We start from the raw sequence: 57,671 nt of genomic DNA on the forward strand, positions 1-57,671 counted from the left end.
ATTCAGGGAAGCCGGTGCGACGCCATTCGATCCAACCTTCATAACCGTTGATGAGGTTGGCGATCCATTTTTGCGTGATGATCTGTTGTACAGGTGTGGTTCCTGCAGCGTAATACGCAGCCGGGCCGGTCAGGTACTCTGCCGGAAGATCGGTCAGCCAATAATCAAAAGCCAACTGAACGCCTTGATTGTATAAAGATTCCGCATCTGCGCTTATGAAACCTTTTTCCGCAGCTTCCGCAAGGATAAAATGCGTTTCCCAAGCCGTCATAAAATTAGCATCTAATTGCGCAGTGTTCTCACGGAAAAGTGTTCCGGCCAACGAATAATTAGCAGGCTCGATCGAAGTTTGTGAGGCATCAATTCCGTTGATGAGTCCGTTAAATTCACCGGAAGTGGAATTGGCAAAAGGACGGAAAAATACCGAAATACGATCATCGTCAAGATCGGTCAAAATATCCTCCATAGTTTCAGAAAGCACAAAGTTGTTGAAATCTCCTGCGCGCAATTGTGCAAAGCGGAAACTATTAGGAGCACTTGAAGTAAAATCAAAAACGGCATTATCTGCATTAGTAGTGATAAAATTTCCTTCCGCATAAATTGAAGCGATAGCGGCTGCTACATTTTCCTGACTTGAAATACGCATCAAAGCTTTTAGCTTTAAAGAGTTTGCAAACTGTATCCATTTGCTGAGGTCTCCGTCAAAAAACAGATCGCCTTCTAGAGCCACAGCGCCGGAGTAGGCATTGATCGCGGCAATCCCCTGATCCAGGTTGTCCAGAATTCCGCCTTCTGCTAAATAGATGTTTTCTTGAGCATCATAAGGGGCGGTTACGGTTCCGTCAATTCCATTAAATGCTTCAAAATAGGGAACATCGCCAAACAAATCGGTAAGACCTTGCGCCATATAAGCTTTGAGAATCAATGCCGGTCCTTCATAAACTTTAAAGGTTTCAACTTCTTGAGCCTGTTTAAGCAAGAGTTCGTTGTCTCTGAGATTGGTGTAAAAAATAGGCCAGGGATTTCCACCCAATTGCGGCGATTTTAGTGCGTGTCGGTCAAAGAGGTTAAAGTCTAAAGCCGTGCGATGCTGCGAAAGGAGATCGCCTGCGGCAAAACCTTCATAGCTCATTTGCTCGCCAAAATCATAAATAACCTGGCGTAAAAGCAATCCCGGTTGCACGCTTACCGGCGCATTGGGATTGGTGTTTTTTTCTTCAAAATCTGTAGTACAAGCCGTAAAGAAGCTCAGACTCAAGATCAGAATGGTATATATCGTGTTTTTCATCTTCTAACTAGTTTTGATAGGCTTCAAGCCTTAGAAATTAAAGCCTGCTTTTAAACCAATACTGCGCGTGGTAGCGTAGCTCATATCTTCAACCCCGCTTACGAAGCCGGTGCCTTGCACTGCGAGTTGCTCAGGATCAAAATGCGGTATTTCTGAAAAGGCAAAGAGGTTGCGACCTACAAGTGCCAAGTCGATGTCCATCCCGCTACTTAAGCCTAAAAAGCCATCCTTTAGATTAAAGGTATACCCCACTGAAAACTGACGAAGCTTTAGATACGAAGCGTCATAAATATTGTTTTCTTCGTGGTTACGATCGTAAAATTGGCGGTAATAGGTTTCTGCAGAAACCGCTGTGGTATTTTGCACATACTGCGGATTTTCTGCTGTCCCTGTATTGACAACACCTTGCGGAACAATGCCTTCTTCCGGGCGATTTGCTGTTTCTGCGAGTTGGCCACCCACAGTTCCCAAAGCGCGTGTGCGAGAAACAAGTTCGCCACCTTGTCGCCAGTCAAATAAGAAACTCAAACTCCAATTTTTATAGCTGAAGCTGTTGTTCCAACCTAGCATAAAGTCAGGGGTGTAGTTTCCTATTTTTTTGAGGTTATTATCTGCGATATAGCTTCCGGAAGGAGTTAAGATAAATTGTCCGTCTTCGGTTTTTTGATAGCCGGTTCCATAGATATCGCCAATTTTTCCGCCTTCTTCTACCTGAAACCAAACTGTCTGATTGGCACTGTCGTAAATTCGGCTGTATGCTAAAGTCAGCCTTCCGTCTGATTGCGGTAAACTTTCCACTCTCGAAGTATTACTACTAAAATTGAACGTAGTATTCCATTTAAAATTAGCGGTCAGAATCGGTGTGAGATCTGCGATAAGTTCGACCCCTTGTGTACGTACTTCACCGCCATTCACCACTTGTTGATTGTATCCCGAGGAGATCGCGATGGGTAGCGAAATGATCTGATCCTTAGTCAACGCGTTATAATAGGTCGCATCTAATCGAATACGATCTTTAAGAAATCTGATGTCTGCACCTACTTCATACGACGTGGTTTGCTCTGGTTTCAGATTAGCATTAGGTATAAAATTTTGATTGCTGAAAGTGGGTTGCCCATTGTAAGCCGTCTGCGAAATAAAAGCATCACTGGTTTGATAAGGCTGCGTATCGTTACCTACTTGAGCTACACTCGCGCGAAGTTGCGCATAGGAAAAAGCTTTGGGTAACTCAGCCACTTCAGAAAGAATAAAACTCGCCGAAGCCGAAGGATAAAAGAACGAAGTCCCATCTACCGAAAACGGCGTGGCAAGGGCACTTGACCAGTCGTTACGGCCGGTAAGGTCTAAAAATAAAAAGTCGCGGTAACCCAGTTTTGCAATTCCGTAAAGGGAATTGATGCGCTTATTTGATTCAAATTGAAATACATCAATTGGCGAAGCGGCATTATTCAGATTGAAAATTCCCGGTTGTGCAAGATTTACCGTTTGCGACTGTTTGGTGCTGGCTTTTTGGTCCAGACGGTTTCCGCCCAGCGAAACATCAAGAGAAAAGTCGCCAAAGATGTTGTTATAATTCAGTAAGAAATCAGTGTTGATCTCGCGATAAAACACATCGTGCTCGGCATAGCCTCCATTTTGAAAACGGTTAGAGCTGAAAGCACGACGCAGCTGGCGCGTTTCTGAAGAATAATCCATTCCGGAACGCAGCGAAAGGCTGAGGTTTTCTGTGATTTGCTGTTTGATAGAAATGTTCCCAAAAACCCGGTCCCGGTTGAAAGAATTCCGGTTTTCATACATCGTAAAAAACGGATTGTCAAAATACGTGTAGTTAAAGGAGTAGTGCTGCACACCTTCTAATCCCGGTTGCCAATATTGGCGCAAGCTGTTAATGTCTAGCGAGCGCGGTCCCCAAGCCACAAGCGCATAATTGACGTTCTCACTTCCGTAGCCGTTAGATGGGCGGTTGTCACTCCCGGAATTCACATAACTGATAGAAGCATTAAACGTGGTTTTGTCAGTAGGTTTAAAATTCAGTTTGGTAGCTACCGTTTGGCGGTCCAGATTTACTCCGGGAATGATCGATTCGCTACGTAAATCGGTAAACGAAATGCGATAGTTTCCTTTATCAAAACCGCTGCCAATTGCCACGTTATTGATCGTGGTCACACCAGTCTCATAAAAATCTTTCAGGTTATCGGGATGCGAATTGAAGGCTGTTGGTGTGATGCCGATCCCGTTATAAAGCGAAGTGTCTCCACCGCGAACGACCGTTCCGTCAGGTAAGGTTACAGGTGAATCAAATTGTGCGATCAAAGTGCCTTGATCTAAACGCGGTCCCCAAGAATAGGAGATAAGATCGTTGACCCCGCCACCTAAACCATCAACAAATTCAAACTGACCGGAATTCCCCTGTCCGTATTGATTTTGAAATTCAGGAAGTTTAAAAGGCGTATCTACAAAAACCGAAGTATTGATGCTGATGCCTAGACCTTTGCTTTGGCTTCCGTTTTTAGTTTCAATAATGATTACACCGTTTGATGCGCGGGTGCCGTAAAGCGCTGCGGCACTTGGGCCTTTAAGCACACTTACCGAAGCAATATCGTCTGGGTTGACTTCCATCGCGCCGTTACCAAAATCGATCTCTTGAAAACCGGCTGCGGCTTCGTTACTTTCATTAAAAACCGTGTTGTTATTGATGGGCGTTCCGTCAACGATAAACAGCGGATTGTTGTTTGAAAAGGAAGCCTCGCCGCGAATGGTGATCTTTGAAGAAGAACCCACGCCGGTAGCGCCTTGTGAAACCGTAACACCGGCTAATTTTCCGGCAAGGTTGTCGAGGAAGTTCGGCGCTTTTACCGCAGAAACTTCTTCTGCTTCGATGGTTTGCACTACATAACCCAATTCTTTAGTCTCGCGCTCGAGACCGAGCGCCGTTATGACCACTTCATCGAGGTCTGTAGTAGATTCTTGTAAGGTGATATTAATGGTAGTTCGTCCGTTGATTGATGCGGTTTGGGTGATGAAGCCAATTGCTGAAAAGCGTAGTTCGTTAGCTGCAGCAGGAACCTCCAGCGAAAACATTCCGTTTTCATCGGTTATCGTGGCAGCATCGGTATTTACGGCAATGACATTTACAAACGGTACGGTCGTTCCGTCGCTTGAGGTGGTTACCGTACCCGAAATGGTAGTTTGGCTATTGGCAACTGCACACAGCAAGAGCATTAGCCCAAAATAAAGGTGTTTCATTTTTTTGTTTCTGATTAGTAAAAGGAAGCGGCTTGATTGTACAGCACACCGCGAGACAAATGATGTTGTCTTAAATACTTAAACTAACCGGAGAACCTTTGTTGAAGTAGTTTTGATACTGAAAGGCATCAAAGACGAACTTTTGGTTGGTGATTGGTTGCGTCCCTCCAAAATGTATGCGTAAAAGCAGTTTTTTGATCAAATATGGAAGTTGCCCGCGATCTAAAAGTGCAGCAACATCAAAAACCGAATCTAAGTCGTGCAGCACCTCAAGTATTGTAGCCTGAATCTTTTGCTCACGTACTTTTCTCAGAATGATTTGCGTAAGTTTTGAGGTCTGCCAAGGGAGTTCTAAAAGTGCTTGTGCATTAAAATGAGTTTTGTTTAGACCCATTAAATAGAACCCGCCGTCAACGGAAGGACCAATGACCATCGGGCAATTTTGCAATTCGTTTGCGGCGGTGAGTAGATGCTGTTTGGTTAAATGCGGACTGTCATTCCCAATACTGATGACATTGTCATAGCCCAGCTCATAAATTTCTGTAAAGGCTTGTGTATAGCGTTCAGCAAACGTGGCTCCTTTTTGATTTTTTTCAGAATAAATGTAAAAGGGGAGTCCGCTTTGCTTTACCGTTTTTAAAGTCTGCTTATTGAGCGCTTCAAAGAGTTGCACGCCGTTGTGCATCGACTTGTGTCGTGCATCTTCTTCCGCAGAGCGGGCAAAAATTAATATGGCGGTTTTAGTATTCAATAAAGCGGTAAACGCAGCGTGTGCTTCTGATTATTTTATGTTGAATTAAGCTACAGTTCCCTGGCAGCTGCTTCCTGCGCCGGCAGTACAGCCGTAGCAATGCTGAGAAATGATAATGTTACGATCGTTAAGCACATCCTCATTATACTCTGAAATATGCTTCACTTTTGAATTTACTTTGAGATCCAGCATTTGATTGAAATCACAATCGTACAACCAGCCGTCCCAACTAATTGAGATCGTATTAGTACACATCACATTCGCCACCGCAGCCGGGTTGTAAGCCTCAACAAGTTGGTACATATAATCCTCGTAGTTTTCCGAAGCGATCAAGTAATCCAGAAAGCGTGCGATAGGAAGATTGGTAATTGCAAACAGGTTATGAAACTGAATGCCGAAATCTTCCATCAAGGCTTTTTTGAAATCCTTTTCCATTCCTGCCTGATCTGAAGGAAGGTAAGCACCGTTAGGATTATACACAAGGTCTAAGCGTAAGTCGCTATCTGGCATTCCGTAACCTACGGCATTTAATTCCTGTAAAGCTTTGATCGACTTGTCAAAAACGCCTTCACCACGTTGCTTATCGGTCTTACCACGTGTCCAGTGCGGCATCGAGCTCACCACGTGTACATTGTGTTTCTTGAAAAATTCCGGTAGATCGTAGTATTTCTTATTGGCGCGAATGATCGTCAGGTTACTGCGTACAATAAAATCTTTAATCCCTGCTTTACTCGCTTCTTCTACAAAACGTCTGAAATTAGGATTCATTTCAGGAGCACCACCGGTAAGATCCAGTGTATGTGCGCCAGTGTTTTTGATCACTTCCAGACATTGCTCCATCGTTTCCCAAGTCATTATTTCTTTACGATCGGGACCGGCATCTACGTGACAATGCTCACACACCTGATTACACATATATCCCACATTGATCTGAAGGATTTCCAGTTTTTTAGGTCGTAACGGAAATTGATTGGTCTCTTTGATCTTTTTGGCAAACGTAGGAAGTTCGCCATCGGCAAAAATTCCACCGGATAAAACCTCAAGCTGTTTATTGGCTTGAGCGAGATCGTCGTGACGTTTATGTAGGGATTTTTTTGTTTGAGTTGCAGGCATAAAAGCGTTTATTTTTCTTTTTCAGTATTGACTAAGATAGGATTAAGTTGCTAGAATATAGCCTTTAGTGCTACATTTCTAGCTTATTCACTTTATTCATCATCATCGTACCGTGTACAAGCGTAGCGCCACTCTTGATCGCAGCACCTACGTGAATGGCTTCCATCATTTGTTCTTTGGTCACGCCGCGTTGCAAGGTGTCTTTGGTATACGCGTCGATGCAATACGGGCATTGTTCGGTATGCGCAACAGCAAGGGCGATAAGCGCCTTCTCTCGTGCAGTAAGCGCACCTTCTTCAAAAACTTTTCCGTAGTAATCAAAGAATTTTGTACCCAGTTCCTCGCTCCATTCGGTGATCTTACCAAATTTTCTCAGGTCTGCCGGATCGTAATAATTGTTGTTAGCCATGATGATTTTTTGTTTTGAGTTATAAAAAGCATAACTACACGAGTAGTTACGGAGATAATTGTGTTGTGGTTTTTTTAATGCGGAAAAACCCTAAAGTTTTTCAATAAGCTGCGTAAAAAGTTTAACCATATCAGGTTCTGCTTTTCCGGCGGCAGCCATAATATCTTGAATGTCTACAGGTGCCAGGTTTTCTGGGTCGCACTCATCGGTAATTACTGAAACGGCAGCAACCGGCAAATCGAGATGGTTGGCGACAATCACTTCTGGAACGGTGCTCATTCCAACCGTGTCAGAGCCGATGATCTTAAGGAATCTATATTCGGCGCGGGTTTCAAGCTGTGGACCAACTACAGATGCATAAACACCTTCGTGTAACGTGATTTCTTCGGTCTTTGCGATATCCTTAAGAATGTTGCGCATAGACACGTCGTATGGTTCGCTCATATCAGTAAAACGTGAACCTAATTGTTCAACCCCTTTAAACGCAAGGGGAGAACCACCTTGCAAGTTGATGTGATCTTCAATAAGCATAATCTCGCCTTTTTTAAAGTTGAGGTTGATCGCGCCGGCTGCATTACTGATGAGTAGTTTTTTAATACCAAGTTCGTTCATAACACGCACCGGGTAGCTCACATCGCGTAACGTGTAGCCTTCATAAATATGAAAACGACCTTGCATCACGATCACTTTTTTTCCGCCTAAAGTTCCGTAGATCAGTTTTCCGGTATGGAATTCAACCGTGGCAGTTGGAAAATTAGGAATGTGGTTGTAGCTCACCGAACTGATGATCTCAACTTTATCTACAAATTGGCCAAGACCGGTACCTAAAATAATACCGATTTCCGGAGCTTCAAAACCGCGCTCTTTTAAAAACTGCGCAGATTCTTCAATAAATTTTTTCATGGATTTTTATTTCAAATGTTCTGGTAAAAAAGGCTTGAAGGCCTCAATACCTTTTATGTCTTCGTAATAGTCTACATCATTACGGGTTTCTAGCAATTTAACAGATTCTGAGCTTAAATCGGCAAGCGTGTCTTTAAGAACGGTTTCGGTTCCCCAAGTTTTATTACTGAAAAGTTCTGGCTTTAGGAAGGTCATTCCAAGTAAATAATACCCACCGTCTTCAGCCGGACCTACCACAAAATCGTGCTCATCAAGCGCTGCAAATGCTTCTTCTAGATCTTTTTGAGAAAGGTCATACATATCGCTACCAATGATGATCGCTTTTTTATAGCCGCTCGCAAAAGCTCCTGAAAACGCCTTTTGCATTCGAGCTCCCAGATCATCACCGTGTTGTAATTTTTTGGTAAACGTGTTTTTATCCCAATAATCTGAAGCACGTATTTTTTCTGAATAATAAACCTGTTTATCTACGCTCAAATTTTGGGTGATGTTAACCGTGTGCTGAAGCAAAAACTTATAGATCTCAAGCGCTGCAGCATCACCCACACCGCTTGCAAGTCGGGTTTTTACTTTACCCAATTCGGGATTGCGGGTAAAGATTAAAAGGGCTTTATCTGAGGTAGGGAAATGAAATTCTGTCTCGAAATCTTTTTCAGAATCGGTGTCTTTTTTACTTAATAGACCCATTAGATGTTGTTAATTGATAAAAGTCAAATTTAATGAACCGCAATTCCCGTACTTAAATAATCTTCCCAATTTTTTGAAAAGGTGTGTACTTTTTGAGTGCTTTTGCCTTTGGCATTCACAATTTTAAAGCCTGCGTCTTTCCAAGCAAAAATTCCGCCGTAGAGATTATACGCAGTTTTGCCGGTTTTACGTTCAAGCTTTTCGCCAAAATCTTCGCTACGAATGCCCACGGTGCAATACACTACAATTGGCTTTTTCTTATTTGATATGGAATCTAAAAATGCATTTTGAGGTCTTTCTCCAACCCAAATCGCTGACGGAAGATGGCTAACCTCAAACTCTTCTCTTTTGCGTGTATCTAGAATGGTGTAAGCTTCGAGATTCATTTTGAGTTCTTGCACAGAAATATAAGGAATGCTTCGGGTGTTGTAGGTTTCCAGAAGTTTATCAATAGATTTTTTCTGGCAGAAGCCAAAAAGAGGAAGTAGAAGAGCGAGAAGCAGGTGAAATTTCATTCTGAAATATTAAAAAGGCAGTTTCTTAGTTCTGGTAAAACTTACGAAGAAGCGCTTTTTTTGGTTTGATTTTAAAGGAATCGATAAGCACGTGAATTACAGCACGCTTTAAAAGAGGGCGGTAATTCCGTGATGTTTCCCTTTAGTATTTCATATATTTAGCTTTAAAAAACAACGTTCCTTTGATAACAATAAAACCCTTTGATACCACGCAAGACGGTCGTCCCGTTTTAAGTGTAAAACTGAAAAACTCCTCAGGGATGGAAGCGCATTTCATCACCTATGGCGCCATACTACAACGATTAATTGTTCCGGACGCCGGCGGATTTACCGATGTGGTTTTGGGATATAATGACTTGCATTCTTATGAAGAAGATACCTTTTTTATGGGGCAATTGGTGGGTCGAAGCGCAAACCGCATCGCTAATGCAACAGTGAGCCTAGACGGAAAAAAAGTTGCGTTGAGTGCCAACGAAGGCACAAATCATCTTCACGGCGGTTTTGAAGGTTTCGGTAAGAAAATTTGGGAGGTTGCTGAGCTGGAAGATGAGGTGATTTTTTCCTATTTGAGTAAAGATGGCGAAGAAGGTTATCCCGGGAATTTAGAGACTAAAATGTTTGTCAAACTAACTGAAGAGAATGCGCTAGAAATGCGTCTCGAAGCTACAACCGACAAAGAAACTATTGTAAATCTTACCCGCCACGAATATTTCAATCTGAATCCTTCAAGTGGAAAAAGTATTGCAAAGCATCAACTATTGATTAACGGAGAAGGAATTTTACCAAAAACAGAGCAGAACGTTCCTGACGGAAGCGTAAAACCGGTGGAGAACACACCTTTTGATCTGCGTGAACTTCGCTTTTTAGAACAGCCACTGGCTCAACTTGAAGGTGGTTTTGATCATAATTATGTTTTGGAAAAATACAGTAAAGAAGTACCGGCTGCAGTACTTGCTGCACCTTCGGGATCGCCTAAAATGGAATTGTACTGCACCCAACCGGGAATCCAGTTTTATAGCGCCAACGGAATTGAAAAGATAGAGAACAAGACAGTAATGATTCAAGGACCTTCGCCGGCCTTATGTTTAGAACCACAGTTTTTTCCGGATACGCCCAATCACCCCAATTTTCCGTCAACGGTTTTAAAACCGGGAGAACAGTATAAGCATACCATCACGTATAAATTTTTATAAATGGAAACTTCATATATCATCGCTTTTGATCAGGGAACAACCAGTACTCGGGCCATTTTATTTGATGAGCACGGTAAGGTTGTTGCTATTTCACAAAAGGAATTGAAACAATATTATCCGCAGTCCGGTTGGGTAGAACACGATCCGGAAATGATCTTTAATGATCAAAAGGAAGTTTTTGAGGCGGTGGTCCAAAAAGCAAAAGTTCCACTTGAAGCTATAAAAGGAATTGGAATCACCAATCAGCGTGAGACTACTGTTGTATGGGATAAGAAAACAGGAAAACCGGTTTATAATGCGATTTGCTGGTTAGATAAACGTACCGAAGCGATTTGCGAAGGTTTACGGGAGCGCGGCCTTTCAAGATATATTCTTAAAAACACCGGACTGGTAATTGACAGTTATTTTTCGGCAACCAAAATAAAGTGGATTCTAGATAATGTAGAAGGAGCGCGTGAAAAAGCTGAAGCTGGTGATCTGCTCTTTGGTACGGTAGATAGCTGGTTGATCTTCAAGTTCACCGGCAAACACCGTACAGACCATACTAATGCGTGCCGAACTATGCTGTACAATATTAAAGATATGGCTTGGGATCAGGAGTTGCTTGAGGAATTGACTATTCCGAAAAAAATGTTGCCTAAAGTGCAACCTTCATCTTCAGATTTTGGGAGGATAACGTATCAAGATGCTGAGTTTCCTATTTATGGAGTTGCCGGTGATCAACAGGCGGCGCTTTTTGGGCAAGGCGGTTACAAATCAGGAATGGCAAAAAACACCTATGGAACAGGTTGTTTTATGCTGCTCAATACCGGGAAAAAACCTTCGTTTTCTAAAAACGGACTCATAACAACCTTATGCTGTACGCTCGAAGATAAAAAGCCAAAATATGCTTTAGAAGGAAGTGTCTTTGTGGGAGGTGCATCGATTCAATGGTTGCGGGATCAAGTGGGAATCATTGAGAATGCCGAAGAAACTAATGCGATTTGTCAAAGTATTCCGCCACTTGAAGATCTGTTTTTTGTTCCTGCATTCAACGGACTTGGAGCTCCATATTGGGATGGAAATGCGAAAGGAAGTATTCAAGGATTGACCTTTTCAACAGGTCGCAAAGAACTAGTGAAAGCTACGGTTGAAGCGCTTGCCTATCAAGTAACCGACTTGATCAAAGCGATGGAAGAAGACAGCGGCAAGCAAATAAAAACCTTAAAAGTTGACGGTGGCGCTTGTGCTAATGATTACTTGATGCAATTTCAAGCAGATCTTTTAGATGCGCAGGTAGATCGCCCAGAAATGCTTGAAGTTACCGCCTGGGGTGCAGCTTTATTAGCGGGAATTAAAGTGGGTATTTGGACGCAAAAAGACATTGCTACATTGCGTAGTGCTGATCAGGTTTTTGAACCTGAAATGGATGTAAGAACGCGTAACCACAAGCAAGAAAGCTGGGAGCTTGCGGTGATGCGCACACGCTCTGGTTATGCCGAAACCATTGAGAAAGAAAAAGAACCTTTACGTTTTAGCGTGCGTGACCGTAAGCGTTACATCAAAAAAGCGAAAAAGAAAAAATTTGATTTAGTCATCATTGGTGGCGGAGTTACCGGAGCAGGGATCGCGCTCGATGCAGCGACCCGCGGTATGAGCGTTTGCCTGATCGAGAAAAATGATTTCGCTTCAGGAACCAGTAATAAAAGTACCAAATTGGTACACGGCGGTTTGCGCTATTTAAAGCAGATGGAAATCGGTCTGGTCAAAGAATCAGGAACTGAGCGCGCTATCGTACACAAGTTGGCCCCTCACCTTGTGGTGCCCGAGAAAATGCTCTTACCACTTATTGAGGGTGGGCAATATGGTAAATTTTTGACTTCTGTAGGACTGAAAGTTTATGACTTGCTGGCCAATGTAGATGATGAAGACAAACGCCGTATGTTGACCAAAGAAGAGACGCTTGAGCGCGAACCCATTCTTGATGAGAGCACTTTGCTGGGTGGTGGTTTTTATGCGGAATATAGAACTGACGATGCTCGTCTCACCATTGAGTTGATGAAAAAAGCAGCCGGTTTTGGTGCGATTTGCCTCAACTACTGCGAGATGGATGATTTTGTGTACAACTACAAAGGCAAGATCACCGCGGTAAACTGCAAAGATCACAACACAGGGAAAACCTTTGAAGTAGAAGGAAGAACGTTTGTTTCTGCGACAGGACCTTGGGTTGATAAGCTTCGGAAGAAAGATGAGTCGATGAACAACAAACATTTGCATTTGACTAAAGGGGTGCATTTGGTCTTTCCGAAGGAAAAATTACCCGTACATCAATCGCTCTATTTTGACGTTCCAGACGGGCGTATGATTTTTGCGATTCCGCGAGGTAGAGTGACCTATGTGGGAACCACAGATACTAATTACTCCGGGAGTTTAGATCGTGTGGTGGCAACCAAAGCTGATATTAAATATTTGCTTGATGCCGTTAACGGAACCTTCCCTGATATTAATTTAACCGAAGAAGATATCGAGTCGAGCTGGGCAGGACTTCGACCACTCATTCACGAGGATGAGAAAGATCCTTCAGAATTATCGCGAAAGGATGAGACATTTATTAGTAAAAGTGGCTTGATCTCTATTGCCGGCGGAAAACTTACCGGATATCGTAAAATGGCCCAACGTGTAAACGAAACAGTAAGCAAGCGACTCAAAGAGAAATTTGGTAAAACCTATGATGAGTCGCGCACTCAGCATATTGCCTTGACTTCTCACGCATTGCGGAATACCCAAGAGGTAGAAGATTATCAAAACTACTTGGAGCAGGAGTTAGAATTTATGCAAATTGACAACGCCGCTTTTAAAGCTTGGTATTTGGTTTCCACTTACGGAAAGCAAACAGATATCATCAAAAATAAGATCAATTATTTTAGAGATGCAGACGTAAATGATAGACTAGTGCGCGCTGAATTGTGGTACAGTGTTAATTATGAAATGACCAACAGTCTGGCAGATTTCTTTGTACGTCGTACCGGGAGACTCTATTTTAATATCGAAACGGTAACGCAGTATCGTCAACAAGCAGTGCAGGATTTTATCAATTATTTAGATTGGGATGAAGAGCGCGTTGCTTTTGAAAATAAAAAGCTTGACGAGTTGTTATACGATGCAACGCATTTTTATGAATCTGAGATTCTTAGCTAATTTTCTGCTTAAGCTTTCTAGCTCTTAAAAATTAAACGTTATTTTTACGTTTAAATAAACAGCCCAATGGACAAAGGATTTTTAATAGATATGGACGGAGTCATTTACAGCGGTAATGACTTGATTCCGGGAGCAGATACTTTTATAAAAACATTGCAAGATCGGGGAATTCCGTTCTTGTTTATGACCAATAACAGTCAGCGTAGCCCCATTGATGTTGTGAATAAACTACGCCCGATGGGAATTCACATTAAAGAAGAAAATGTGTACACTAGCGCTATGGCAACGGCTTGGTTTTTAGGTTTTACAAAGCCTAACGGTACCGCTTACGTTCTAGGTGAGGGCGGACTTCTAAGCAGCTTGCACGAAAATGGGTACAGCTTGGTGACTCAAGATCCAGATTATGTTGTGGTGGGTGAAGGCCGAAATTTCACTTTAGAAATGGCAAACAATGCCGTAGATATGATTCTTGGGGGCGCTAAACTGATCGCGACCAATTTAGATCCTTCGCCTAAGAAAATCGGCTGGTCTAATCTAGGGATCAAAGCAATCGTTAAGATGATCGAAGAAGCAACCGGGCGTAAAGCATTTTCGGTAGGAAAACCTAGTCCTGTAATGATGCGTGCCGCTCGAAAAAAATTAGGCTTAACCACAGATCAAACCATAGTAATAGGAGACACGATGGATACTGATATTCTGGGCTCTATTCAAATGGGGTACAAGACTATCCTTACTCTGTCAGGAGTTTCGAAGCAAGAGGAAATAGGTACGTATGCATTTGGTCCTGATATGGTCATCGACTCACTCAAAGATTTTAACATCGACGAGGCTTTAGAGAAGCTTTCCGTTGAAAATAACGTAGCAGAATTTTGAAAATACTAGTAACCGGCGGACTCGGATTTATAGGTTCGCATACCGTAGTCGAATTACAAAATGCAGGATACGAGGTGGTCATTATTGACGATCTGTCTAATGCTTCAGAAGATGTTTTAGATGGAATAGAAGCCATTACCGGCAAAAGGCCTGAGTTTGAAAAATTGGATCTAAGAGATCGCAACGCGGTTTCAGCTTTCTTTAAAAAATATGCAGACGTAAGCGGGGCGATTCATTTTGCGGCTTCAAAAGCAGTAGGCGAAAGTGTTCATAAGCCCCTGTTGTATTATGAAAACAACCTAAGCTCCTTAGTGTATCTGCTGAAAGAACTCACGGGAAAAGCTTCGGCTAATTTTATATTCAGTTCGTCGTGCACGGTTTACGGGCAGGCAGAAGAATTACCTATAACCGAAAGCGCACCGGTAAAACCTGCTGAATCTCCGTATGGAAATACCAAGCAGATCGGCGAGGAGATCATTAGAGATACGGCTAAAGTTTACGAGAATTTTAAAGCTATAGCGCTACGCTATTTTAATCCGATTGGAGCACACGAAAGCGTGGAAATAGGGGAGTTGCCGCTAGGCGTTCCGCAGAATTTGGTGCCGTTTATTACGCAGACAGCAGCCGGATTGCGTGAGGAACTTAGTGTGTTTGGCAATGATTATCCTACCGAAGATGGTACGTGTGTACGTGATTATATTCACGTGGTTGACTTAGCCAAAGCGCACGTAAAAGCGCTAACACGTTTGGTGGAAAGCGAAAATAAAAGCAATTACGAAGTATTTAATTTAGGAACCGGCACCGGAAGTTCTGTGCTTGAAGTGATCAATACTTTTGAAGAAGTTTCCGGAGTGCAATTGCCTTATAAGATCGTAGACCGAAGAGAAGGTGACGTGGTTGCTGCCTATGCAGACACCGAACACGCCAATAACGAACTCGGTTGGAAATCAGAGTTGACACTTGCTGATGCACTCGACTCTGCCTGGAAATGGGAGAAGAAAGTTCGCGGTATTAAGTAATTTGAAAAGCGATGTAAAACACAAAAGCCCAAATCTTGAAGATCTGGGCTTTTTTATTTTTTTAAAGAATGTATGTTTTAAAGTTTGCGTGTGCTGTTGCGAATCACCAATTCGGTTTCTATAACTTCTTGTTTGGGTGCTTCTTTTTCTTTAGCGTTGATGTTTTTAAGTGCGATCTCGATCGCTTTTTTTCCCATAATTTCGGCTTGTTGCTTTACTGTGGTCACCGATGGGAAATAATTTCGCGCCAGCGTTCCGTCAGTAAACCCTATAACACTTACATCATTAGGAACTTCTAAGCCTTTAGTGCGAATGGTGTTCATCGCGTAGATCGCGCTAGATTCGTCTGTGGTGATCAGAGCGTCTATCTCATTCTTGTCAAGAAAAGTTCCTAAATCCTGTTCTAGCGTTGCCAGCTTGGTATATAAAACTTTGGGAACCGCACCTGCTTCTTTTGAAACGGCCGCTTGATATCCCGCGAGTCTTTTATTCCCCACCGAAGTATTGCTCAATGTAGACAATAACGCCACATTTTTACAACCGGTTTTATAGAGATAACTGGTCGCTTCAAAAGCTCCGGAGAAATCATTAATTACCACGCTATCACAAGCTACATCGGTATTTGCACGGTCAAACATTACTAACGGAATATCATAATGCAATACATCATTGAGATGCTCGATTTCGTTAGATTCCTGCGTCTCAGAAGTAAGGCTGATAATAATCGCATCTACCGAAACATCGCTCAGCATATTGAGGCTCTGCTTTTCTTTTTCTAGAGATTCGTTAGAGATGCAGGTAACCAGACTGTAACCATTTTTTGTGGCTTCTTCTTCCATCCCCACGATGACCTTTGCAAAAAAGTTATGCATAATGTTAGGGATCACCACACCAAGGGTATTGGTACGGCTGCTTTTTAATCCCCGAGCCATCGCATTAGGGCGGTATTTAAGTTGTCTGGCTGCTGTTTTTACTAAAAGTTTTGTAGCCTCACTTATTTCTGGGCTGTCTGCTAATGCTTTTGAGACTGTAGAAATAGATAAGTTGAGGTGTTCTGCAATTCCTTTTAATGTGGTTTTAGTAGACATTTTAATTTTTAGTGTAATGTGTGTCTGCTAAATTACGTAAAGTTTTTGCAGCCATCTCTGCTGTGATGTCTCTTTGTGGTGTAGCAAACATTTCATAGCCTACCATAAACTTCTTAACCGTTGCTGAGCGCAGTAATGGCGGGTAGAATGACATATGAAAATGCCAGCAGTCCCAATCCTGACCATCAGTAGGTGCCTGATGAATTCCTGAACTGTAAGGGAATGAGATCTTAAACAGGTTGTCATATTTAATGGTTACCGCTTTAATGATCTTAGCGTAATCGAGACGTTCTGCTTCAGAAAGGGTTAAAATAGTTCTGTGTTGTTTTTTAGGTAGAATCATCACTTCGTAAGGCCATACTGCCCAATAAGGCACCAGAGCTACAAAGTATTCGGTTTCTACAATGATACGCTCTTGCAAGGCAAGCTCTTCTTTTAAATATTCAGCTAAAAGACTAACACCGTTATCATTCCAGTATTCTCTAAGGTGTTTGTTTTTTTTAGCAACCTCCTGCGGAATGGTGCGCTGCGCCCAAATTTGACCGTGCGGGTGCGGATTGCTGCATCCCATGGTTGCGCCTTTGTTTTCAAAGATCTGCACGTGGTTGATATCACTTTTTTTGCCCAATTCGCGATATTCTCTTTGCCAAAGCGCGATGACTTTGTCAATATTTTCAACATCCATAACAGGAAGTGTTAGAGAATGATCAGGCGAGAAACATACCACTTTACAAATCCCACTTTCAGATTCAGCTTTTAGTAAACCGCTTTTAAATTTGGCTTGAGGCACATCATTTTTAAGTGCAGCAAAATCATTAACAAATGACCAAGGTTCGGTGTAATTTTCGTTGATATGACCACCGGCACGCTCATTTCCGGGGCATAAATAACAATTGGGATCGTAAGAAGGGCGCTCTTCAACAACGATATCTTCTTCTTTACCTTGCCACGGACGTTTAGTTCTGTGCGGAGAAACCAAAATCCATTCTCCTGTGAGTATGTTGTAACGTCTGTGTGAATTATCATTAAAATCTACCATAATCAGGCTTGTATTGTTTAGTGTATACGTTCTCCACCATTTGCAGGCATTGCCGTAAATGTAGAGAGTTTAATATTGAATTGTTTATGATATGCTTTTTTAGCAGCTTCCACATAGGCGTCAATGTGGTCCTCGTGAATTAGATTGATGGTACAGCCACCAAAACCACCGCCCATCATTCGGCAACCTAAAACAGCATCATAATTCTTAGAAAAATCGGTAAGAAAATCTAATTCTTTACAACTCACTTGATATTTGTGCTGAAGTCCTTCGTGAGAACCATACATTAAAGTTCCGAAGGTTTTTAGATCTTCTGCTTTAAGCGCTTTAGCCGCTAACGCCACACGCTGGTTTTCTTCTAAAACATATTCACATCGCTTATAAACCACGGGATCAAAATCGGCTTTGTGTTTTTGCAACTGTTCTAAAGTTACATCACGCAGGGTTATGATCTCAGGATACCACTTTTGTAGCAATGCGACGCCTGCTTCACATTCTGCTCTGCGTACATTGTACTCGCTCGTAGACAGACTGTGAGAAACATTGGTGTTCAATAGGAGCAACTTGTAAGGTTCAATGGCAAACGGAAGCAATTGATATTCGAGACTTTGACAATCCAATTGGATCACGTGGTTCTCTTTGCTCATCACAGAAGCAAATTGATCCATAACACCACATTTGGTGCCAACATAGTTGTGCTCAGCCATTTGTGATAATTTGATGATTTCCAGATCAGTCAAGCCTAAATCAAAAAGTTCATTAATCCCTTTGGCTAAACCACATTCTAAAGCCGCTGAAGAACTGATGCCGGCCCCCATAGGCAGATTGCTGTACATCATACAATCAAAACCTTTAAGGCTATGCCCCAGTTTTTTAATTTCTTCCACAACACCAACAATATATCGTGTCCATTCGGCGCCGTTAGGATCATAGGTCGCAACGTCAAAACTAAAATGCGAATCATAGTTTAAACTGGTGATGCGTGCCTGAGACGGAGTACCATTCTTTTTTAAATAAAACTGAATGGTTTTATCAATTGCGGTAGGCATCACAAAACCATTATTATAGTCAGTATGCTCACCAATAAGGTTGACGCGTCCTGGTGAATTGATAACAACCTCGGCTTTAAATGCACCTAGCTGCGCAATATGTTCGGGAGATTGCGAATGTGTAATTTGCTGTTCCAAAATACCGTTGAGGATTTAGATTAGTTGTGTAAATGAATGTCAAAGATACATATATAATATTAAATGTAATTTGTACGTTTAAAAATTTTTAAACTATTTTTGTGAAATTCAATAAGATACTGATGGTGTGAACGATGCGCTCAGGTGCTTTTTGAGCAATACCATTTTGAACTTTAAAAAAGTAAGGTGAATAGGGCAATTAGTTTTTGGAAGACTTTGATTAATCGCGCTTCTAAAAAACACAACAAAATCTTGTGGTGAATAAAAATTGACGCATTTTTGTAGGGTTTTGACATTTTTTGAGCCCTATTTTTAATAAATACCAAATCGTTTAGTTTACATTTGGAGGCAGAAAAAATGAGCATTCATAACACCTAACTACAACGGTGTAGTTTGATAAACTTAAATTTATGGCATTAATTTCCTTTTTAGCATTTACCATTTTAGTAGCGGTCATTTCTTGGCTGGCTGTTCGAAAATCTGATGAATCTACCTCTGACGGTTACTTTTTAGGTGGACGTAGTTTAACCGCCGGAGTGATCGCAGGTTCTTTACTTCTAACCAACTTATCTACTGAGCAGATCGTAGGTCTAAACGGAAGCGCTTATAAAGACGGTTTATCTGTAATGGCCTGGGAAACGCTGGCAGCACTCTCTATCGTTGTAACGGCGATCTTTTTATTGCCGCGCTATTTAAAAGGAGGGATCACCACAGTACCGCAATTTTTAGCGGAACGTTTTGATACCACGACTAAGACCATCACTTCAGGCTTGTTTTTAACCGGTTATGTAGTGGTTTTACTTCCCGTGATCTTATACTCTGGTTCTGTAGCCATCAGCGGTATGTTTGACGTACCTACCTTACTGGGCGTTTCAGATACTACGGCACTTGTAATTTGTATTTGGGGAATCGGGATCATCGGTTCTATTTATGCGGTTTTTGGCGGACTCAAAGCGGTTGCGGTTTCTGATAGTATCAATGCAGTAGGATTGATCATCGGCGGGGTAATGATTCCTGTTTTTGGTCTGATGGCTATTGGTGACGGAAGCGTTCTAGAAGGGTTAAGCACTTTAGTAGATGCAAATCCAGAGCGTTTTGATTCTACCGGTGAACCGGGACAGGAGGTGCCTTTTGCTACGATTTTTACCGGGATGATGCTTGTACAGTTATTTTACTGGGGAACCAACCAGCAAATTATACAAAGAGGATTAGGCGCAAAAAGTTTAGCTGAAGGTCAAAAGGGACTTTTACTTGCAGCGTTCTTAAAGATCTTAGGTCCGATTATTTTGGTATTACCTGGGATGATCGCCTATTATTACTTTGAAGGTGAATTAGCAAGTAGTGATCTTGCGTATCCTGAACTAGTGCGTGCAGTGCTTCCAAAGCCGTTAATGGGCTTTTTTGCTGCGGTATTGTTTGGAGCTATTTTGAGTTCGTTTAATAGTGTGTTGAACAGTTCTGTAACCTTATTCGGTATTGATATTTATAAGCAGCATATTAACAAAGAAGCTTCAGAAAGTGTGGTAGTTAAATACGGAAAGATCTTTGGAGTATGTCTTGCGCTGGCTGCGATGTTTATTGCACCTTTGATCGCAAACGCCGGAAGTTTATTCAGCTATTTACAAGAAATCAACGGTATTTACAGTATTCCAATTTTTACCATCATCGTAGTGGGTTATTTCACAAAACGTGTTCCGGCTATTGCGGCAAAAATTGGGATCGTTTCAGGTTCTATTCTGTATATCATTAGTCAGTTTGTGATGAAGCCTTACTTTGGCGAAGAGAATTATCCGCACTATCTGCACGTGATGGCAATCCTGTTTGTGACCAATATTATTATTATGTTGCTTATAGGAAAAGTAGTTCCTAGAAAAGAACCATTTGTACTCGAGTACACTAAAAAGGTTTCTATAGAGCCTTATAAATATGTGAATCAGGTGGGTATTGTGATCTGTCTGATCGTAGTTGGTATTTATATCTATTTTGCCAAATAGGATACGGAAATCAATAGTTTAAAGCCCGTTGCAAAACGGGCTTTTTTTTTGGTTTAGCCGAAAGTTTAAAGCATCAAAACCTATCTAATATAGTGCTAAAGTAAGTGCGTAAAAAAAGCCTTGAGGTTCAATACATCAAGGCTTTTGTATTAAAGAAGTTTGTTTGTGCTAGCTCAGTAAACCTCTAGAGATTACGATCTTTTGAATTTCAGAAGTACCTTCATAGATCTGAGTGATCTTGGCGTCACGCATCAAGCGTTCAACATGATATTCTTTGACAAAACCATTTCCTCCGTGTACTTGTACCGCTTCAACAGTAACATCCATGGCAACTTTAGAAGCATAGAGCTTAGCCATTGCACTCGAAATATCATAATTGTTTCCTTGATCTTTATCCCAGGCTGCTTTCATTACTAAATGACGCGCAGCTTCGATCTCAACATTCATATCGGCAAGCTTAAAGGCGATGGCTTGATGGTTGCAAATTTCGGTGCCAAAAGCTTTGCGCACTTTTGAGTAATCGCGAGCCAACTCATAGGCTCCGGCAGCAATACCTAGCGCTTGCGCTGCTATACCTATGCGACCACCGCTTAAGGTTTTCATAGCGAACTTAAACCCAAAGCCGTCCTCACCAATGCGATTTTCTTTGGGGACTTTTACGTCGTTAAAAATCAGGGAATGCGTGTCACTTCCGCGAATTCCTAGTTTTTGCTCTTTAGGGCCTACTTCAAAACCTTCCCAGCCTTTTTCAACAATAAAAGCATTGATGCCGCGATGTTTCTTTTCTTTATCGGTCTGAGCGATGACTAAGTAATAATCTGCAGAACCGCCGTTAGTGATCCAGTTCTTAGTTCCGTTTAAAATGTAGTGATCGCCTTTGTCGATCGCGGTGGTTTTTTGAGAAGTAGCATCACTTCCTGCTTCTGGTTCGCTTAAACAGAATGCGCCTAATTTTTCACCGGTCGTTAATTTAGAAAGGTACTTTTCTTTTTGAGCCTGACTGCCATAATTAGCCAGACCATAATTAACCAAACTATTATTAACTGAAACAATCACCGAGGCCGAAGCGTCTATCTTAGATAATTCTTCCATGACCAGAACATAAGAGATGGTATCCATACCGCCACCGCCAAACTCGGTTGGTGCCATCATTCCTAAGAATCCCATTTCACCCATTTTCTTGATCAATTCTTTAGGGAAATGCTGCTGCTCATCGCGCTCAATCACTCCGGGTAGTAATTCATTTTGAGCAAATTCGCGAGCTGCGTCCCGAATCATTAAATGCTCTTCACTTAAACTAAAGTCCATATTAACTTGTGCTTTTAGATTGTACTATATCGTTTTCTTAAATTGTGTTCAGTTTAAAATATAAAGGTGTTATTTGGGTATAAATTAATCAATTTATTATGCTTGCATAACACTTTGTAAATTAAACCAATTTATTTATAGAAAATTCAAAAACTAATGATAAATATGCCGTAATTTAAATATTCTTTATAATTATAGCTAGTTTTTAAGAAAAAGCATAATTCATTTTATGAATTCAACCACTTATTTAATGCTCGGTGTGATGAGCGGAACCTCTTTAGACGGAGTTGATCTTGCTTATGTGCGCTTTACGAAAACCAAGCATTGGCAGTACGAACTGCTTTCTTGCGAGACTATACCTTACGAAACAGAGTGGGTTATACGCTTACAAAATGCCGTAGACCTGCCTCAGTCAGCCTTGGTAAGTTTAGATCAAGAATACACGGCTTATTTGGCAACCCTAATACAAGATTTTCGGGCTAGAAATCCGTTAAGCCATATAGACGCAATCGCCTCTCACGGTCATACCATTTTACATCAACCAGCTCAGGGAACTACTTATCAAATTGGCAATCGCCCAGAACTGGCAAGGCTTTGCAATAATCTGGTAGTTTGTGATTTTAGAGTTGAGGATGTGGCTTTAGGTGGGCAAGGAGCACCATTAGTGCCTATAGGAGATCAACTCTTGTTTCACAAGTATGATGCGTGTTTAAATATTGGCGGTTTTGCAAATTTGTCATTTCAGAAGGGAGAAGCGCGTATAGCTTTTGATACGTGTCCGGCTAATATCGTGCTTAATCAGCTTACTCGTAAACTTGGGCTGCCTTTTGATAAGGACGGTCTGATTGCTAAAAGTGGAAAGATTGACACAGCTGTTTTAGACCAACTGAATGCGTTACCGTTTTATTCGCAAACCGGCCCAAAATCCTTGGGTCTTGAATGGGTTAAGGCTGAAATTTTTCCTATACTGAATGCGAGCGATGTTGCGGTAGAAGATCTTATTGCAACCTTTACGCAACATATTGCGGTTCAGCTTGCAAAAACGTTCGTCCAACTGCCAGCGACAAAAAACGGAATATTAGTAACCGGCGGTGGTGCGTTTAACAAACACCTTATAGCTATCACCCAAAATCTAGTGCAGCATAAGCTGATCGTGCCTGAAGCGAGCCTCATCGAATTCAAAGAAGCATTGATTTTTGCTTTTATGGGTGTTTTGCGTTTGCGCAACACAAACAATGTACTCAAGTGTGTTACAGGAGCTTCAAAAGATCATTGCGCAGGTTTACTGTATTCACCTTAAATTAATATGAAAACGATAGGGAAAACCACCTAAGTCGTTATATTTGTCAACCCTCTAGATTAATTAATGAAAGATTTACTAAAACGTTACGAGAATAAAGAGCCGGAAATTGTTTTTCACTGGAACGATCCCGAAACCGAAGCCGAAGGCTGGACGGTGATCAATTCGCTTAGAGGCGGAGCTGCCGGTGGCGGAACAAGAATGCGTGTAGGGCTTGATCGAAACGAAGTGTTATCACTTGCCAAAACCATGGAGGTGAAGTTTACCGTGTCTGGCCCGGCGATTGGCGGAGCTAAAAGCGGAATCAACTTTGACCCTTCAGATCCTCGAAAAAAAGGAGTGCTAGAGCGCTGGTATGCAGCCGTCTCGCCTTTGCTTAAAAGTTACTACGGGACCGGAGGAGACCTTAATGTAGATGAAATTCACGAAGTGATTCCGATTACCGAAGAAAGCGGTGTGTGGCATCCACAAGAAGGTGTTTTTAACGGGCACTTTAAACCTACCGAAGCAGATAAGATCAATCGCATTGGGCAATTGCGTCAAGGAGTGATCAAAGTGCTTGAGAATTCGGTATACTCTCCTGATGTTTCCAGAAAATATACGGTTGCAGATATGATCACCGGTTATGGTGTAGCCGAAGCCGCACGCCATTTCTATGAGATTTACGGCGGAAATTTAGAAGGAAAACGTGCCGTTATACAAGGTTTTGGTAATGTGGGTTCTGCGGCAGCGTATTATTTGGCGCAACAAGGAGCCAAGATCGTTGGGATCATTGATGCAGCAGGCGGACTCATAAATGAAGAAGGTTTTTCTTTTGAAGAAATAAAAGATTTGTTCCTGAATAAAAAGGGCAATACATTGGTAGCCGAAAATCTTATTCCTTTTGAAGAGGTGAATAAGCGCATTTGGGAGATCAAAACCGAAATTTTTGCGCCTTGTGCAGCATCAAGATTGGTTACTAAAGCCCAAATAGATACGATGATTGATGCCGGGTTAGAGGTGATCTCTTGTGGTGCAAATGTACCTTTTGCAGATAAAGAGATTTTTTTTGGGCCTATTATGGAATATACCGATGCTAAAGTTTCAGTGATTCCTGATTTTATATCCAATTGTGGGATGGCTCGTGTTTTTGCCTATTTTATGGAGCGTCGCGTACAAATGACAGATGAAGCGATCTTTAACGATACTTCATTGACCATTAAAAACGCAATTCAGAATACATTTAATCACAACAGCAGTAAACAAAATTTGAGTGAAACTGCTTTTGAGCTAGCATTGCAGCAGCTCGTTTAATATTAAAATTGAATAATTAACCAACAAACGAATACAAATGTTAAAGTACTTTTTGGGTAGCAGCCCACGCTGGTTTAAGATGGCTATGATCGCTTTCTTAATATTTAATGTCATCTCTTACTATGTTTTAGGACCTATGGTAACCGCTTGGCTTTTTATTGGGGAATTTATTTTTACCCTGGCGATGGCTCTTAAATGCTATCCGTTACAATCAGGAGGTATCTTAGCCTTAGAAGCATTGATCTTAGGGCTTACGAGTCCGGAGGCTGCTTATGAAGAAGTTGACCAAAACCTAGAAGTAGTGTTACTGCTTGTGTTTATGGTGGCCGGTATCTACTTTATGAAACCTATGTTGATGTATATCTTCTCTAAGGTGTTCACTAAAATAAAATCTAAAGTAGTGCTCTCTATGCTGTTTGTTTTTCTGGCAGCAGTGCTTTCTGCTTTCTTAGATGCGTTAACAGTAACCGCTGTATTGATCAGTGTGGCAGTAGGATTCTATGGAGTTTATCATAAAATTCACTCTATGGAAAGTGCCGATTATGATGCAGATAAAGTTCCGGATAGAGAAGCTTTAAGTGGTGAAACGCTTGAGCAGTTTAGAGGTTTTCTTCGTAGTTTGATTATGCACGGTGTTGTAGGTACTGCTCTTGGAGGGGTATGTACACTTGTAGGAGAGCCACAAAACTTATTGATTGGTGAAAAAATGGGTTGGGAATTTATTGAGTTCTTTGAGCGTATGGCGCCAATCACTATTCCGGTTTTAGTATGTGGTTTACTTACCACCTTCTTACTAGAAAAAACAAAGTTATTTGGTTTTGGAGATAAGCTTCCGGCTGTAGCGCGTACGATCATTGAGAACTACACCGCTGAGGTTGACGAAAAAAGAACTCCAAAAGAATCTTTCGGTCTTTGGATTCAAGGTATTTCTGCGATCTTATTGATTTTAAGTTTAGCATTGCACTTAGCGCCTGTAGGGTTCATAGGTTTATTCTTGATCGTAGTTCAAACGGCATTTATGGGAATCACTGACGAGCACAGTTTAGGTAAGGCTTTTGAAGAAGCGCTTCCGTTTACGGCACTTTTAGTGGTATTCTTTGTGGTGGTTGCGATGATTCACGACCAGCATCTATTTACTCCAATTATTGAGTATGTTCTTGAAATGGATCCTGCAAGTCAGCCTTCGATGTTCTACTTAGCTAACGGAATTTTATCAATGATTAGTGATAACGTATTTGTGGCTACGGTTTATATCAACGAAGTTCAAGTGGCCTTTGATGCCGGGAATATTACGCGTGAGCAATTTAATCACTTGGCTGTGGCGATCAATACCGGTACAAACTTGCCTAGTGTTGCAACACCTAACGGTCAGGCTGCATTCTTATTCTTATTAACTTCTTCATTGGCTCCGCTCATCAATCTTTCTTACGGAAGAATGGTAAAAATGGCGCTTCCGTACACTATTGTTTTAGGAGGTGTGGGCTTACTGGGAGTTTATATGTTCTTGTAAAATTTTTAAATCCTGTATTTGAGCATATAATTTAAAACGCTTTTGCACGTTAACTTCATAACTAATTAAGAAAAACTATGCTTACACTCTTGTTGCAAGAAGGTGCTGAAACTTTGCCATCACTTGCTGCCGAAGAAGAACCGGTAGAAAAGACGCTTTCGCTTTTTGATTTATTGATGAGCGGCGGATTGCCGGGACAAATAATTATACTCGTGCTTTTTGTGCTGCTTTTTGTGGCGATCTATATTTATTTTGAACGTTTGTTTGCCATAAAAGCTGCTTCCGGAATGGATAGCAACTTTATGAATCAAATTAAAGACAACGTCGCTAACGGAAAGATCGAAGCTGCAAAAGTGCTTTGCGCACAGCAAAACAGTCCGGTTTCAAGATTAACCGCTAAAGGAATCAGCCGTATTGGAAGTCCGTTAGAAGATATCAATACAGCCATTGAAAATTCTGGTCGTCTTGAAGTCTATCGTCTGGAGAAAAACGTGAGTGTTTTAGCAACGATTGCCGGTGCTGCCCCTATGATTGGATTTTTAGGAACGGTGATCGGGATGGTACTTGCTTTTCATCAGCTAGCAACCAGTAGCGGTCAGGCAGAGATGGGTAATCTAGCCGAAGGTATTTACACGGCGATGACTACAACAGTTGCAGGTTTAATCGTGGGTATCATCGCTTATATTGGCTACAATCACCTTGTGGTGCGTACTGATAAAGTAGTACACCAGATGGAAGCTACTGCGGTAGATTTCTTAGATATGTTAAACGAACCGGTTTAGTATGAACCTACGCGGAAGAAATAAAGTGAGTCCGGAGTTTAGTATGAGCTCCATGACAGATATTGTATTTCTGTTGTTGGTGTTTTTCTTACTAACCTCTCCTGCGATCACTCCAGATGCCCTTGACTTAATTTTGCCAAAGGCGAAAGGGAAAACGAGTAATCAGCAAAATCTTTCTGTAAGCATTACAAAAGATTTGGATATTTACGTTAATAAAGAGCGGGTTTTGCCTAATAATCTTGAATCCTTTATCAATAGTGAACTTTCAGGAGTAGAAGATCCTACCATTATTTTACGAGCGGAAGAAGGAGTTCCTATCGAAGAAGCTGTTTCGGTGATGGATATCGCAAATCGCAACAAATACAAAATCGTATTGGCCGTTAGGCCAAACTAAAAATCATCAAACCGAATAGCAGTATTCGGTTTGATTTTTGATTCATAGATGTTCAACCAATATTGCTGTCTTGAGCTTTTTAGATACAAAACATAAACGCAAGTCTTTTACCTTAACAAGCATCATCTATGTCTTGTTTTTGATTTTGTTGTTTTTCGCCGGACTCACGTATCTAGATCCTCCGCCAGAAAGTGGTATTGCGATAAATTTTGGGACTTCAGATGTAGGTTCAGGAACCATTCAACCTCAGGCTGCAGTTGAGTCCGCGCCGCGAAATACCACTCCAGAACCTCCGCAAGTTGAGAAATCTACAGAGGTGAAAGAGGAGGTGGTAACGCAAGAGACCGAAGAAGCTCCGGTGATCAAAGAAGAGCCCAAAAAAGAAATTAAAAAGCCTGTTGAGCAACAGCCAAAGAAAACCGAAACCAAACCGGTTGAAGCTAAAAAACCTGATCCAAAACCAGATAAGTCTACCACAGATGCGCTGTCAAGTATTTTAAACGGTCCTAAAAGTTCGGGTACTGAGCGTGGAGGTGAAGGCAATGATAATCAAGCCGGAGATAAGGGAGATCCCAATGGCGATCCTAATGCATCAAGTTATTACGGAAACGGAAAGGGTTTAGACGGTGATGGAAATTATCAGTTAGGTGGTCGTAAGGCTTTAAGTAAACCTAAACGCGTTCAGGATTGTAACGAAGCCGGAATAGTGGTCGTGAGTATCGAGGTAGACCGCAATGGAAATGTGATTAAAGCGACGCCAGGAGTGCGCGGAACTACAAATAATAGCCGTTGTTTGCTAGATCCTGCAAAAGCCGCTGCTTTGGCGACTAAATTCAATCCGGATACTGATGCTCCTTCACGACAGATCGGTAAAATAGTGTACAAGTTTAGTCTTTCAGAATAATGAACTATCAGCAAACGCTGCAGTACATGTTTGAGCGCTTGCCCATGTTTCAGAGACAGGGCGCTTCAGCATTCAAAAAAGATTTAGGGAATATCACCAAATTGTGTGACTACCTAAATAATCCTCAAAATACATTCAAGTCAATTCACGTAGGCGGAACCAATGGTAAAGGCTCTACAAGTCATATGCTGGCTTCTGTTTTGCAGGAAGCCGGTTACAAGGTGGGATTGCATACTTCACCGCATTTAAAAGACTTTAGAGAGCGTATACGCGTTAATGGGGAGATGGCTGAGGAAAACTTCGTTGTCGAGTTTGTAGAGGCACATAAAGCTTTTATTGAAGCGCACCAGCTTTCTTTTTTTGAGCTTACCGTTGGGATGGCCTTTGAATACTTTAAAATCCAGCAGGTAGATGTTGCGATTATTGAAGTAGGACTGGGAGGAAGGTTAGATTCAACAAATATCATTACTCCAGAATTATCGGTGATTACCAACATTGGTTTAGATCATACTGCTTTTTTGGGAGACACATTAAAGGCAATAGCTGGAGAAAAAGCAGGAATAATAAAACCGAATATTCCTGTGGTGATCGGCGAGCGCCAAGAAGAAACTACAGAAGTTTTTGAGACCGCCGCAAAAAAGAATCACGCGCCTATTGTTTTTGCTTCAGATAATCAGTTTCCTGATTTAGAAAGCGAATTAAAGGGTAGCTATCAGCAGAAAAATAAAGCTACCGTGCAACAGGCGGTACACGTCTTAAATCAAAAAAACGATTTTCAAATTCCGGAAGCTGCGTTAATAACCGGGATCAAAAATGTCATTCGCAATACAGGCTTGGTGGGGCGTTGGCAGATTATACAGGAATCCAATCCTAAGATCGTTTGCGACACAGGCCATAATAAAGAAGGTCTGACCTATGTGATGCGCCAATTGAAAGAAGAGCAGTATAGGCAACTCCATATTGTTTTAGGAGTGGTTTCTGATAAAGATTTGAATAGTGTGTTGCCGTTATTTCCTAAAGATGCGGCCTATTATTTCAGTAAGCCTGATGTGCCAAGAGGACTTTCTGAAGAAGATTTACAGCAAAAAGCATTGCATTTTGGCCTTCGCGGAAAAAAGTTTGAAAAAATTTCACAAGCTTTAAATGCTGCTAAAAAGGCGTCAGATCCTGAGGATCTGATATTTGTGGGAGGAAGCACTTTTGTGGTTGCAGAAATAATTTAATTTTTTTGAAAAAAGGCTTTGCGAACTTAAAAATTGGTTTATATTTGCATCCGCTAACAGCAAGGGCGCGTAGCTCAGTTGGTTCAGAGCACTTGGTTTACACCCAAGGGGTCAGGGGTTCGAATCCCTTCGCGCCCACAAAGGCTTCCAGAAATGGAAGCCTTTTTTGGTTTTATACTTTTCCTTAAGTCGCGAACTTTCTTACCATTTAAAAGTTGTGCACTTGCGATCGTACAATTGAGCTCGGTTTTAAATACTCAAAGAAATTCAACTTGTTAAAATTCTTAACACATATAATTTTTTCAAGTTTTTACAGTTGTTACATACAAATGCGCTAAAAGTTTGATTTAAAGTAGGTTTAATCTTACCTAGAAGATTTTCTCAAACCATTTCGTTTTTTAGATTAAATCGCAGTAGACATTGAATTTACTGGGCTTATTTGCATTTTTCTTAAATAAATATTAAAATTGAATGCGTTTAGATGTGCTAATAACACGTTTAAATGCTAGTTTTGAACCCCTAATTTCAAGACCCCGACTCTAAATGATTGTACGAAAGCCACTTGTGATCGGCACCTTAATTGTCTTGATCGCTGTATTTGCACTTACTAGACCTCAGTTTCATTCCCAAACGGTACATAAGCAACCCGCAGCCGAATTCTTAAACCCCCTTATTTTAAAAGAGCAACAAGAAAAGGCCCGTGTTTTTAAAATGCGTAAAGCCGCTTTGCAAACAGCTATTGATGCGTATTTTAAAAAGGCGATAGAGGATCGTTTGATCATAGGCGCAGGGGTAAGTATCGTGACCGGCGATTCAATTATTTTAAAATCAGGTTACGGAAAGCGCAACGTCTACAAATCTGATACGGTGAACGATCAAACGGTTTTTAGATTGGGTTCGCTTTCTAAAGGCTTTACAGGAATACTTGCGGGGATTGAAGTTAAAGAAGGCAACTTGAGCTGGGAAGATAAACTTATAGATGCCGTGCCGGCTTTTGGTTTAAAAGATAAAGCAAATGCTCAGACGATCACGTTATCTAATGTTTTATCGCATACCACCGGTGTCCCTTACCACTGCTATACAAATCTTGTTGAAGATGGATTGAAGCTTCAGACGATTGCAGATCGGTTTAAGGTAATCAACACTTATACAAAGCCGGGATTGATCTACAGCTATCAGAACGCAATGTTTGCATTGAGCGGTGAGATGATGCACGCAGCCACAGGCCAAACCTTGCAGGCGTTACTTCAGAATAAACTATTCACTCCGCTGCATATGAATACGGCTTCTACAGATTATGAGGCGATGATCACTACAAATAACTATGCATTTCCGCATAAAAGCACGTGGAAGGGCTGGAGACGTTTACCTGTGAATAAAAAGTATTTTAATGCTGTAGCGGCCGGTGGTGTGAATGCCAGTGCAGACGATATGGGTAAATGGATGCGCTTCTTATTGGGACATAACGAAACTATTCTTGATGCTGAAGGTCTTGCAGCAGTTTTTAAGCCGGAAATAGAAATTCCTGATGCGCATAAATATTATCAGCGCTGGAAAGGTCACTTGAGATCTTCTTACGCTTACGGCTGGCGAGTACACGAATTTGTAGATGCAGAAACAGGCAATGCGTCTACAATGATTCATCACGGCGGAAGCGTGAGTGACTTTAGAAATGAGATCGCGATTTTTCCGGGAGAGGATTTGGGGATTTGTGTGCTGTTTAACAGTCAAACTTCATTAGCAAGTTCAGTGATTCCTGAGCTACACGAGTTGGTTAAAAATGTGATGAACACACCTGTGGAAGGGCTTGAGTTGGGTAAACTAGCTAGTGCCTACTAAATGTTATGTCAAACATATAGATTTTTAAAGCTGCTTATTAGCAGCTTTTTTTATGGTGCGCCGCTCTTCGGTGTAAACTCTCAAATTGATTTACGAATTGATAAATCACGTATGTTTGGTATTTTTAAAAATAGAATTAGACTCTGTTTTTATTAAAGAATTGATATTTCCTGATTTTTAAAGTACTAAATAACGTTAAGAGCTTATTATTCTTCATCACGTTACAGTAACTTAGGTTTTTATTGGCTGTGTCAAATGGATAGAATACCCAAGGACGCGGCTAGAGATAACATTTTATTTTATCTTATTTAGAGACTAAAACCAACTAGAAATGCAAAAACCTAATGAACGACTTAAAAATCAAACGGCAATAGTTACCGGTTCCAGTACGGGGATTGGAGCAGCTGTTGCACTTGCCTTAGGAAGAGATGGGGCTAATGTGGTGGTCAATTATCACTCTTCTGAAGAAGAAGCTCAAGAAGTCGCAGATCAAATCAATAAGGAATCGCTGTGCGGAGAAGCAATCATAGTTCAATGTGATGTAAGTAAGGAAGAAGAAGTGCAGGCGATGTTCAAAAGAACCATCGAAAAATTCGGTACCGTAGATATTCTTGTTGCCAATAGCGGACTCCAGAAAGATGCTGCACTTCACGAGATGACATTAAAAGATTGGCAAACGGTTATTGATGTGAACCTCACTGGGCAATTTTTATGTGCTCGAGAAGCTATTCGCGAATTTATGAGACGTGGGATGCGTGAAGACGTGTCAAAAGCGCTGGGGAAAATCATACATATGAGTTCTGTGCATCAGGTGATTCCTTGGGCAGGTCACGCGAATTACGCTGCTTCTAAAGGAGCATTAAAAATGTTGATGGAAAGCATCTGCCAAGAATATGCACCTTTAAAAATTCGTTGTAACAGTATTGCTCCGGGTGCGATAAAAACCGATATTAACAAGGATGCTTGGGAAACCGAAAGCGCTTTGCAAGAACTATATAAGGTTATTCCATACAAGCGTATTGGAGTACCTGAAGATGTAGGCGATACAGCTGCTTGGTTAGCTTCAGATGAATCAGATTATATTAATGGTACGACGCTATTTGTAGATGGCGGTATGACGTGCTATCCAGGATTTACAACAAATGGGTAAAAAAAATACAGTAGAACAAAAACGCCTAGATGCGCATTACGCAGGGCAAGAAGATTGGTTACATTGGGGGCCTTATTTGAGCGAAAGACAATGGGGAACGGTAAGAGAAGATTATAGTCCGCAAGGTGATGCCTGGGGCTATTTTCCCCACGATCACGCACGGAGTAGAGTCTACCGTTGGGGAGAAGACGGCTTAGCCGGATTTACTGATAGGTATTGCAACGTATGCTTTGGTTTGGCGTTGTGGAACGGTAACGATTCCATTTTAAAAGAACGTTTATTTGGTCTTACCGGCCCCGAAGGAAATCACGGTGAAGACGTCAAAGAACTTTATTATTATCTGGAAAATACGCCTACGCATTCTTATATGAAGCATTTGTATAAGTACCCGCAGGCAAAATTTCCATACGGAGATTTGGTGCGCGAAAACCAAAAACGCAATCGTAAAGAAGCAGAGTTTGAACTAATAGACACCGGAGTTTTTAAGAATGATGCGTATTTTGATGTGGTTACAGAATACGCTAAAGCAGGCCCGGACGATATTTGTATCAAAATTTCGGTAACAAATAGGAATACTAAAAAAGCCGAATTGCACGTGTTGCCGCAGCTATGGATCCGTAATTTCTGGAGTTTTAGGGACATGCCTTTTAAGCCTTCGATTACTAAAAATGAGGGTGATAAACATTCGGTACACGTAAAGCATCCGTACACGGGAGATTATAATTTCTACTTTGAGAAGCCAGATCAGCTGTTGTTTACAGAGAATGAAACCAATGATGAGCGGTTGTATCTTCAGCCTAATGATCATCCTTATAAAAAGGACTTTTTTCATACAGCAGTTATTAATAAGAATTTCCGCCTTGCGAAAAAGAAAGAGGAAGGAACCAAGTTTGCTCCTTATTACAAACGAAAATTAAAAGGAGGTGAGACCGTCGTGTTCAAAGTACGCCTCACCACCGAAACCCTAACCGAAGCATTCTCGTCTGACTTTGATGCGTTATTCACTCAGCGCTATGAAGAGTGTGTTGATTTTTATGAAGGTGTAAATCAAATTGAAAATACCGAAGCTAAAGGGATTCAGCGGCAGGCATTTGCCGGTTTGCTTTGGTCAAAACAATACTACAATTATGAAGTAGAGCAGTGGATCAAAGGTGATCCCAAGGTTTCTACACCGCCCGAATCGCGAAAATCTGGGCGCAATAGTAATTGGAAAACGCTACGGAATCACGACATCCATCTTATGCCAGATAAATGGGAATACCCGTGGTATGCAGCTTGGGACAGTGCATTTCATTGTATCACGATGGCCTATGTAGATCCTGAGTTTGCTAAGAAACAATTGCTGCTATTTACTAAAGAATGGTATATGGCGCCTAACGGGCAGATCCCGGCGTATGAGTGGAATTTTAGTGATGTGAATCCGCCTACTCAAGCCTTTGCCGCGCTTCAGATTTTTAAAATCGAGCGCGATACGGTTGGCAAACAGGATATAGATTTCCTCAAACGCATATTTAATAAATTGTCGCTCAACTTTACGTGGTGGGTGAATCAAGAGGACCGTAGACAGAACAATGTTTTTCAAGGAGGTTTTTTAGGACTTGATAATATTGGGGTTTTTGATCGCAGTAGCGGGATACCGGGTAATGCGCATCTTGAACAAGTTGATGGTACTTCGTGGATGGCGTTGTACTGCCTAAATATGCTTGAAATAAGTATCAAAATTGCTTTTGAAGATCCTTCGTACGAGGAGATGGCGACGAAGTTTTTTGGGCATTTTATTTTTATTGCCGAGGCACTTAACAAGCTCAATGAGGATTTTGAAGGCACTTGGGACGAAGAAGAAGGTTTCTTTTATGATAAACTGGTGTTTGAAGATGGAACCTTTCAGCCTATAAAAGTGCGCTCTATCGTTGGGATTATGTCGCTTATTGCAGTGCTGCATATCAGTAAAGAAACCTTAGACCGCCTGCCCAATTTTAAGTATAGTGTCAATTGGTTTAGAAAGTATAGACAGGCCAATTTAAAATATCAGGTGATTCAAGAATTTTCAGAGGATTCAGATTTGCTTTTGGCGTTAGTGCCTAAAGAACGTGTTGAGATTATGCTGAAAGCAGTTTTTGATCAAAACGAATTTTTAAGCGATCACGGTTTGCGCTCGTTGTCTAAAATTCACGAGGAGATCTATAAAATTGATATCAACGGAACCAATTATGAAATCAAATATGAACCGGCAGAATCTGAGTCGTCAATGTTTGGAGGAAACTCTAATTGGCGTGGTCCTGTGTGGATGCCGTTCAATTACTTATTTGTAACTGCCATAAAAGAATTTAGAGATTATTATGGCAAAGATCTGGAAGTAGAATACCCTACAGGCAGCGGAAAGATCTTAGGCTTGAATGAAATTCGTAATGATTTAATGAAGCGATTGCTGTCTCTTTTTCAAACGGATGAAGAGGGAAGTCGCCCTGTAAATGCACAGCATGACCAACTGTACAAAGATGTGAACTTTAAAGATCTGGTGATGTTTTATGAGTATTTCCACGGAGATACAGGAAGAGGGATTGGCGCTTCTCATCAAACCGGTTGGACAGCGCTTATTGCCAATATGATCAATGAAATTTATTAGTTTTATGGCTAAAGATGTTTTTAAGAAGTCATTTATTCTTTTTTCAATACTATTTACAATGCATGCACTGAATGCTCAGGATTTTAAATTCACTAAAGATCACGATGCTTTACTGGTCAAAGATTTAGAAAAGTCAGCTCAATTTTACAGCACTATTTTAGGTCTTCCGGAAATCTATAATGCAGGTTTGGGACCAAAGTTTAGATGGTTTGCTCTTGATAATAAGGTGCAAATTCATTTGATCGAGAGTGAAGATGATTCCTTTACACCGCACAAAGGCGTGCATTTAGCACTAAATGTGGATGATTTAGATGGCTTTATGACATTTCTAAAACAAAAGAATATTCCTTTTGAGAATTGGCCCGGTGAACCCGGGATCACAAATACGCGTCCAGATGGGGTGCGGCAAATCTATTTAAGAGACCCTGATGGGTATTGGATAGAAATAAATACAAATACGCTATAGCATGGATTTTTACCTCATCACTGCAATCTTAGTGGGTTTAGCGGCTGCTTTTGGATACATCAATGTTCGTTTTTTAAAGCTCCCAAATACCATAGGCTTAATGCTGATAACCTTGTTATTTACTTTGGCGGTTTTGGCCTTAAGTGCAGTTGATGATACTTTATTAGAAGCCGAAAAAGAAATCATTAGCAACATTGATTTTGAAAAAGTACTCCTTGATGGAATGCTAAGCTTCTTACTCTTTGCGGGAGCATTACATACCAATTTTGAACAGTTGAGGTTGCAGCGTTGGCCGGTTATGGTTTTTGCGACTGTGGGTGTTTTAACCTCTACGTTTTTAGTGGGTGGCGCACTTTATTATGTGTTGATGCTTCTAGGTTTTGACATCAGTTTTATCTACTGTTTACTTTTTGGAGCGTTGATATCACCTACAGATCCCATTGCGGTCTTGGGAATTTTAAAACAAGCCGGTGCGCCTAAGAAGTTAGAAACTAAAATCGTTGGGGAGTCTTTGTTTAATGATGGTGTCGGGGTGGTTGTATTTTTGACCTTATATAAAATAGCTGGGTCAACCGAAGCTGTTACTACTACTGATATTCTAGAATTATTTGGGCTTGAAGTATTAGGAGGTATTGCACTTGGTTTGGCTTTAGGATGGGTTGCCTATAAATTGATGAAATCCATAGATGATTATGATATTGAAGTTATTATCACTCTTGCTGCAGTAATGGTGGGTACAGTGATCGCGCAAAAATTACATATGTCTGCGCCGCTTGCGATGGTTACCGCCGGTCTTGTGGTGGGTAATGACACGGTGCGCAAAACAACAATGTCCAAACAAACCGAAACCTATGTTGACAAATTTTGGGAGCTGATAGATATATTACTCAACACCATATTGTTTGTTCTAATTGGGATGGAAATGCTGGTGCTCACTTTTGATACCAGCGCTTTGCTTGCAGGCTGTATTGCTATTCCTGTAGTGCTGCTGTGTAGATATATTTCGCTTTTACTACCTATAAACTTTTTTGAAAAACACCTCAATTTTGTCCCGCGAACCGATGTGATAATGACGTGGGGCGGCTTACGTGGCGGGATTTCTATCGCACTTGCATTGAGCTTAACACAAGAAATGCATCGTGATTTATTTTTAGTGATTACCTATGTTATCGTTGTTTTCTCAATCATCGTGCAAGGTCTTTCGGTGGGCGCGGTAATTAAACGTCTAGGTGTGAGTGAAACTGCTAATGCTGCTGAACCTTCAGGGCATTAGGTTATTAGCTGTTCAAATTCAGTTCTTCTTTAGATTAAAGCGCTTCAATAGATTCCTTTTGCGCTGCTTTATTATTTCTGATAGTATTTGAACGAATTCTTTTTTCGAAAAATGATTATTTTTAATAATAATTATATGTATTATTGTACAAGTATTATCGATGGAAATTAATAGTGGTTTGTTGGATGATTGAAAGTAATTCAATTTAAAATTACGAGAAGCTTTCCGCCGAAATTTTTTAAAAAGAAAACAGTCAGATTGGGTTTAGGGACTCGTTCTTTATAGAACATTAGATCTGGCTACTAGCCTCCGAAAGGAGGCTTTTTTTATGCCAAAGTTTGATGAGTCTATTCGGCGCGTTCTAAACCTTCTTCAATGCGTTCTTCAACTTCTTCTTCGATCTCTTTTTCAACTTCAGGCGGAGAAATGGGTTTACCATTCTCTAACCAAAAAGAGAAGAACATCGGGTAATGATCGGAGCCAATATGGGGCAGGCGCATCATTTTATCTACGGTCACATTAGTGGAGTGAAACAAGTGATCGATAGGAAATCGAAGATACCAGTAATCTGCGTGAAAAGTAGGGAAGAGTCCGCGACCAATGCGTGGGTCTATAAGCCCGGTGACTTTTGCAAATAATTTGCTTACGCGAGACCAGACCACATCGTTTAGATCACCGCAAACAATAATGGGGTGGTTATCTTCTAGAATGCGTACCGCTTTACCTACGATGAGTAACTCGGCATCACGTTCTTCAGAGGTTTCATTTTCGGTGGGACTAGGTGGGGCAGGATGCACGCAAATGAGTTCAAGTGGAGTTGAACCGCCGTGATGCACTTTAGTGAAAATTGAAGGGACATCCTTTTCGACCAAATAATTCACCTGCGTTTCAGAAAGTTCGTATTTGCTATACAAATGCATTCCGTAGAAATTATCAAGCGGAACCCGCACAACGTTGGGATAATCTTGTTCGATTTCGCTTAAACCCTCTTCCCATTGTTTATCGGTTTCCATAACCAGTAATAGATCGGGCTTGTGCAGGTGCACCTGCTCTATAAGTTTGTGGTATTCTCTATTGGTTTGTAGTACGTTAGAGCTGAGTAAACTTATTTTATTGAGGTTTGCCGTGTTTTTGGGTTTCTTGCTTTGGCGCGGAAAAAAGCTGGTGTACGGAAAAACCACATAAAGTTGAAATACTAAGGTAATGGCGAGACTGATGAGCACCACATATTGCCAGGATGCTTCTGGGTATTCAAGCCAAAGGAGTAATCCGAGCACAATAATTTGCAAAACAGAAGTTTGTACACGAATGAAGTCCCAGCCTCTAATAATCCAATGCGTGCCTTGCGTTAAAGGTAGTAAGGCGATGATAACCAGAAAAATAGCAAAGGCATATAAAACCATGGGGTATTAGTTTGTGAGTTGCTGAAAAAGATGTTCTAGTGAAGTATTTTTTTTATTGAGCTGAAGGATTTTCAGCCCATTATCGTGCGCAAAATCAAAGAGTACGGCACGCTTGTCTTGCTGTGTATTGAAGGTGATCTCATAGACAAAGCCTACGGGATTGGCAACGTGCGTAACCCGATCAAGTTGTTGAAAAAATTCAAGCTCCACGCGATAATCAAATTCAACCACTATGATTTGATCACTTCCAGATTTCAGTTCGTCTAAACGCTTATCGGCAACAATTTTACCTTTATTAATGATGATCACACGATCGCAAACAGCTTCAACCTCTTGCATAATATGAGTAGAAAGTAAAACCGTTTTTGTCTTTCCGATACTTCTTATTAATGCGCGAATTTCTCGTAGTTGATTAGGATCTAAACCTGTCGTGGGCTCGTCAAGGATCAAAACTTCGGGATCGTGAATCAGTGCTGCGGCTAACCCTACGCGCTGCTTATAGCCTTTACTCAGTTGTTTTATTTTTTTTGAGATTTCAGGCTGCAATCCGGTTAAAGCTATGACTTCATCTATTCGAGACGTAGATATCTTGTTCAATTCTGCATGCAGCTTTAAGTATTCTCTAATGTACATTTCAGGATAAAGCGGATTGTTCTCTGCTAAATATCCCACACTTTTACGCACTGCTAAAGGTTGCTTTTCTGTTGAGTAGGTATTTACCGTAGCCTCGCCTGAGGTTGGTTTTAAATAGGTGGTTAAGATTTTCATCATAGTGCTTTTTCCGGCACCATTGGGTCCTAAAAAACCGGTGACTTCACCTTTGTTTACAGAGAACGATAAACCATCTAAGGCTTTCTGCGAACCATAATTTTTGGTAATGGTTTCTACATTAATAGACATATTGCAAGAATTGGAGAAGGTTTAAAAGTTAAAAGTACACATTTAGCTTGCAGCCTTTTGTTTTTAAAACCTTAAAATTTATAAGATCAAGTTCGTGCGAGGGTTGGAGTTAAGGAGTTGTAATGTATTTTTTAATTAAATGACTAAATATGGGGTCTATATTTTGTCATGTTTAAATAAAATCAAGGATTGCTTTAATATGTGTAAAAATTAGCGGCTTTGAATCGAGTTCCTATTTATTTATTTACTTTAGCAGCATAATTAAACAAGAGCATGTCTAACGTACTTTACTTTTATAACCGCTATTACTTCTTTTTCTTCTGGAAAGAGATGGGACCGCTATAGAGTAACGTATAGTATTACAATATCATATAGGGTCCCGATTTAATAAATCGGGACTTTTTTTGTTATAAACCGAAGTTAACCAGTTGAAACATAAAGTAGCCATACAAGGAATTAAAGGGTCTTTTCATCATAAAGTCGCTCAGGATTTTTTTAGTGAAGACGTTGAGGTGATTGATTGCAACAGCTTTCAAGACCTGGTGAATCGTCTGATTAAAGGTGATGCGACAGATGCTGTTATGGCGATCGAGAACTCTATTGCAGGAAGCATTATTCCTAACTACGCTTTACTCGATCATCATAATTTGAATATCGAAGGAGAGCGCTACTTGGCTATAAGTCAGAATCTGATGGTGATGCCGGGCCAAAAGCTTGATGATATTCACGAGGTGTGGTCGCATCCTATGGCGCTTTTGCAGTGTAAAGAATTCTTTAAAGATAAAGAACACATCAGGTTGGTAGAAGATGACGATACCGCAGGTGCCGCGAAACGCATTGCAGATGGAAATCTGAAAGGGATTGGTGCTATTGCCGGAACAACCGCGGCTTCAATTTACGGTTTAGAGGTGATTGCGCACGATATTCAGACGATTAAAGATAATTCAACACGCTTTTTTATACTGAATACTAACGGGCGTACAGAGGCAGATGTTCCCGATAAAGCTTCAGTTAAATTTTTGACCGATCACAAACGCGGAAGCCTTGCCGCGGTTTTGAATGTGATGAGTGATTGCAGACTTAATTTGACCAAGATTCAGTCGCTTCCAGTCATTGAAACGCCTTGGAAATATTCGTTCTTCGTTGATGTGACTTTTGAGGATTATGCAGATTTTGAAAAGGCTAAAAAACTATTAGATATTATGGCTCAGGAATTTAAAATTCTGGGTGAATATAAAAACAGAAAATCATGATTATAGCATCGGCTAACAGGCTAAACCAAACTTCTGAGTACTACTTTTCGCGTAAGCTAAAAGAAGTACGTGCTCTTGCAGCTGCCGGGAAACCTATAATCAATATGGGAGTTGGTAGTCCAGATTTACCGCCGCCGCCACACGTCATTAAAGCTTTGACAAGTTCGCTGGTCGATGCTCCTGCGCATCAATATCAGAGTTATAAGGGGCTTCCTCAGCTTACTGAGGCTATGGCAGATTTCTATCAGAAACGATATGCAGTAACGCTTAATCCTGAAGACGAAATTTTACCCTTGATGGGATCAAAAGAAGGTATTATGCATATCAGCATGGCTTTTTTAAATCCGGGAGATGAAGTTTTGATTCCCAATCCGGGATATCCAACCTATACTTCGGTAACGCGTTTGGTTGAAGCTGAGCCGATTTATTACAACTTGGATGCTTCAAACAATTGGATGCCTGATTATTCAGCTTTGGAAAAAAGAGATTTGAGTAAGGTGAAATTAATGTGGGTAAACTATCCGCATATGCCTACAGGAGCTAAAGCGACTACCGCCGACTTTGAGAAATTGGTAGCATTTGCAAAAGCAAATAAAATTCTCTTGGTAAACGACAATCCATACAGCTTCATTCTTAATGAAAATCCGCAGAGTATTTTAAGCGTCGCGGGTGCAAAAGAAGTGGCTATTGAGTTGAACTCTTTGAGTAAGTCATTTAATATGAGCGGATGGCGCGTTGGGATGTTGCTCGGTGCAGTAGATTATGTAAGCACGGTGCTTACTGTAAAAAGTAATATGGATAGCGGAATGTTCTACGGAATTCAAAAAGGAGCCGCTGCCGTACTGACTGAAGGAGAAGCCTGGTTCAGCGGCTTGAACGAAATTTATGAAAAGCGCCGCGAGCAAGTTTGGAAGCTGGCTGATTTGCTAGGATGTACTTATGATAAAAATGCAGCCGGAATGTTTGTTTGGGCAAAACTGCCTGAAGGGACAGGAGATGCCGAAGCTTTTATCGATGATATTTTGATCAATAAAAGCGTGTTTATCACGCCGGGAAGTATTTTTGGTTCGCAAGGCGCCGGGTACATTCGCTTTTCACTTTGTGTAACCGAAGATAAAATTAAAGAAGCCATTGGAAGATTTTAAAAACATATTCGTTCTGGGAATCGGACTCATAGGTGGTTCGTTGGCGCGTGATTTAAAACGTGTGTTGCCGGGGAGTACGATCTATGGTGTTGATAGCAACGATGATCATCTTGATGAAGCCGTTGGTCTGGGTGTGATTGATCATTCGGCGCGCTTTGAAGCGATAAACCAAGCCGATTTAGTGATCTTGGCGATTCCGGTAGATCAAGCCAATTTATTTTTGCCACCGGTTTTAGACGCGATTGCACCTAATGCTTTGGTGATGGACGTAGGTTCAACTAAAGGCAGTGTGTGTGATGCGGTTCAAGATCATCCTAAACGCGATCAGTTTTTGGCAGCGCATCCGATTGCAGGAACCGAATTTTCAGGACCATCGGCAGCGATCGAAAATTTGTATAAAAACAAGACTATGATTCTATGCGAGGTTGAAAAAACCCGTGAAGATCTATTGGCAAAAGCTATGCAGATTTTTGAGGCATTGCCCATGCAAATTCGGTATATGAATCCGCATTCGCATGATAAGCATATTGCTTATGTGTCGCATTTATCGCACATCAGCAGCTTTATGCTGGGGAAAACCGTAATCGAAAAGGAGAAAAACGAAAAAGATATTTTTGATATGGCAGGCAGTGGATTTGCTTCCACAGTACGCCTGGCAAAAAGTAATCCGGCGACGTGGACGCCTATTTTTAAAGAAAATAAGGCTAACGTCCTGGAGAGCTTAACCGAATACATCAATAATTTAACGCATTTCAAAAATGTTCTAGAAGCCGAAAATTATGAAGAGGTTTTTAATGAAATGCACAATACAAACCACATAAAATCAATACTTAAAGGATTATCGTAATCAGCTAAAAGCTGTAAATTTGTTGAATATGGAAAATAAGAAAGAACTTAGAAACTGGTTAGACGCTTTCAATCTGGATCATCCGCTTGTAATCGCAGGTCCTTGTAGCGCAGAAACTGAAGAGCAAGTATTAAAAATTGCTCACGAGCTAAAAGACACAGATGCTACTGTTTTTAGAGCAGGAATCTGGAAACCACGTACCCGCCCGGGAATGTTTGAAGGTGTGGGAGCGCTAGGTTTGAAATGGCTTCAGAAAGCTAAAGAGGAAACCGGGATGCTGACGACTACCGAAGTTGCAAATCCTAATCACGTAGAGCTTGCGTTAAAGCACGATGTAGATATTCTATGGATTGGTGCGCGTACCACCGTTTCTCCTTTCAATATTCAAGAAATTGCTGAAGCGCTTAAAGGAACAGATAAAACAGTTCTTATCAAAAACCCCGTGAATCCTGATCTGGCTTTATGGTTAGGGGCTGTGGAGCGTTTTTATACGCAGGATGTTAAAAATCTTGGTGTGATTCACAGAGGTTTTTCAACCTATGAGAAAACCCGTTACCGAAATAATCCAGAATGGCAAGTTGCTGTAGATTTACAAAACCAGTTTCCGGACCTTCCATTAATTTTAGATCCATCACATATCGCCGGGCGTCGTGATATTATTTTTGATCTATGCCAGACTGGTCTTGATCTTAATTATGACGGAATTATGGTGGAGACCCACTACGATCCAGACAATGCGTGGAGTGATGCTAAACAGCAAATCACACCGGCTACTTTGGTGCAGATTATGAAAGATCTAAAAATTCGTAAAGAAGAAGGTACCGCTGCAGAATTCAATAATAAACTGAATACGCTGCGTACACAGATCGATGTAGTTGATCATCAATTGATAGAAAGCTTAGGAAAGCGTATGAAGATCGCTGATGCTATAGGTGAATTAAAAACGGAAAATAACGTTGCGATTCTTCAGTCTAAACGTTGGAACGAGATTTTAGGCGCAATGATCTTAGAAGGTGAAAAGCACAATTTGAGCGAAGAATTTATTCTACGTGTTTTTAAAGCGATTCACCAAGAGTCTATTAATCACCAGAAGAAAATTTCTAGAATGGAAGAAGCTTAGGCTCTTGCATAAATTTTAAAAAAAACGGCGCTCATTGAGCGCCGTTTTTTTTTTGAACCGCCAATAGGTGAAATACCCCCGATTCTTACTTTTCGGTGTTTTCTTATCCCTGCTTAGGTCTTTTAAAAATATAGCGGGTTACGTAAATCCCGTTTTCATCATCTTTTCCACCGTAACTTTCAACACCGCTGTTTACAAATGCAAGTTCCCAGCCTTCTTCGGCCATAGCGTTAATTTTTGACGTCACTACTGCGTCATTTGCAGCAATATTTTGAAATCGTATTCCGCCTAAATTAAAGAAGTTGAGCAGTTTAGTTTCCTCAAAATTCTTTACGCGAATATCACCCCGATCAGCTTTATTTCGGGAATTATCTTCTTCAGAGCGTTCACTGGTAAATTCTTTGTAATCGCGTTCAGCTTCGGTTGAGATCATTCTTGAACGTCCAATTCCGTTAGGGATGATAGATTCAATAACGGTTACGGTTTGGTATTCCATCACTTGCGCACATAGCGGAATGCTTAACAAGCCAAAGAAAAGGAGCAACGTAGTTTTAAATTTCATAATGTAGGATTTTAAGCGTTAACGATTTTAGTTACTTTAAAATAAAGTAGTTTTACATGTTGAAATTAGTAAAAAGATTTGTTGAAAGGAATAGTTTATAAATCAACCGGAAGCTGGTACAGTGTAAAAGATGATTCAGGCAATTTTTACGATTGCCGCATCAAAGGTCGTTTTAGGATTCAGGGTATCAAAAGCACCAATCCTGTTGCGGTAGGTGACCGTGTTGTTTTTGAACTTGAAGAAACCGGCGATGCGGTCACCGGGGTGATCAAGGCGATTGAGGATCGTGATAATTACATCATTAGAAAATCGGTTAACCTTTCAAAACAAACGCATATTATTGCGGCTAATATAGATCGCTGTTTTTTAATTATTACACTAAACAATCCGCCTACTTTTACAGCTTTTATTGATCGCTTTTTGGTGACCTGTGAAGCTTATGGCATTGAAGCGGTTTTGCTCTTTAATAAAGTAGATACGCTTTCGGCAGAAGAATTTGGCGAAGTAAAATACCTTGCAGAAATGTACCGAGAAATCGGTTATACCTGCATTGGAATTTCGGCAAAAACGGGTAAAAATGTAGATCAGGTTAAAGCCTTGATGACCGGAACTACGAGTATGTTCTCGGGACATAGTGGTGTGGGAAAATCTACCTTAGTCAATGCTATTGAACCGGCGCTTGATTTAAAAACTAAGGCTATTAGTGATCAACATATGCAAGGCCAGCATACGACTACTTTTGCTGAAATGTTCGACTTAAGTTTTGATGCTAGAATTATAGATACACCGGGTATTAAGGGCTTTGGAGTGGTTGACATTGAAAAGGAAGAATTAGGAGATTATTTTCCGGAATTCTTTGCGCTAAAAGAGCATTGTAAGTTTAATAATTGCTTGCATCTAGAAGAGCCTAAATGTGCTGTGAAAGAAGCCCTAGAGCGGGATGAGCTGCACTGGTCACGATATGAAAGTTATAAGCAGATCATTGAAGGTGATGAGGAGAATTACCGCCGTAATATTTATGATCAAAACCCCTAAAAACAATTAAATGCGAGTAGTTGTACAACGCGTGAGCGAAGCTTCGGTCACTATCGAAAATGTCATTAAAAGCAAAATAGGAATTGGTTTTGTAGTGCTTTTAGGGATCACTTCAGAGGATACCGAAGAGGATATAGAATGGTTGACTTCAAAGATTTGTGGGTTACGTGTTTTTGGCGATGCCGAAGGTTTAATGAATGAAAGCATTCTTGATAAAAACGGAGAGATTTTGTTGATTAGTCAGTTTACTTTATTTGCTTCTACCAGAAAAGGAAACCGCCCTTCTTTTATTAAAGCCGCGAAGCCTGATCAGGCGATTCCTTTATATGAAAAATTCATTGGGGAACTTTCAAAAAAGTTACAGCGTCAAGTACAAACTGGTGAGTTTGGTGCAGATATGAAAGTAGCTTTGGTTAACGATGGCCCTGTGACCATCAGTATTGATTCCAAGAATAAAGAATAATTTAAGATTATATTAAGATTTTGCTATATTGCCATACAATCTATTGAATGGCAAAAAAACTACTTCTATTACTATTTGTTACATCTTCTGTAGCTTTTAGTCAAGACTTAAAACTTTCTGCGCTTACTGTAAACCCCGAACTTTCTGAGGGTGCAGATAGTGTGTTTCGCAACGAAGAAATTACGTTAGATCTTTCTCGGGAAGGTAAATTAAAGACGCTTATTTCTCGAGTAGTAACCGTTTATAACAAAGCCGGTTTAGGTGATGTTGCGGCATATGTGGGTTACGACAACAACACCAAGGTGAACAGCATCGAGGCGTATATTTACGATCTTTCAGGTAAAGAACGCGAGCATTTTAAAGAACGCGATTTTAAAGATGTAAGCGCTGTTGATGGTGGTACGCTGTATGCTGATAGCAGAGTACTTTACTTAGATTATACGCCAACAACTTATCCGTTTACGGTACATTTTATATCAGAAACCACTTCAGAAACTACCGCCTTCTTAAGACCTTGGATGCCCTTATCGCGCTATAAAAGCGGCACCGAATTTTCAAAATTTACAGTGATTTATCCACCAGAGCAAACGCTTCACGTCAAAGAAACACACCTTGATGGATATGCTATTGAAAAGGAGGAATTAGCAGACAGAACGGTCTGGACGGCCAAGGATCTTGCACCGGTTACTTGGGAGTATAGTGCCCCTGATCTTGATCAACGAGTGCCTCGAGTGAAATGTTTTTTTGATACGTTTTATTTATCAGGCGTTCCGGGTATAGCTAAAACCTGGAAAGACTTTGGCCGTTGGATGTACACTGATTTAGTGAAAGACACACAAGATCTGGATCAAGCCACAATCACCGAAGCAAAAGCCTTAGTTGCCGGTTTAGAAACTGACGAGGAAAAAGCCCGCGCTATTTATCAATATGTGCAGGATAAGGTACGCTATATCAGCGTACAGGTAGAGATTGGCGGCTGGAAACCTATGAACGCATCAGATGTGCATCGTTTGGGATACGGTGATTGTAAAGCCTTGAGCAATTACACGCAGAGTTTGTTAAAAGCTGTGGGGATTAAATCGTATTACACGGTGTTGTATGGGAAATCTGATAAGGAATCTCTAGATACAGATGTGGTCGCTATGCAAGGAAATCACGCGATTTTAGGTGTGCAATTGGGAGACGAAATCCAATTTTTAGAGTGTACCAGTCAGGAAACACCTTTTGGGTACATGGGTTCGTTTACTGATGATCGCGAGGTTTTACTCTTAACTGAGGACGGCGGTAAACTTGCAAGAACCACAAAATATGAGCAAGATGAAAACCGGGTAGCGCTTGAAGCCGCTTTTAAATTTGATGCTTCAGGTGGTCTTGAAGGCACGATCACACGAGCATCTTCGGGGATTTTTTACGCTAATCGTATGTCGTTAGCACGCTTAGATCAGAAAGATTTGTCTGATTATTATTATAAAGCCTTTGATGCTATAAACGGACTTTCAGTTAGTAATATTCAGCTGAATAATGATCGAATGAATGTGGTTTATACGGAGTCGCTTGATGCACGTGCCACAAATTACGGTAGTAAAGTAGGGGCTAATTTTCTCTTGCGTCTTAATGCTTTTGCTTTAGGAAGAGATGCTATTCCACCTAAATATGCTCATCGAAAATCTGAGCTAATCATCCTGCGCGGCACAACTCAAGAAGATAAAATTGCGATAACGCTTCCCGAAGGTTATGAGGTAGGAGCTCTGCCAGAAGATGTGGTTATTGAAGAACAATTTGGTAGTTATCACGCTACTTTTCGCAGAGAGGGAACACAACTTTACTACACCCGTACCCTTAAATTCAATGAAGGAAATTACCCGGTAGCTCAGTATGAAAACTATCGGGATTTTTATAAAACTGTCGTACGCAACGACAGTCAGAAAGTATTAATACAAAAGATATAATATGCGTAAAATTACTTGGTTTGCTTTTTTACTAGTGACTTCATGTGGGGTTGCACAGGATTTTAGATTCGGTAAAGTAACTGTTGAAGAGCTGCAGGAAGAGGTACACTCAAAAGATGCTGATGCAGATGCTGCAATTTTATATAGAGAGCAGTTTTCTCATATAGATTATTTTGAAAATGATGGGCTGATGTTGACAACGGAAGTTTATGAGCGCATTAAAATTTACAATACAGATGGCTTTGACTGGGGAACCCAACAAATTCCTTTATATACCGGCGGTTCAAAAAACGAGAGTGTAGGTAAAATAAAAGGGGTTACCTATACACTCAATGGAGATAAAATTGAAGAAAGTAAATTGCGCAACGATGGTATTTTTGATGAGGAGAAAAATAAATTCTACGATGTAAAAAAGTTCACCATGCCCAACTTACAGCCTGGTTGTGTGATAGAATTTCAATATGAAGTGGTGTCGCCCTATTTGTCGACAATAGATGAGATCAGATTGCAGGAAGAAATACCTGTAAATAAAGCAGATGTTAGCTTTTATACGCCAGAATGGTTGGTTTATCAATTGCACCGAAAAGGTATTTTCCCTTTAGATATTGAGCAGACAAGTAAAGCTGCGACGATCAATTATCGTGTGCGTCAAGGTGTTTCTAATGGAGGGTCAGTAGGATTTGCGCAAAGAAGTAGTGTGGGTAGCGGGGTTCAAATGCGTAAAATAGATTATCAAAAGAAAGGCTATAAGGTTTTGGCTCAAGATATTCCGGCAATGCGCGAGGAGGCTTATTCATCAAATATTGATAATTACAGAGCCGCTTTAAGTTTTGAACTTTCATTCACTCAATATCCTGGCGAGCCTCTGGAAACCATTACAAGTAGTTGGGAGGCAGTTTCTAAAACTATCTATGATTCAGAAAACTTTGGAGGTCAGCTCAAGTCGGTACGTTTTTTTGATGATGATATAGACGAACTGCTTGCAGGAGCAAATGATCCTGTTGAAAAGCTTGCGCGCATTTATGAATTTGTGAAGCAAAAGATGGTTTGGAACAAATACATAGGTATTTATGCAGATGAAGGGGTAAAAGAAGCTTACAAATCAGGAGTTGGAAACAGTGCAGATATCAACTTGATGCTGGTAAGTATGCTTCGGTATGCAGGCTTAGATGCAAACCCGGTGATACTAAGCACGCGTGATAACGGAATCCCAGTCTTTCCTACGCGTAATGGCTTTAACGACGTAATTGCCGGAGCCAAAATAGGAGAGCATACCTTTTTGATGGATGCTACAAACAAAATGGGAATGCCAGACCTGCTAGATGAAGAGTTACTTAACTGGAATGGTCGAGTTATTAGAGAGGATGGATCTTCAGAATGGGTGAATTTATATCCTAGCAAGCACGCTACTGAAAGCACCATTATAAGCTCAGAAATCACCGAAGATTTGGTTGCTGTAGGAACATTGCAAAGTAGATATACAGGGAATTATGGTTTAACATATAGAAAAAATTTAGGTTCTAGAACAGAAGAAGAGCAATTGAAAGCTTTTGAGCAAATGCATTCTGGAGTTGACATCGCTGACTTAGAATTGAAAAACGCTTTAGAAGTATCAAATCCGTTAGAGGTGGCTTATAATTTTGAGATGCTTAACGGAGTAGAAGAAGTAGGGGGTAAGTTGTATGTCTCGCCGTTGCTACATGTAACCACTACTGAAAATCCGTTTAAATCTGAGGTGCGTGCACATCCGGTAGATTTTAAATTCCCTTGGAAAGACCGCTATATTATAAGTATTAAAATACCTGAAGGATATACAGTTGAAAGCCTTCCGGAAAGTGCCTTGTATCATATGACTGATAAGATGGCTTCTTATGTTTACAGAGTTTCAGCGTCAGAGGATAAAATCAATATCTCTACAGAGATGGCGTTCAATTCTTCGATTATTGCTCCTGATTACTATCAAGATCTTAAAAAGTTTTACGAGACTATCGTAACAAAACAAAATGAGAAGATCGTTCTTACTAAAATTTAAATTAAGAGAAAATGCGTTATAAACTTTTGATGATTACTATGGTAGTTTTGATGGGTGCGGTTCACTGCGCTCAGGCCCAAAAAATAAAACTAGACAAAGTGACTAAAGACGAGTTGGAGCTAAAGGTGTATGCTGAAGATTCGACCGCTGCGGCTATCTACCTTGACAAGGTAAGAGAGACCTACTTTGATTACAAAACCTCAAGCGGATTTTTGATCATCAACGAATTTAAAGAGCGTATAAAAATCTTATCAAAAGAGGGGCTAGACTACGCAACAAAAAAGATTTTGAACTATAAAAATGATAGTGATAAAGAGCTCGTAGATGACATAGAGGGAGTGACGTATAATCTTGTTGATGGTAAAATTGAAGAAATCGAACTCAAAAAAGATGGAATTTTTGAAAATGAGCGCTCTGAGCATTGGGACGAAACCTCCATTACGATGCCGGCAGTACAGGTTGGGAGTATCGTAGAATGGAGTTACACCACCATATCGCCGTTTTACAAAATCGATGATTTGATCTTGCAAGAAGACCTTCCTATTGTCGAATACTATGCAAAGATCAGAACTCCGGGAATGTTTACTTTCCGCAGATTAAAAAAAGGATATTTTGACATTACTCCTAAAGAGTCTATCGTTGATGGTGGGGTGAATTTTGAGAATGCTTATGGTCAATCTAATTATGCTAGTTATAAGGAGTTGGTTGCAGAATATACGCAAAACGACGTTCCGGCATTAAAGGAAGAAGTGTTTTTGATAAATCCTGATAATTACCGAAGAAGCATCGTATATGAGTTGATCTCTACTGAATTTACTGAAGGAAATAAAAAAGAATATGCAACGACTTGGGAAGAAGTTGCTAAGACAATTTTTAAGCAAAGAGAATTCGGCGGACAGATGAGTCCGTCTCTATCCTTAAAAAAAGTTGCTGCTCGTATGGTAGCTGATCATAAAACCCAAGCCGAGAAAATTGAAGCTGCTTTGGCCTATGTCAAGTCTAAAATAAAGTGGAATGGCAACTACGGGAAATATACAGACGACGGCATCGATGATGCATTAAAGCGTGGCTCGGGTGATGTGGCTGAAATAAACCTTTTGCTTACGGTGTTGCTGAGAGAGTGTGGCGTACAGGCAAATCCTGTGTTGATAGGTACCAAGCAACACGGTATTCCGTCTTTTCCAACGCTAGAAGGTTATAACTATGTGGTTGTTGGTGTGAGAGATGGTCTTAAAACCATTCTTCTTGATGCTACTGATAAGTTTAGCGCGCCTAATATTTTGCCTACACGCGTTTATAATTGGTATGGTAGAATGGTAAATAAAGAAGGTGTTTCTCAGGAGATCGATTTGTATGAGACCATTAGTCCGCAGAAAGATCGTTACGTGATGGCAGACTTAAATGAAGATGGAAGCATCAATGGTGTGCTCAAGCAGCGCTATAAAAGTCTTGAAGCTTTTGAGCTTAGGCATAAGGTTGATGAAGAAAGCTTAGAAACATATACTCAAGAACGAGCAGTTGATCTGGGAGTTGATGAAGTTACTAATCTCAAATTAGAAGGTATTGAAGAATTAAGCGCACCAATAACAGAATCCTTAGAATTCAAAATTAATCAAGGAGTAGATCAGATTCCCGGGCAAATTTATCTCAACCCACTACTGTTTTTTACAATGGGCGATAATCCTTTTAAGTCTGATGTGCGTATTTCGCCAGTTGAATTTAATTATCCATTTTTTCATAACACCAATGTCACTCTAAAGCTGCCGGAGGGTTACGAAGTACAACAATTGCCAGAGCCTATAAAGATCGCGCTACCCGGCGAATTGGGTAGCTTTGTTTATTCAATTACGCATATGGGGCAAACCTTGCAGGTGATGACTAAGTTTAATCTAACCGGAACCTTTGTTCCTTATGATTATTATCAAAGCCTTAAAGAGTTTTTTAATCGCAGGGTGGCAAAAGAGACCGAGAAGGTGATTCTTCAGAAAAGTATTTAATAAGCCGTGTGAGTTTGCACTCATTTTTTTGCTTTACCTTAATTTAGCATCTTCATAAAGATTATATACCTATGAAAATTGATGATGCTCAAAAAGCAGTTGATGAATGGATCAATAATCACGGCGTTCGCTACTTCAACGAATTGACCAATATGGCCCAACTTACCGAAGAAGTAGGTGAGGTTGCACGTATTATCGCGCGCCGCTACGGGGAGCAAAGTGAGAAGGAAAGCGACAAAAATAAAGATCTGGGAGAAGAACTTGCCGATGTTCTTTTTGTGGTGTTGTGTTTAGCCAATCAAACCGGAATTGACCTTCAAGATGCTTTTGATAAAAAGCTTGACCTTAAAACCAAAAGGGATCACGACAGGCATCATAATAATAAAAAGTTGCAGTAATCCACAACAAACAATCAACCAAAAACCACGCATTTTGAAACTGAAACTCCACCAAAAAGAACCGCATTTAGACGGAGACATAGCAATTACAGGATCTAAAAGTGAGAGCAACAGATTGCTTTTACTTCAGGCTTTATTCGGGAATTTTAAGATCAAGAATCTGTCTAATAGCCACGACAGTCAGGTGATGCAAAAAGCATTAGCGTCAAAAGAAAAGGAGGTTGATATACATCACGCGGGTACTGCTATGCGTTTCTTAACGGCGTATTTTGCAGCTTTTGAAGGTAGAGAAACCATTCTTACAGGAAGTTCGCGTATGCAGGAGCGCCCTATTGGCTTGCTGGTTGATGCCCTGAGAGAATTAGGAGCAGACATTACTTATCAAAATAATGAGGGCTACGCACCGCTTTTGATCAAAGGGAAAAAGCTTACTAAGAGTACGGTTTCACTTGCTGCAAATGTGAGCAGTCAGTACATTTCTGCGTTGATGATGGTGGGCGCTTCGTTACCAGGCGGAATTGAAATTAATCTCATAGGTCAGATCACTTCAGTGCCTTATATAGAAATGACTCGCTCGCTCCTTACGCAGTTAGGAATCGAAAGTAGTTTTGAAGGACAGCAAATAAAAATTAAACCAGCCGGTGCGATCAACGTTTCAGAAATGGTCGTAGAATCAGACTGGAGTAGCGCTTCGTACTATTACAGTTTAGCAGCACTTTGTGATACAGCAAAGCTGAAAATTTCTAGTTATAAAAAAGACAGTTTGCAGGGCGACTCTGTGTTGGCAGAATTATATCAAAAATTGGGAGTCAAGACTACTTTTGAAGGGCATGCGGTACTTCTGGAAAAAGTAGATCAGCCAAAACCGAAACGTGTAGAGTTTGACTTGGCTAACAGCCCTGATATTGCTCAAACCATCGCAGTGACTTGTTACGGGTTGGGCATAGCGTGTGACCTTTATGGCTTGCATACCCTAAAGATCAAAGAAACGGATAGGCTTGAGGCGCTAAAAGCCGAATTGACAAAATTAGGAGCGCATATTTCGGTGACTGACAAATCCTTGCATTTAGAAGGTTCGACCAATTTTCAGTCAGATGTAACGATCAAAACCTATCAGGATCACCGGATGGCCATGGCGTTTGCACCTTTCGGTTTGCGAGCTTCCATTCTTTTTGAAGATGCCGAAGTAGTTAATAAATCCTACCCTGATTTTTGGGAAGATCTACACACTTTGGGCTTTAAAATTAATGAAGTGTAGCACTTATTTTTCTGCTGAAAATACTGCGATTGCTTGGTTTTTAAATTAATCGCTTATTTACTTGACAACCCCTACCTTGAGGTTGTATATTTGCACGCTATTTTAAATACCTAAAAAACAGAGGTCCCATGGGAATGAAACTTTCACATTTTAACTTTGATTTGCCCAAAGAACTACTCGCTGAATATCCTGCGGAAAACAGAGATGAGGCGCGTTTGATGGTTCTTAATCGCAAAACACAAACTATAGAGCACAAGTTATTTAAAGACTTGATCGACTATTTTGAGCCTAACGATGTGATGGTATTGAACAATACCAAAGTGTTTCCTGCACGACTTTACGGAAATAAAGAAAAAACCGGAGCGCGTATCGAGGTGTTTTTACTTCGTGAATTGAATTCAGAAACGCGTCTTTGGGATGTGCTTGTAGATCCTGCACGTAAAATACGTATTGGTAACAAATTGTACTTTGGAGATGACGAAAGTCTAGTTGCTGAAGTTATTGATAACACTACCTCAAGAGGAAGAACTTTACGTTTTTTATATGACGGTTCGTATCAGGAATTCAGAAATAAATTGACTGAACTTGGTGAAACGCCACTTCCTAAATACATCAAGCGTGATGTGGAGCCGGAAGACGCAGAGCGTTACCAAACGATTTTTGCTAAAAATGAAGGTGCAGTTGCTGCTCCTACTGCGGGTCTACACTTTAGTAAACACTTATTAAAGCGTTTAGAAATTAAAGGATTAAACTTTGCAGAAGTAACGCTTCACGTAGGTCTAGGGACGTTTAGCCCGGTTGAGGTAGAAGACCTTTCTAAGCATAAAATGGATAGTGAGGAAGCGTACATTGATAGTTCTGCAACTACTACTATAAACAAAGCAATTGGTGAAAATCGTAAAGTTTGCGCTGTAGGAACTACCGTAATGCGTGCTTTAGAAAGTTCAGTGAGCTCTAATAAAACGCTTAACGAATTTAGCGGTTGGACAAATAAATTTATTTTCCCTCCGTATGATTTCAGTATTGCAAACTGTATGATCACAAACTTCCATACACCAAAATCAACTTTGATGATGATGGTTTCTGCATTTGCAGGACACGACTTTATGAAAGAGGCTTATGAGCAAGCAGTAAAAGAAAAATATAAGTTTTATAGCTATGGTGATGCGATGTTAATCATCTAATCACTTATTTATTCAGCATAAAAAATCCCCGTGCAAACGGGGATTTTTTTATAATCAAAATTCCGGTTTAAGAGAGCGACTTAATTGATAACTTTGCAACGTGAAAAATACACAGAAAGACATACGAGCACTATCGCGAGAAGAACTGCGTGATTTCTTTGTTTCGCAGGGCGAAAAGGCCTTCCGTGGAAATCAGGTGTATGAATGGCTTTGGGTAAAAGGCGCGCATTCTTTTGATGATATGACCAATATTTCAAAAGAAACTCGTGCGTTTCTAGACGAGCATTTTGTGATCAATCATATCAAAGTTGATCAAATGCAGCGCAGTTCAGACGGTACGATCAAAAATGCTGTAAAACTTCACGACAACCTTACGGTAGAATCGGTTTTGATCCCTACGGCGTCGCGTACTACAGCTTGCGTTTCTTCACAAGTAGGTTGTAGTTTAAATTGTAAGTTTTGTGCTACCGCCCGCTTAAAGCGTATGCGCAATCTTAACCCTGATGAAATTTTTGATCAAGTGGTGGCGATCGATCAGCAAAGTAGGTTGTACCACAACAGACCGTTGTCTAACATTGTTTTTATGGGAATGGGCGAGCCGCTTATGAACTATAAAAACGTGGTAAAGTCTATCGAAAAAATCACAGATCCTGAAGGTTTAGGAATGTCTCCCAAGCGTATTACGGTATCAACTTCCGGTGTGCCAAAGATCATCAAGAAGATGGCTGATGATGAGGTGAAATTCAATCTTGCGGTTTCGCTGCACTCGGCTTTAGATGATGTGCGTACCGATATTATGCCGTTTAATGAGCAAATGCCGCTTCAGGAATTGAAAGAAGCTTTGCAATACTGGTATGTGAAAACCAAAAAACGCATCACCTATGAATATGTAGTGTGGCGCGGTATTAACGACCAGGATAAAGATATTGAAGCATTAATTGATTTCTGTCTGGCGGTTCCTAGTAAAGTGAACTTGATTGAATACAATCCTATAGATGACGGCCAATTTCAACAGGCAGACCCATTAGCAATTGATCGCTATGTGGCAAAACTTGAAGATCGCGGAATCACCGTAACCGTACGTCGCTCCCGCGGGAAAGATATTGATGCGGCCTGCGGACAATTGGCTAATAAAAATGGATAGTATTAAAAATAGTATTTTTGCTACAACCTAATAATTTCTAAAAGCGAACTAACTGCACTAAAATTAAAACTTGAAAGTAGTCGAACAAATTAAGCAGCCTATTGCTCACGAAATGGAACTTTTTGAGCAGAAGTTCTCGCTTTCGATGAAATCAAAAGTTCCGCTTCTCAATCGCATCACGCATTATATCGTAAACCGCAAAGGGAAGCAAATGCGCCCGATGTTTGTGTTTCTTGTGGCTAAAATGTTGGGGGACGAGCGCCTCAACGATCGTACCTATCGCGGTGCTTCGGTTATAGAATTAATACATACCGCAACATTAGTGCACGACGACGTGGTTGATGACAGCTATCGCCGTCGCGGTTTCTTCAGTTTAAATGCGCTATGGAAAAATAAAATTGCCGTTCTTGTTGGTGATTTTTTACTCTCCAAAGGACTTTTGCTTTCTATAGATAACGAAGATTTTGATTTGCTGCAGATCATTTCGGTAGCTGTTAGAGAGATGAGTGAGGGCGAACTACTTCAAATCGAAAAAGCCCGAGATCTCGATATTACCGAAGAAGTCTACTTTGAGATCATTCGGCAAAAAACGGCAACGCTTATCGCTGCCTGTTGCGCAATGGGTGCTTGCGCTATTCACGCGAGCAAAAAGGATGTGGAGGCGATGCGTAAGTTTGGCGAACTCATAGGTCTTGCTTTTCAGATTAAGGATGACCTTTTTGATTACGGTTCGCAAAAAATAGGAAAGCCCACTGGCATTGATATCAAAGAGCAAAAGATGACGCTTCCCCTAATTTATGCAGTGAATAACAGCGATAAAAAGCAAAGCAAGTGGCTCATCAATTCGGTTAAAAATCACAATAAGGATAAAAAGCGGGTGAATGAGGTGATTACTTACGTGAAAGAATCCGGCGGATTGGATTACGCCGTGGCAAAAATGAAAGCATTACAGCAAGAGGCTTTAAAAATTCTAGATAAATATCCTGAGTCTAAGTACAAAGAGGCTCTTGTGCTGATGGTAAATTACGTGATTGAACGAAAAAAATAATTTTTTAAATTACTGATATTTAGTTATTTGAAAATTTATTTCAAATTATTTTATCTTCCGGGCAACCATTTTAAACTTTTCTGCGTCTTTATTAATGAAGACAGTTTTAAACAGGATTTGTGAAAGTCATTACATTCTTTAATAGCGAGAAACAACTCATAAAGAAAGCCGCGCAGGGCAATCGCGAAGCGCAACGCAAGCTTTATGATACGCACGCACCTAAAATGCTGGGCGTTTGTCGTCGCTACTTAAATGACGTGATGCAAGCCGAAGAAGCGATGTGTAACGGATTTTTAAAGGTGTTTAAAAACCTGGATCGCTTTAGAGATGAAGGTAGTTTTGAAGGTTGGGTGCGACGCATTATGGTTAATGAATCGATCTCCTATTTGCGTAAAGAACAGAAAATCACCTTTACAGATTATGAGCAGCAGGCTGATGATACAACCTATAATCCTGTGGATAGCGAACTCGACGCCGAAGAAATTCAGTTTTTGATAGATCGCTTGCCAGAAGGCTATCGCGCCGTTTTTGTGATGTATGCGGTAGAAGGATATAAGCATCAGGAGATCGCAAAAATGCTTGATATTTCTGAAAGTACTTCTAAGTCTCAGCTTTTTAAAGCGCGTAAACTGCTTCAACAAAAGTTAAACGAACTCAATACCTATCAGTATGGCACCGATAAAGTTTGAAGATAACATTAGAGAGCGGTTGGAGCACCGGGAGATCAAACCATCGGCTGAAGCTTGGCAAAAGCTAGAGGCTTCCCTTGATCAAGAAGCCAAGCCTGCAAAAAGTAAAAAAAGCTACGGTTGGGTTTTGATCGCAGCAAGTTTTATAGGAATTCTTATTCTTGCAGGACGCTATGTTTTTCAGGATGAGATGGATAAAAACCCTGTAAATCAAGTGGTGGAAACTCCGGCTGAAATGCAAAATGAGCAAAAAAACGAACCTACAGAAACCTTTCAGCAAAAGCAACAAGAGATTGTAGTGCAAGAAGAAACAAGTGTAGCAGTTCACGAAGAGCATCAGATCGCTGAACCGCCTAAGAAACGCAAGGAGAAACCGGTTATTCAAAAGTATGAAGAAGCAGTAGCGGTGACCGATTCTCAGAAAGCTTCAGCAGATGAAAAGCTTGATCAAACGACTCAAAGTAAAATTGATGCTGAAGTAAATGATTTGATCAGTAAAGTACAGGAGCAGCAAAACAGCGGAGTCGCCTATTCTGATGCAGAAATTGACCAACTTTTACGAGATGCACAGCGAGATATCATTTCAGAAAAAATGTTTGACCGTGAGCGTAATACGATTAGTGCAGAAGCTTTGCTTTATGAGGTTGAAGAAGAACTGGATCCTTCTTTTAGAGACCGCATTTTTGAAGCGCTT

The 57,671-nt window shown here is 40.7% G+C and carries 48 protein-coding genes and 1 tRNA gene (2 of these 49 cut by a window edge); 34 read left to right on the plus strand and 15 right to left on the minus strand.

Annotated features, from left to right (window positions below):
• The 8 genes from BUA96_RS11410 to BUA96_RS11445 form a co-directional block, all read right to left on the minus strand.
• Nucleotides 1-1,288, minus strand: partial view of a SusD/RagB family nutrient-binding outer membrane lipoprotein gene (locus tag BUA96_RS11410; protein ID WP_072983204.1) — the 5' portion only. 155 nt of this gene lie to the left of the window's left edge; 1,288 of the gene's 1,443 nt are visible here — the first part of the coding sequence; its start codon is at nt 1,286-1,288; its stop codon lies off the left edge, out of view.
• Nucleotides 1,289-1,318: 30 nt separating this feature from the next.
• Nucleotides 1,319-4,534, minus strand: coding sequence for a SusC/RagA family TonB-linked outer membrane protein (locus tag BUA96_RS11415; protein WP_072983206.1), 3,216 nt, complete (start codon nt 4,532-4,534; stop codon nt 1,319-1,321).
• 70 nt (nt 4,535-4,604) lie between these two features.
• Nucleotides 4,605-5,285 (minus strand): TIGR04282 family arsenosugar biosynthesis glycosyltransferase, encoded by a 681-nt coding sequence (locus tag BUA96_RS11420; RefSeq protein ID WP_072983207.1) that lies wholly within the window; start codon nt 5,283-5,285, stop codon nt 4,605-4,607.
• A 45-nt stretch (nt 5,286-5,330) separates the two neighbouring features.
• Complete coding sequence (arsS, locus tag BUA96_RS11425; RefSeq protein ID WP_072983208.1) at nt 5,331-6,398, minus strand: arsenosugar biosynthesis radical SAM (seleno)protein ArsS; 1,068 nt, start codon at nt 6,396-6,398, stop codon at nt 5,331-5,333.
• Between the two features lie 70 nt (nt 6,399-6,468).
• Nucleotides 6,469-6,807, minus strand: a complete 339-nt coding sequence (locus tag BUA96_RS11430) for an arsenosugar biosynthesis-associated peroxidase-like protein (protein WP_040532960.1) — start codon at nt 6,805-6,807, stop codon at nt 6,469-6,471.
• 90 nt (nt 6,808-6,897) lie between these two features.
• Complete coding sequence (locus BUA96_RS11435) at nt 6,898-7,710, minus strand: purine-nucleoside phosphorylase (RefSeq protein WP_072983209.1); 813 nt, start codon at nt 7,708-7,710, stop codon at nt 6,898-6,900.
• Between the two features lie 6 nt (nt 7,711-7,716).
• On the minus strand, nt 7,717-8,397 hold the full coding sequence (locus BUA96_RS11440) for a TIGR04282 family arsenosugar biosynthesis glycosyltransferase (RefSeq protein ID WP_072983211.1): 681 nt from the start codon (nt 8,395-8,397) through the stop codon (nt 7,717-7,719).
• A 29-nt stretch (nt 8,398-8,426) separates the two neighbouring features.
• Nucleotides 8,427-8,912: a rhodanese-like domain-containing protein gene (locus tag BUA96_RS11445; RefSeq protein WP_072983213.1), complete on the minus strand. Its 486-nt coding sequence runs from the start codon at nt 8,910-8,912 to the stop codon at nt 8,427-8,429.
• 182 nt (nt 8,913-9,094) lie between these two features.
• Between BUA96_RS11445 and BUA96_RS11450 the strand changes: the two genes are divergently transcribed.
• The 4 genes from BUA96_RS11450 (at nt 9,095) to galE (ending at nt 15,174) form a co-directional block, all read left to right on the plus strand.
• A complete protein-coding gene (locus tag BUA96_RS11450; RefSeq protein ID WP_164916927.1) occupies nt 9,095-10,105 on the plus strand; it encodes an aldose epimerase family protein in 1,011 nt (336 codons plus the stop codon).
• The gene (gene glpK / locus BUA96_RS11455) at nt 10,106-13,282 is read left to right on the plus strand and encodes a glycerol kinase GlpK (protein WP_072983215.1); all 3,177 of its coding nucleotides are present in this window, start codon (nt 10,106-10,108) and stop codon (nt 13,280-13,282) included.
• A gap of 66 nt (nt 13,283-13,348) precedes the next feature.
• A complete protein-coding gene (locus tag BUA96_RS11460; RefSeq protein ID WP_072983216.1) occupies nt 13,349-14,155 on the plus strand; it encodes an HAD-IIA family hydrolase in 807 nt (268 codons plus the stop codon).
• The gene (gene galE / locus BUA96_RS11465) at nt 14,152-15,174 is read left to right on the plus strand and encodes a UDP-glucose 4-epimerase GalE (protein WP_072983218.1); all 1,023 of its coding nucleotides are present in this window, start codon (nt 14,152-14,154) and stop codon (nt 15,172-15,174) included. The genes BUA96_RS11460 and galE overlap by 4 nt, the downstream gene beginning before the upstream one ends.
• 77 nt (nt 15,175-15,251) lie before the next feature.
• Here galE and BUA96_RS11470 read toward each other — a convergent pair whose 3' ends face one another.
• Genes BUA96_RS11470 through galK form a run of 3 tightly spaced genes read right to left on the minus strand, consistent with a single transcriptional unit; the run spans nt 15,252 to nt 18,488 of the window.
• A complete protein-coding gene (locus tag BUA96_RS11470) occupies nt 15,252-16,262 on the minus strand; it encodes a LacI family DNA-binding transcriptional regulator (protein ID WP_072983220.1) in 1,011 nt (336 codons plus the stop codon).
• 1 nt (nt 16,263) lies between these two features.
• On the minus strand, nt 16,264-17,301 hold the full coding sequence (locus BUA96_RS11475) for a UDP-glucose--hexose-1-phosphate uridylyltransferase (protein WP_072983222.1): 1,038 nt from the start codon (nt 17,299-17,301) through the stop codon (nt 16,264-16,266).
• 17 nt (nt 17,302-17,318) lie between these two features.
• A complete protein-coding gene (galK, locus tag BUA96_RS11480) occupies nt 17,319-18,488 on the minus strand; it encodes a galactokinase (protein WP_233430640.1) in 1,170 nt (389 codons plus the stop codon).
• Between the two features lie 410 nt (nt 18,489-18,898).
• On the opposite strand from galK, the gene BUA96_RS11485 reads away from it, so the two are divergent.
• Entirely contained in the window at nt 18,899-20,482 is a 1,584-nt protein-coding gene (locus tag BUA96_RS11485; RefSeq protein ID WP_072983224.1) for a solute:sodium symporter family transporter, read from the plus strand.
• Between the two features lie 168 nt (nt 20,483-20,650).
• On the opposite strand, the gene BUA96_RS11490 is transcribed toward BUA96_RS11485, so the two are convergent.
• Nucleotides 20,651-21,790, minus strand: coding sequence for an acyl-CoA dehydrogenase (locus BUA96_RS11490; protein WP_072983226.1), 1,140 nt, complete (start codon nt 21,788-21,790; stop codon nt 20,651-20,653).
• A 229-nt stretch (nt 21,791-22,019) separates the two neighbouring features.
• Between BUA96_RS11490 and BUA96_RS11495 the strand changes: the two genes are divergently transcribed.
• The 13 genes from BUA96_RS11495 (at nt 22,020) to BUA96_RS11555 (ending at nt 36,550) form a co-directional block, all read left to right on the plus strand.
• Nucleotides 22,020-23,090 carry an anhydro-N-acetylmuramic acid kinase gene (locus tag BUA96_RS11495; protein WP_072983227.1) on the plus strand — a complete coding sequence of 357 codons (1,071 nt, stop codon included), beginning with the start codon at nt 22,020-22,022 and terminating at the stop codon, nt 23,088-23,090.
• Nucleotides 23,091-23,156: 66 nt separating this feature from the next.
• Complete coding sequence (locus BUA96_RS11500; RefSeq protein ID WP_072983229.1) at nt 23,157-24,383, plus strand: Glu/Leu/Phe/Val dehydrogenase dimerization domain-containing protein; 1,227 nt, start codon at nt 23,157-23,159, stop codon at nt 24,381-24,383.
• A 37-nt stretch (nt 24,384-24,420) separates the two neighbouring features.
• Nucleotides 24,421-25,893, plus strand: a complete 1,473-nt coding sequence (nhaB, locus tag BUA96_RS11505; RefSeq protein ID WP_072983231.1) for a sodium/proton antiporter NhaB — start codon at nt 24,421-24,423, stop codon at nt 25,891-25,893.
• 77 nt (nt 25,894-25,970) lie between these two features.
• Nucleotides 25,971-26,675, plus strand: coding sequence for a MotA/TolQ/ExbB proton channel family protein (locus tag BUA96_RS11510; protein WP_072983233.1), 705 nt, complete (start codon nt 25,971-25,973; stop codon nt 26,673-26,675).
• A 1-nt stretch (nt 26,676) separates the two neighbouring features.
• Entirely contained in the window at nt 26,677-27,069 is a 393-nt protein-coding gene (locus tag BUA96_RS11515; RefSeq protein WP_072983235.1) for an ExbD/TolR family protein, read from the plus strand.
• A gap of 70 nt (nt 27,070-27,139) precedes the next feature.
• Complete coding sequence (locus tag BUA96_RS11520; RefSeq protein WP_072983237.1) at nt 27,140-27,973, plus strand: energy transducer TonB; 834 nt, start codon at nt 27,140-27,142, stop codon at nt 27,971-27,973.
• Entirely contained in the window at nt 27,973-29,196 is a 1,224-nt protein-coding gene (locus tag BUA96_RS11525) for a bifunctional folylpolyglutamate synthase/dihydrofolate synthase (protein ID WP_072983239.1), read from the plus strand. The genes BUA96_RS11520 and BUA96_RS11525 overlap by 1 nt, the downstream gene beginning before the upstream one ends.
• Nucleotides 29,197-29,259: 63 nt before the next feature.
• Nucleotides 29,260-29,334, plus strand: a tRNA-Val gene (locus BUA96_RS11530).
• A 405-nt stretch (nt 29,335-29,739) separates the two neighbouring features.
• A complete protein-coding gene (locus BUA96_RS11535) occupies nt 29,740-31,035 on the plus strand; it encodes a serine hydrolase domain-containing protein (protein WP_072983240.1) in 1,296 nt (431 codons plus the stop codon).
• 331 nt (nt 31,036-31,366) lie between these two features.
• The gene (locus BUA96_RS11540) at nt 31,367-32,185 is read left to right on the plus strand and encodes an SDR family oxidoreductase (protein ID WP_072983242.1); all 819 of its coding nucleotides are present in this window, start codon (nt 31,367-31,369) and stop codon (nt 32,183-32,185) included.
• Nucleotides 32,178-34,811, plus strand: a complete 2,634-nt coding sequence (locus tag BUA96_RS11545; protein WP_072983243.1) for an MGH1-like glycoside hydrolase domain-containing protein — start codon at nt 32,178-32,180, stop codon at nt 34,809-34,811. Before BUA96_RS11540 ends, BUA96_RS11545 begins: the two co-directional genes overlap by 8 nt.
• Nucleotides 34,798-35,277 carry a VOC family protein gene (locus tag BUA96_RS11550; RefSeq protein WP_072983246.1) on the plus strand — a complete coding sequence of 160 codons (480 nt, stop codon included), beginning with the start codon at nt 34,798-34,800 and terminating at the stop codon, nt 35,275-35,277. Before BUA96_RS11545 ends, BUA96_RS11550 begins: the two co-directional genes overlap by 14 nt.
• Nucleotide 35,278: 1 nt before the next feature.
• Nucleotides 35,279-36,550, plus strand: coding sequence for a cation:proton antiporter (locus BUA96_RS11555; protein ID WP_072983248.1), 1,272 nt, complete (start codon nt 35,279-35,281; stop codon nt 36,548-36,550).
• A 347-nt stretch (nt 36,551-36,897) separates the two neighbouring features.
• Here the strand turns inward: BUA96_RS11555 and BUA96_RS11560 are convergent, their stop codons facing one another.
• On the minus strand, nt 36,898-37,953 hold the full coding sequence (locus BUA96_RS11560) for an endonuclease/exonuclease/phosphatase family protein (RefSeq protein WP_072983250.1): 1,056 nt from the start codon (nt 37,951-37,953) through the stop codon (nt 36,898-36,900).
• 6 nt (nt 37,954-37,959) lie between these two features.
• Nucleotides 37,960-38,853 (minus strand): gliding motility-associated ABC transporter ATP-binding subunit GldA, encoded by an 894-nt coding sequence (gene gldA / locus BUA96_RS11565; RefSeq protein WP_072983252.1) that lies wholly within the window; start codon nt 38,851-38,853, stop codon nt 37,960-37,962.
• Between the two features lie 428 nt (nt 38,854-39,281).
• On the opposite strand from gldA, the gene BUA96_RS11570 reads away from it, so the two are divergent.
• From BUA96_RS11570 to BUA96_RS11585, 4 genes are read left to right on the plus strand one after another with little or no spacing between them, the layout of a single operon-like run.
• Nucleotides 39,282-40,106 (plus strand): prephenate dehydratase, encoded by an 825-nt coding sequence (locus BUA96_RS11570; protein ID WP_072983253.1) that lies wholly within the window; start codon nt 39,282-39,284, stop codon nt 40,104-40,106.
• Complete coding sequence (locus tag BUA96_RS11575; RefSeq protein ID WP_072983255.1) at nt 40,103-41,251, plus strand: pyridoxal phosphate-dependent aminotransferase; 1,149 nt, start codon at nt 40,103-40,105, stop codon at nt 41,249-41,251. Before BUA96_RS11570 ends, BUA96_RS11575 begins: the two co-directional genes overlap by 4 nt.
• Nucleotides 41,238-42,098: a prephenate dehydrogenase gene (locus BUA96_RS11580; protein WP_072983257.1), complete on the plus strand. Its 861-nt coding sequence runs from the start codon at nt 41,238-41,240 to the stop codon at nt 42,096-42,098. Before BUA96_RS11575 ends, BUA96_RS11580 begins: the two co-directional genes overlap by 14 nt.
• A 28-nt stretch (nt 42,099-42,126) precedes the next feature.
• A complete protein-coding gene (locus tag BUA96_RS11585) occupies nt 42,127-43,218 on the plus strand; it encodes a bifunctional 3-deoxy-7-phosphoheptulonate synthase/chorismate mutase type II (protein WP_072983258.1) in 1,092 nt (363 codons plus the stop codon).
• Nucleotides 43,219-43,321: 103 nt separating this feature from the next.
• Here BUA96_RS11585 and BUA96_RS11590 read toward each other — a convergent pair whose 3' ends face one another.
• Nucleotides 43,322-43,780 carry a hypothetical protein gene (locus tag BUA96_RS11590; RefSeq protein WP_072983260.1) on the minus strand — a complete coding sequence of 153 codons (459 nt, stop codon included), beginning with the start codon at nt 43,778-43,780 and terminating at the stop codon, nt 43,322-43,324.
• An 81-nt stretch (nt 43,781-43,861) separates the two neighbouring features.
• Between BUA96_RS11590 and rsgA the strand changes: the two genes are divergently transcribed.
• From rsgA to BUA96_RS11650, 12 genes are all read left to right on the plus strand, one after another.
• Nucleotides 43,862-44,815 (plus strand): ribosome small subunit-dependent GTPase A, encoded by a 954-nt coding sequence (rsgA, locus tag BUA96_RS11595; RefSeq protein ID WP_072983262.1) that lies wholly within the window; start codon nt 43,862-43,864, stop codon nt 44,813-44,815.
• A 10-nt stretch (nt 44,816-44,825) separates the two neighbouring features.
• Nucleotides 44,826-45,278 carry a D-aminoacyl-tRNA deacylase gene (gene dtd / locus BUA96_RS11600; protein WP_072983264.1) on the plus strand — a complete coding sequence of 151 codons (453 nt, stop codon included), beginning with the start codon at nt 44,826-44,828 and terminating at the stop codon, nt 45,276-45,278.
• A 47-nt stretch (nt 45,279-45,325) separates the two neighbouring features.
• The gene (locus tag BUA96_RS11605) at nt 45,326-47,227 is read left to right on the plus strand and encodes a DUF3857 domain-containing protein (RefSeq protein ID WP_072983265.1); all 1,902 of its coding nucleotides are present in this window, start codon (nt 45,326-45,328) and stop codon (nt 47,225-47,227) included.
• Between the two features lies 1 nt (nt 47,228).
• On the plus strand, nt 47,229-49,259 hold the full coding sequence (locus BUA96_RS11610) for a transglutaminase family protein (RefSeq protein WP_072983267.1): 2,031 nt from the start codon (nt 47,229-47,231) through the stop codon (nt 49,257-49,259).
• Nucleotides 49,260-49,270: 11 nt separating this feature from the next.
• The gene (locus BUA96_RS11615) at nt 49,271-51,256 is read left to right on the plus strand and encodes a transglutaminase family protein (RefSeq protein WP_072983269.1); all 1,986 of its coding nucleotides are present in this window, start codon (nt 49,271-49,273) and stop codon (nt 51,254-51,256) included.
• 71 nt (nt 51,257-51,327) lie between these two features.
• Entirely contained in the window at nt 51,328-51,654 is a 327-nt protein-coding gene (locus BUA96_RS11620) for a nucleotide pyrophosphohydrolase (RefSeq protein ID WP_072983271.1), read from the plus strand.
• 34 nt (nt 51,655-51,688) lie between these two features.
• The gene (locus BUA96_RS11625; protein ID WP_072983273.1) at nt 51,689-52,912 is read left to right on the plus strand and encodes a 3-phosphoshikimate 1-carboxyvinyltransferase; all 1,224 of its coding nucleotides are present in this window, start codon (nt 51,689-51,691) and stop codon (nt 52,910-52,912) included.
• 134 nt (nt 52,913-53,046) lie between these two features.
• Nucleotides 53,047-54,096, plus strand: coding sequence for a tRNA preQ1(34) S-adenosylmethionine ribosyltransferase-isomerase QueA (gene queA / locus BUA96_RS11630; protein WP_072983850.1), 1,050 nt, complete (start codon nt 53,047-53,049; stop codon nt 54,094-54,096).
• A gap of 100 nt (nt 54,097-54,196) precedes the next feature.
• The gene (gene rlmN / locus BUA96_RS11635; RefSeq protein WP_072983275.1) at nt 54,197-55,240 is read left to right on the plus strand and encodes a dual-specificity RNA methyltransferase RlmN; all 1,044 of its coding nucleotides are present in this window, start codon (nt 54,197-54,199) and stop codon (nt 55,238-55,240) included.
• Between the two features lie 70 nt (nt 55,241-55,310).
• A complete protein-coding gene (locus tag BUA96_RS11640) occupies nt 55,311-56,288 on the plus strand; it encodes a polyprenyl synthetase family protein (RefSeq protein ID WP_072983276.1) in 978 nt (325 codons plus the stop codon).
• 119 nt (nt 56,289-56,407) lie between these two features.
• Nucleotides 56,408-56,977: an RNA polymerase sigma factor gene (locus BUA96_RS11645; protein ID WP_072983278.1), complete on the plus strand. Its 570-nt coding sequence runs from the start codon at nt 56,408-56,410 to the stop codon at nt 56,975-56,977.
• Nucleotides 56,958-57,671, plus strand: the 5' portion of a protein-coding gene (locus BUA96_RS11650; RefSeq protein WP_072983279.1) for a hypothetical protein. Its footprint extends 51 nt past the window's final position; the window shows 714 of its 765 coding nt (coding positions 1-714); its start codon is at nt 56,958-56,960; its stop codon lies beyond the right edge, outside the window. Before BUA96_RS11645 ends, BUA96_RS11650 begins: the two co-directional genes overlap by 20 nt.

It is taken from the genome of Leeuwenhoekiella palythoae, from assembly GCF_900130045.1.
In the GTDB taxonomy this organism is placed as follows: Bacteria; Bacteroidota; Bacteroidia; order Flavobacteriales; family Flavobacteriaceae; genus Leeuwenhoekiella; species Leeuwenhoekiella palythoae.

Excerpts from the sequence above, each read along its gene's own strand:
- BUA96_RS11540 (WP_072983242.1), top strand. The coding sequence starts at position 31,367 with ATGCAAAAACCTAATGAACGACTTAAAAATCAAACGGCAATAGTTACC.
- BUA96_RS11585 (WP_072983258.1), top strand. The coding sequence starts at position 42,127 with ATGGAAAATAAGAAAGAACTTAGAAACTGGTTAGACGCTTTCAATCTG.
- BUA96_RS11460 (WP_072983216.1), top strand. The coding sequence starts at position 13,349 with ATGGACAAAGGATTTTTAATAGATATGGACGGAGTCATTTACAGCGGT.
- BUA96_RS11615 (WP_072983269.1), top strand. The coding sequence starts at position 49,271 with ATGCGTTATAAACTTTTGATGATTACTATGGTAGTTTTGATGGGTGCG.
- BUA96_RS11475 (WP_072983222.1), bottom strand. The coding sequence starts at position 17,301 with ATGGTAGATTTTAATGATAATTCACACAGACGTTACAACATACTCACA.
- BUA96_RS11575 (WP_072983255.1), top strand. The coding sequence starts at position 40,103 with ATGATTATAGCATCGGCTAACAGGCTAAACCAAACTTCTGAGTACTAC.
- BUA96_RS11550 (WP_072983246.1), top strand. The coding sequence starts at position 34,798 with ATGAAATTTATTAGTTTTATGGCTAAAGATGTTTTTAAGAAGTCATTT.
- glpK (WP_072983215.1), top strand. The coding sequence starts at position 10,106 with ATGGAAACTTCATATATCATCGCTTTTGATCAGGGAACAACCAGTACT.
- BUA96_RS11470 (WP_072983220.1), bottom strand. The coding sequence starts at position 16,262 with ATGTCTACTAAAACCACATTAAAAGGAATTGCAGAACACCTCAACTTA.
- BUA96_RS11605 (WP_072983265.1), top strand. The coding sequence starts at position 45,326 with ATGGCAAAAAAACTACTTCTATTACTATTTGTTACATCTTCTGTAGCT.
- BUA96_RS11510 (WP_072983233.1), top strand. The coding sequence starts at position 25,971 with ATGCTTACACTCTTGTTGCAAGAAGGTGCTGAAACTTTGCCATCACTT.
- BUA96_RS11590 (WP_072983260.1), bottom strand. The coding sequence starts at position 43,780 with ATGAAATTTAAAACTACGTTGCTCCTTTTCTTTGGCTTGTTAAGCATT.
- BUA96_RS11515 (WP_072983235.1), top strand. The coding sequence starts at position 26,677 with ATGAACCTACGCGGAAGAAATAAAGTGAGTCCGGAGTTTAGTATGAGC.
- BUA96_RS11495 (WP_072983227.1), top strand. The coding sequence starts at position 22,020 with ATGAATTCAACCACTTATTTAATGCTCGGTGTGATGAGCGGAACCTCT.
- BUA96_RS11535 (WP_072983240.1), top strand. The coding sequence starts at position 29,740 with ATGATTGTACGAAAGCCACTTGTGATCGGCACCTTAATTGTCTTGATC.
- BUA96_RS11490 (WP_072983226.1), bottom strand. The coding sequence starts at position 21,790 with ATGGACTTTAGTTTAAGTGAAGAGCATTTAATGATTCGGGACGCAGCT.
- BUA96_RS11560 (WP_072983250.1), bottom strand. The coding sequence starts at position 37,953 with ATGGTTTTATATGCCTTTGCTATTTTTCTGGTTATCATCGCCTTACTA.
- BUA96_RS11430 (WP_040532960.1), bottom strand. The coding sequence starts at position 6,807 with ATGGCTAACAACAATTATTACGATCCGGCAGACCTGAGAAAATTTGGT.
- gldA (WP_072983252.1), bottom strand. The coding sequence starts at position 38,853 with ATGTCTATTAATGTAGAAACCATTACCAAAAATTATGGTTCGCAGAAA.
- queA (WP_072983850.1), top strand. The coding sequence starts at position 53,047 with ATGAAACTTTCACATTTTAACTTTGATTTGCCCAAAGAACTACTCGCT.
- BUA96_RS11445 (WP_072983213.1), bottom strand. The coding sequence starts at position 8,912 with ATGAAATTTCACCTGCTTCTCGCTCTTCTACTTCCTCTTTTTGGCTTC.
- BUA96_RS11500 (WP_072983229.1), top strand. The coding sequence starts at position 23,157 with ATGAAAGATTTACTAAAACGTTACGAGAATAAAGAGCCGGAAATTGTT.
- BUA96_RS11555 (WP_072983248.1), top strand. The coding sequence starts at position 35,279 with ATGGATTTTTACCTCATCACTGCAATCTTAGTGGGTTTAGCGGCTGCT.
- nhaB (WP_072983231.1), top strand. The coding sequence starts at position 24,421 with ATGTTAAAGTACTTTTTGGGTAGCAGCCCACGCTGGTTTAAGATGGCT.
- BUA96_RS11415 (WP_072983206.1), bottom strand. The coding sequence starts at position 4,534 with ATGAAACACCTTTATTTTGGGCTAATGCTCTTGCTGTGTGCAGTTGCC.
- BUA96_RS11620 (WP_072983271.1), top strand. The coding sequence starts at position 51,328 with ATGAAAATTGATGATGCTCAAAAAGCAGTTGATGAATGGATCAATAAT.
- BUA96_RS11435 (WP_072983209.1), bottom strand. The coding sequence starts at position 7,710 with ATGAAAAAATTTATTGAAGAATCTGCGCAGTTTTTAAAAGAGCGCGGT.
- BUA96_RS11525 (WP_072983239.1), top strand. The coding sequence starts at position 27,973 with ATGAACTATCAGCAAACGCTGCAGTACATGTTTGAGCGCTTGCCCATG.
- BUA96_RS11545 (WP_072983243.1), top strand. The coding sequence starts at position 32,178 with ATGGGTAAAAAAAATACAGTAGAACAAAAACGCCTAGATGCGCATTAC.
- dtd (WP_072983264.1), top strand. The coding sequence starts at position 44,826 with ATGCGAGTAGTTGTACAACGCGTGAGCGAAGCTTCGGTCACTATCGAA.
- arsS (WP_072983208.1), bottom strand. The coding sequence starts at position 6,398 with ATGCCTGCAACTCAAACAAAAAAATCCCTACATAAACGTCACGACGAT.
- BUA96_RS11440 (WP_072983211.1), bottom strand. The coding sequence starts at position 8,397 with ATGGGTCTATTAAGTAAAAAAGACACCGATTCTGAAAAAGATTTCGAG.
- BUA96_RS11485 (WP_072983224.1), top strand. The coding sequence starts at position 18,899 with ATGGCATTAATTTCCTTTTTAGCATTTACCATTTTAGTAGCGGTCATT.
- BUA96_RS11610 (WP_072983267.1), top strand. The coding sequence starts at position 47,229 with ATGCGTAAAATTACTTGGTTTGCTTTTTTACTAGTGACTTCATGTGGG.